This window comes from Actinomadura rubrobrunea NBRC 15275 (assembly GCF_001552235.1).
Lineage (GTDB): Bacteria > Actinomycetota > Actinomycetes > Streptosporangiales > Streptosporangiaceae > Spirillospora > Spirillospora viridilutea.
In genome coordinates, this window is sequence record NZ_BCQU01000001.1 from 57,672 (window position 1) to 113,982 (window position 56,311).

Below are 56,311 nucleotides of genomic sequence, written 5' to 3' on the forward strand. Positions count from 1 at the left end.
GCAGCGCGTCGGTCGTGCCGCGGTCGATCCACTGCAGGTCGTCGACGAGGCAGAGCACCGGCTGCTTCTCGGCCAGGTCGGCGAGGAGCGTCAGCAGGGCCAGGCCGGCGGCGAACCGGTCGGCGGGACCGCACTCGCGGGGGGTGCACACCCCGAGCACGGTGTGCAGGGTGTGGGCGTGGACGTCCGGCAGGGCGCCGATCCGCTCCTGCACCGGCCACAGCAGCTGGTGCAGCCCTGCGAACGGGATGTCCTTCTCCGCCTCGACGCCGGTCGCGCGCAGCACGAGCATGCCCGCGGCGTCCTCGGCGGCGCTCTCCGCGGCGCGCGCGGCGTGCTGCAGCAGCGTCGACTTGCCGATGCCCGCCTCGCCCCGCACGACCAGCACGCCGCTGCGGCCGTCGCGCGCGTCGGCGAGCAGCCGGTCGATCTCCGCCAGCTCCGCGTCCCGCCCGTACAACTCGTCCCCAAAGTTCCGTGGCCGACCCCAGAAACCCTACGGATTCGGGGCGCGACCGCCCGCTCCTAGGGTTCTTGGACGTCTGCCGACACCTATTTCATTCCTGGAGACCTTCGTGGACGTGTTGTTCGAGCCCGTGACCATCGGGAAGCTGGAGCTGCCCAACCGCCTGGTGATGGCGCCGATGACCCGCAGCCGCGCCACCGAGGACGGGCGGGTGGTCGAGTCGACCGCCGAGTACTACGCGCAGCGCGCCGAGGCCGGACTGATCATCAGTGAGGGCGTCCAGCCGTGCGTGCGGGGGCAGGGGTACGTGCGGACGCCCGGGCTGCACACGCCGGAGCAGACGGCCGCGTGGCGGGTGGTGACCGACGCGGTGCACGCCAAGGGCGGACGGATCTTCGCGCAGCTCATGCACAGCGGCCGCATCGGGCATCCGGTGCTGTACCCGGACGGCGGCCTGCCGGTGGCGCCGTCGCCGATCGCCTCGGGCGGGCAGCTGTACACGCCGGACGGCATGCTGGACCACCCGGTGCCGCGGGAGATGACGCGGGACGACATCGCCGAGGCGATCGAGGCGTTCGCCGCGGCGGCGCGCAACGCGGTCGAGGCCGGTTTCGACGGCATCGAGCTGCACGGTGCCAACGGGTACCTGATCCACCAGTTCCTGGCCGACGGCAGCAACCGCCGCACGGACGCCTACGGCGGTTCCATCGAGAACCGCATCCGCTTCGCCGTCGAGACCGTCGCGGCCGTCGTCGACGCCATCGGGCCGGAGCGGGTCGGGCTGCGCATCTCGCCGGGGAACCGCCACAACAACATGAGCGAGAGCGACACCGAGGACCTGTACGTCGCGCTGCTGCGGGCGCTCGTCCCCTACAACCCGGTGTACCTGCACATCATGGAGGCCGGAGACCGGAAGGTGACCGAGCGGCTGCGCGCGGAGTGGCCGGGCACGCTGATCCTGAACCCGCATCCCACGCCCGAGTCGTTCCCGGCGAAGCCCGAGTACGGCGCCGCGGCGCTGCGGGACGGGCTGGCGGACGCGGTCGCCTTCGGCGAGCTGTGGCTGGCCAACCCGGACCTGCCCGCCCGGATCAAGGCCGGCGGCCCTTACAACAAGGCGGACCAGGACACCTTCTACGGCGGTGACGACCGCGGGTACACCGACTACCCGACTCTCGAAGGCTGACCGGGCCGACGTCCGTGAACACGCGAGCGCTCCCGGCATCGCCGTGACGGTGCCGGGAGCGCTCGGCGTGGTGCAGCCGAGATGCCCCGTCATCGGCCCTCTCAGCTTGTGTTCGCCTCGGGGTTCAGCGGGCCCGAGGCCGTCTCAGGACCGCGTCGCCCGCGTCCCGCGGGTCCTGACACCCGACACCCCGGCGCCCGCGCCGGGGTCGGTGCTCGTGGTGCGTCCGCGCCGACCGCGCCATGGCACCGCCCTTGACGGGCGGGTGACGGGAGGAGGCGGCGGGACGCGGGGACGCGGCCGCCGGAATCAGTAGCCGGGGCGGACGGCGCCGCTGAAGTGGCGCTTGTAGTAGCCGTTCAGCTTGATCTTCTTGACCCGCTTGCCGGAGCCGGGCGCGTGGATCATGTAGCCGTGGCCCACGTAGATGCCCATGTGGCTCTTGCCTGAGTAGAAGAACAGCAGGTCTCCCTTGACGGCTCCCTTCCAGGAGACCTTGTGCTTGACCGCCCGGTAGATCTGCTGGGTGGTGCGCGGGAGCTTCACACCCGCGCCCTTGCGCCAGGCGCCGCCGGCCAGACCCGAGCAGTCCCAGTACTTGGGACCGGTGCCGCCGTAGCGGTACGGGTCGCCGATCTGCTTGTAGGCGTACTTGACGGCGGCGGCCGCGCGCTTGCGCTGCTTGGCCTTGCGGGCGCTGGAGATCTTCGCGCTCGTCAGGGCCGCCGTCTCGGGGGCGATCGTGATGGCCTGCGTGCCGTGCTGCTGCGTCGGCGTCCTCGGCTGGGCCTGCGCTTCAGGGGCGCGCACCGATCCGGCCGCGACGAGCGCGGCTCCCACCGCGGCGGTCGCGCTGAGCGCCACGCCGCCGGTGAGGGCGGTGCGGAGGCCGGCCTTGGACTCGTTGGTTCGGGGGGTATACAGAACTGCTCCTGACCTCGGTGGTGGCGCCTACCGGGGCAGCCCGCGCATGCGGCGTCGCCGCTGATGCGTCGTGGGATGCCGGGGCCCGGCCCGGTCGCGCCCTGGAGGGGCGCGGCGGCGGCCGTGAGGCCCGCACCGGCTCCGTGCGTCCCGTCCACACGGATTCGGCTCGACGGCGGTCTGCTCGGCGCCGGGCGGCCGGTGTCGACCGGCTCGCGTTCCCGGTACCTCCGGGACAGGGGGCGGCGCCCGCCGCGCGTCGTGAGTGTTCTGTTATCGGCGCGGCGCCGGTGCCGCGCGTTGGAACCGGCATGAAGGTAGCCACGGCTCGGGATATCCGGCAAATCTCGAGTCCTGTCCGGAAGGTTCGGCGCAGGTCCGATCGCAGTCGCGTGGAGCCGTTCTGCCTGCATGAATACGGCGCAGTATTAGCAAATTGTGATCTGAATCACAATTGATCCGGATAGGGAAATCTGCCTTCCGCGTCGGGCGTCTCGAGGGCGTCGCGTGCCGCCGTGGGGTGTCGTGCGGAGGTCCCCCTCGTCTGTCACGTAGCGTAGCGGGTGGGTGAGGTTCGATGGCGCGCTGCGGGCATCTCGTCCCAGCTCCGGGGTGATGCCATTCGCAATGCAATTTGCGTCCTTTACTCTGTGTGATGTCCGTGCGGCTTTGGCGACAGGCAATTGTCCACTCTGTGATAAACCCCACAATGGGACGCTGGAGTTGATCTTTGTGGGGCCGTGCGGCCGTACGGGAGGGCGTGCGAGGTCGTGTCGGGGCGTGCGTGGAGCGGTCCAGTCTGTCGCGCACGGTGACCGTGCGAACACGTTCGCGGCGCCCGCCGGGCGACGGGCGCCGCTTAATTCGCGCTATTCGTCGGTCATCTCGACGGTCGTCGGAGTCATTGGCGGACGCGTGCGATGACCTCTTCCGGCCAATCATGGTTGCGTTACCCGGAGCGTTATTCGGGTGCCATTCAGCTCCACGAGGCCGCCGACGAGTCGACGTACGGGGCGTTCGGCGGCAGCACCTGCTGCCCGGCCGCGTCCCGGCGCGCCGCCGCGTTCGCCTCCTGGCGGTCGCGCACGCACTTGGCGAGCGTGAACGTCGAGGTCGTGACGTAGAGCATGCCGAGCGCCAGGAACGCGCGGACCCACGCCGGCGCCGGCAGGTAGACGATCCCCAGCCCCACCGCGGTGATCGACACCGCGAACGAGATGATCGCCTGGACGAAGAATGCGGTCGTTCCCCTGATCTGCAGCCACGTGTTCATGGGACCCACTGTGGCGTCCGGCGGGGCGCCGCGCCTGAGTACGAATACGGAGGCGATCTACTCAAGTCGCGGACGCCGCCGCACGCGGCACTGATCCTCGCCCGCGATGAGCTCCGCGTCCTGACCGCGGACGACGCCCGTCCCGGCACGGCATGGGACGACCGGGTGCGGGCACTCATGACCGGGACGTAGCGGGCATGACCCGCGAAAGTTCGGGTACCGCGACCTGCACCCGACCCAGGGGACGCTCAGGGGATACGTGTGGAGGACATGCAGGCCAAGGCCGGGCGTCTCGACGCCGACGCGGCCGGACGGCCGGACAAAGCGGAAAGGTCCGGTCCGCAGAGCCTGCTGCGGACGCTCAAGCGCGCGGCCGCCGCGCTCCAGGAGGCGGACGTCGAGTTCGCCCTGGCGGGCGGGTTCGCCGCCTATGTGCACGGCGCCGCGGTCCCGACCCACGACGTCGACTTCGTCGTGCGGGAGCGCGACGTGGACACCGCCGCCGAGGCGCTGGTCAAGGCGGGCATGCGGCGCCGCGACAGCCCGGAGAACTGGCTGGTCAAGGTGTACGACGAGGACCGGCTCATCGACCTGATCTATCTTCCGTCCGGCCGTCCGGTGGACGACGCGCTGCTGGGCCGCGCCGAGGAGCGGACGCTGGCGGCGGTGCGCATGCCGGTGCTGCCCGCCACCGACCTGGTGGTCATGCGGCTGCTGGCGTTCTCCGGGACCTCCTGCGACTTCTCCGACTACCTGCACGTGTGCCGCGCCCTGCGCGAACAGGTGGACTGGCGGCGCGTGGCCGAAGAGACCGCCGAATCCCCGTACGCGTACGCGTTCCTGGTGCTGCTGTCCAGGCTCGGCGTGATCGAAGGGGAGTTCCGATGACCGACGTTCCCGGCTACCTGGCCGCGCACATCCAGGAACGGCTGGCCGCCGTGGCCCACGAGCTGGGCATCCGCGTGGACGTCCACGGCGACGTGGTGTACCTGCGCGGCGAGGTGGTCACCGAGGAGCGCCGCCGCGCCGTCGAGGACGCCGCCCGCGGCGCCGCCGAGGGGCACCGCATCCGCAACGAGGTGTCCGTGGTGTCGGCGCGTGAGCCGGAGGGGGAGGAGACGCTTTCATGATCCGTGTCGCCGCGGTGGGCGACCTGCACATGGGGCCGGAGGTCGCCGGAGCCTACCGCGGGCGGCTGTCGGGGTTGCCCGACCAGGCCGACGTGCTGCTGGTCGCCGGCGACCTGACCCGGCACGGCACCGTCGAGGAGGGGCGGGCCGCCGCGGACGAGCTGCGCGGCGCCGGGGTGCCGGTGATCGCCGTGCTGGGCAACCACGACTACCACTCCGACGCCGACCAGGAGATCGCCGCCGTGCTGCGGGACGCGGGAATCACCGTCCTGGAGGGCGAGGGCGCCGTCGTGGACTGCGGCGGGGTCCGGCTCGGCGTGGCGGGCGGCAAGGGCTTCGGCGGCGGCTTCCCCGGGCGCTGCGCCAGCGACTTCGGCGAGCCGGAGATGAAGGCGTTCGTCCGGCACGCCAAGGACGTCGCCGACCGGATCGGCACCGCCCTGCTCGACCTGGACTGCGACGTGCGGGTGGCGCTGACGCACTACTCGCCGTGCGAGGAGACCCTCGCCGGGGAGCCGCCGGAGATCTACCCGTTCCTCGGCAGCTACCTGCTGGCGGAGGCGATCGACTGCGCCGCCGTCGACCTGGCCGTGCACGGCCACGCGCACCTGGGGACGGAGAAGGGCGTCACGCCCGGCGGGGTGCGCGTCCGCAACGTGGCGCTCCCGGTCATTCAGCACGCCTACGCGGTGTACTGCCTGGACGGTGAGCGCGCCGAGGCCGGCTGCCCGTCGTCCGCCGAGCGCGTGACCGCGGGCTGATCGACCGCTCCCCGGGGCCGCGTCACCGTAAGGCGGGCCAACGTGCAGGTCGCGCGCGGGTAGGGCCGGAACTGTGCGGGTAGTGCGGTCATCGATGCCCCTCCCCGGTCGCCGCTCCGGCGCAACCCGGGCGTACGGTGCGCTATCAGGTGCGCGGGACGCGCGCCCGGCGGGACGGGCCGACCATGACCCGTCCCGTGACGCTTCGCTAACATCGGCCCGAACCAGATTCGGTCCCTGACGTAAGGTGCTGCTTATGGACCTGAACGGAGTTTCCGCAGTCGTCTCCGGCGGTGCGAGCGGCCTCGGCGCGGCCACCGCCCGGGAACTGGCCGCCAACGGGGTGAAGGTGGTCATCGCCGACCTCCAGGAGGACAAGGGCAAGCCGCTGGCCGAGGAGCTCGGCGCCATCTTCGTCAAGACCGACGTGACCGACGAGGCCCAGGTGCAGGCCGCGGTGCAGGCCGCCGTCGACAGCGGCGCTCCGCTGCGCGTCATCGTCAACAGCGCCGGGATCGGCTGGGCCGCCCGCACCGTGGCCCGCGACGGCAGCCCGCACGACCTGGGCGCCTTCGAGACCGTCATCCGGGTCAACCTGATCGGCACCTTCAACCTCATGCGCCTCGGCGCCGCCGCCATCGCCAAGACCGACCCGGTGGACGAGGACGGCCAGCGCGGCGTCGTCATCAACACCGCGTCCATCGCGGCGCTGGAGGGGCAGACCGGCCAGGTCGCCTACTCGGCGTCCAAGGGCGGCATCGTCGGCATGACCCTGCCCGCCGCCCGCGACCTGTCGGCGATCGGCGTGCGGGTCAACACGATCTGCCCCGGCATCATCGACACCCCGATCTACGGGACGGGCGAGGCCGCCGAGGCGTTCAAGGCCAAGCTGTACGCCCCGGTGCCCTTCCCCAAGCGGATGGGGCGGCCCGCCGAGTTCGCCCACCTCGTCAAGGCGCTGATCGAGAACGACTACATGAACGGCGAGGTCATCCGCTTCGACGGCGCCATCCGCTTCCAGCCGAAGTGAGGAACCCATGAGCCAGGCCGCATCCCCCGAAGGGGGACAGAATCCCGCGTCCCCCGACGACGTGCTGCTCACCGAGGAGGACGGCGCCGTCCTCACCATCACCATCAACCGCCCGAAGGCCAAGAACGCGATCAACGGCGCGGTCGCCCGGGGCATCGCCGCCGCGATCGAGGAGCTGGACTCGCGCAAGGACCTGTCGGTCGGCATCCTCACCGGCGCGGGCGGCACGTTCAGCGCCGGCATGGACCTCAAGGGCTTCCTCGCCGGCGACAACCCGATCGTGGAGGGCCGCGGGTTCGCCGGGATCGTGGAACGCCCGGCGGCCAAGCCGCTGATCGCCGCGATCGAGGGCTACGCGCTGGCCGGCGGCTGCGAGGTCGCCCTGGCCTGCGACATGATCGTGGCCTCCCGCGACGCCGTGTTCGGGCTGCCCGAGCCGTCGCGCGGGCTGGTGGCGGCGGGCGGCGGGCTGCTGCGGCTGCCGCGCCGCATCCCGTACCACATCGCCATGGAGATCGCGCTCACCGCCGACAAGTACCCCGCCGAGCGCATGGCCGAGCTGGGGTTCGTCAACCGGCTGGTCGAGCCCGGGCAGGCCCTGGCCGCCGCCAAGGAGCTGGCGCGCAAGGTCGCCGAGAACGCCCCGCTGGCGCTGGCCGCCACCAAGAAGATCATCGTCGAGTCGGCCGACTGGTCGCAGGAGGAGGCCTGGCGCAGGCAGGGCGAGATCGTCATGCCGGTCTTCGCCTCCAAGGACGCCCAGGAGGGCCCGGCCGCCTTCGCCGAGAAGCGCAAGCCGGTCTGGAAGGGCGAGTGACCCGGCTCCGATAGCCCTCGGGACGCAGCCCTCGGGACGCCCGGACGGCGCCGCGCCTCCGGGCGTCCCGCGCGTTTCCGCCGCGATCCTCGGTGAACGGTCAGCGCGCGTTCAGGTTGCCTTCAGCTTGGCTTGTCACCCTCTGCCATGATGGACGAGGGGGACGTGGCAGTGGCTGAGCGTACGCCGAACACCGCCGCGGGCGGCGGCCGGGCGCCCGAGGCGCGGCTGCTCGTGGTCGAGGACGAGCCGAACATCCTGGAGCTGCTGGCGGGCAGCCTCCGCTTCACCGGCTTCGAAGTGATCACCGCCACCAACGGCGCCGACGCCGTCCAGGCGGCCCAGCGGCACCGTCCCGACCTGATCGTGCTCGACGTGATGCTGCCGGACTTCGACGGGTTCGACGTCGTCCGGCGGCTGCGCTCGGGCGGCGCCCGCACCCCGGTGCTGTTCCTGACCGCGCGGGACGCCGTCCAGGACCGGATCAAGGGCCTGACCATCGGCGGCGACGACTACGTCACCAAGCCGTTCAGCCTGGAGGAGGTCATCGCGCGGATCCGCGCGGTGCTGCGCCGCGTCCGCGACGGCGTGCCGCAGCCGACGCCGCGCATGGTGTTCGCCGACATCGAGCTGGACGAGGACAGCCACGAGGTGTGGCGCGGCGGCAAGCCCGTCCAGCTGTCCCCGACCGAGTTCAAGCTGCTGCGCTACTTCATGGCGAACGCGGGCCGCGTGCTGTCGAAGGCCCAGATCCTCGACCACGTGTGGAACTACGACTTCCGCGGGGACGCGGGCATCGTCGAGTCCTACGTCTCGGCGTTGCGCCGCAAGGTCGACAACGTCGAACCGCGGCTCATCCACACCCTCCGCGGTGTGGGCTACGTCTTGCGCATGCCCCCCAACGCCGAGGGCTGATCGGCATGTCCGCCTCCGCCCCGCCGCCGGTCCCCCGCCGCACCCCGGCGGACGACCATGCCCGAAACGGCGACGACCCCGCGCCACAACCCGGCAGGCCGCAGCATGCCGACGGCTCGGCCGAGTCCAGCGGCGGTGGCTCGGCGGGTGAAGCACGTCCCTGCAAGGCGCCCAGAGCTGAGGCCGGTGGCCGGCAGCCGGGGGATACGTCGCGGCGTGGCGGCGAGGCGTCGGGCGGCAACGGGGCTGCGCCTGGCGAGTCCGTGGGATCGGGCGGCGTGGCGTCGGGTGCGTCCGCCGGCGAGGCTCGGCAGGGTGGGGGCGGGGCCACGCGGCCCGACGGAATCGCCCAGGTCGGAGGGGCCCTTCCCGGTGGCGCGGGGTATTACGAGCCCGTGCGGACGGCACCCGGCGGGTACGGCGAAGCGGGTCCGGGGTGGGCGGCGAGGCTCGGCGACCGGCTGCGCCGGCTGGCGGCGCGGACGTCGCTGCGCGTCAAGCTCGTCGCCGGGATGCTGGTGCTCGTCACCCTGGGGCTGACGGTGATGAGCGTCGCGTCGGTGTGGGTGCTGCGCGAATACCTGATCGGCCGGGCGGACGTGCAGCTGAACGCGGCGGTGGAGCAGGCGATCGGCCAGGTCGTCCCGCAGCTGCGGCGGCCCGCCGCCGACATCGGCATCCGGGTGCCCAGCGAGATGTACGCGCAGGTGCGCAGCGCCGACGGGGAGATCCTGGACGAGGAGACCGCGTTCGGCGAGCGCGGCACGCCCCGGCTTCCGGCGAACCTGGACGGTCGGATGAACAGGCCGTTCACCGTGCGGGGCTACGGCGGGTCGGGCGCGAGCTGGCGCGTGCTGGCCGAACCGCTGCCCGGCGGGTCGATCCTGGTCGTCGGGCTGAGCCAGGACGAGCTGGAACGCACCGTCGGACGGCTCATCGCCATCGACGCGACCATCGGCGTGCTGGTCGTGGGCGTGCTGACGGGCGTGGGCGTGTGGGTGGTGCGCGCCAGCATGCGGCCGCTCGCGGCGATCGAGCAGACGGCCGGGGCGATCGCCGCCGGAGACCTGTCGCGGCGGGTGGCCGACGCCGATCCGGGCACCGAGGTGGGACGGCTCGGCAGCGCGCTCAACACGATGCTCGCGCAGATCGAGGCGGCGTTCCGGGCGCGCGCGGAGTCCGAGGCGGCCGCGCGCAGGTCGGAGGAGCTGGCGCGGCGCTCGGAGGAGCGGATGCGGCGGTTCGTCGCCGACGCCGGCCACGAGCTGCGCACACCGCTGACGGCGATCCGCGGGTTCGCCGAGTTCTACCGGCAGGGGGCGGTCCGCTCGCCGGAGGAAGTGGACCGGTTGATCGGCCGCATCGAGGACACCGCGTCCCGCATGGGCCTGCTCGTGGAGGACCTGCTGCTGCTCGCACGGCTGGACCGGCAGCGTCCCCTCGAGCGCCGTCCCGTGGACCTGCTGGCCGTCGCCGCCGACTCCGTGCAGGAGACCCGGATGGTCGCCCCCGACCGCCAGATCGAGCTGTCGGTCAGCGGGGAGGTGGCGTTCCAGGTGAGCGGGGACGAGGCGCGACTGCGCCAGGTCCTCGGCAACCTGCTCACGAACGCCGTCACGCACACGCCGCCCGGAACGCCGGTGGAGGTGCGGCTGCGTCCCGGCGCGCTGCGCGGCGCCCCGGCGGCGGTGCTCGAGGTCGCGGACGAGGGACCCGGCCTCACCCGGGAGCAGGCCGAAAGGGTCTTCGAGCGCTTCTACCGGGTCGACCCGGCCCGAGGCACGCAGACGCGCAGCAACAGGCACGCCGGCACCGGCCTCGGCCTGGCGATCGTGGCGGCGCTGGTGGGCGCGCACGACGGGACGGTCGAGGTGGACTCCGAGCCGGGCCAGGGCGCGGTGTTCAGGGTGCTGCTCCCGCTCGCCCAGGATTAGCCGTTCCGCGCGGGCGCTGGGCGAAATTCAAGCGACTATTCAGGGTGCGTTCAGGTTCGTGGGATTTCATGGCGGCCACAGGGCGCCCTCCGGACGGCTGCGGCCGCTGACGGGGGTGTGCGCCCTGGCCAAACGCCGCCGTGACCGGGAATCACGCGCGCCCGCCCGCCCGCTCGGATTTCCGGTCACGGTCATTCTTAATTGGTCGCCATCGCGGGCCGAGAGGCGTTTTCAGGTGACTTTCAGGCAGGGGTCAGCGACATTCCAGGGCGGTGACGCATCCTCAATGACAAGTGGAGCGACAGGGGGGATGACATGAGCGCCGACCAGCCGAACCCCGCCCCGCACGGGGAGTGGGGACAGGGGCAGCCGACCCCGCAACCGCAGCCCGGTCCCGAGGCGACCGACCCGCGTGGGCAGACGAGCGCGCGGCAAGGCGCGCCGGCGGGACAGCGGCTCGGCCCGCAGGCCGGTGCACGGCCGCAGGACGGACCGCACCCGCAGTGGCAGGTGCCGCACTGGACCCCGCACGGGACGGCCATGCCCCCGGCGCCGCAGCCGGCGTCGGCGGCGGGCCGTGCCTGGTGGACGGCGCGTCGCCGGCTCGCGGCGCTCGCGGCGGCGGCCGCGCTGGCAGTGGGCGCGGGCGCCACCGGGGCGGTGACCGCGCTGGCGCTGTCCGGTGAGGACACGGTGTACGCCAGTCCCACCGCGGTGTCCGGGACGTCCACCGGAAGCGGGACGACGACCGCGCAGGTGGCCGCGGCCGTGCAGCCGAGCGTGGTGTCCATCCGGGCGCAGACGGACATGGGGCAGAGCACCGGAGGGTCCGGGGTCATCCTGCGTTCCGACGGTGTCATCCTCACCAACGCGCACGTCGTCGAGGACGCCGCCGCGCTGAGAGTGAAGTTCAGCGACGGCAGGACCGCCGCCGCCCGCGTGATGGGCGCCGACTCCGACCGCGACATCGCGCTGGTCAAGGCGGAGGGGGTGTCCGGGCTCAAGCCCGCGACGCTCGGCGACAGCGACGCGCTGGCCGTCGGGGACCCGGTGCTGGCCGTGGGCAGCCCGCTCGGCCTGGACGGTTCGGTGACGTCCGGGATCGTCAGCGCCCTCGGCCGCACGATCCAGGAGGACGACGCGCCGGACGGGCCGCAGGGCCTGCCGCCGTACCTGCGCCGCCAGCTGTCCCGGCAGCAGAGCACGGTCATCGAGAACGCGATCCAGACCGACGCGGCCATCAACCCCGGCAACTCGGGCGGCGCGCTGGTCAACGCGGCCGGGCAGGTGGTGGGCGTCAACACCGCGATCGCCACGTCCGGCGGCGGCTCCGGCAACATCGGCGTCGGATTCGCCATCCCGATCAACGACGCCAAGAAGATCGCCGACCGGATCCTGGCGAACGTCGGCGTGTGACCGCCGCGGCGGAGGTCGGCGGGTGCCGGACCGCCGCGCCGCCCCGGTGTCGTCTAGGGGGTTCGACCCGGGTGCGGTGCGGCATAGGGCAGCGGCCGCGTGTTCCGGGTGGGGGCTGGAATCACGCGGCCGCTGCGCCTGTCTCCGGGGCGGGGCGTCGTCGATCGGGCGCCGGGCCTGTGTGGGGCAGGGCGAAATTGAGACGACACGTCCTGGGACGAGTGGGGATAATCGGGCGCATGCCCGAGCAGATCCGCGTCCGCGGCTCGTTCTCCGTGCCGGAGACCGAGCTGAGCTGGCGCTTCTCCCGCGCCTCCGGGCCGGGCGGGCAGCATGTCAACACCAGTGCCACCGCCGTGGAGCTGTCGTTCGACGTGGCTGGGTCGCCGTCCATCCCCGAACCGCTGCGGCGGCGGGCGCTGGAGCGGCTGGCCGGGCGCCTCGTCCGCGGCGTGCTCACCATCCGCGCCGAGGAGCACCGGTCGCAGTGGCGCAACCGGGAGGCCGCCAAGACGCGCCTGGCCGCCATCCTCGCCGAGGCCACCGCGCCCCCGCCCAAGAAGCGCATCCCCAAGAAGGTGCCGCGCGCCATCAACGAGCGCCGTCTGGAGAACAAGCGCCGCCGTTCGCAGATCAAGCGGGAACGCTCGGCCCGCTGGTACTAGCCGCGGCCGACCCGGGAGGCGCGATGGAGATCGCGTCCTGCGGGCTCCTGCGGGACGTGACGCGGCGCCGGACGCAAGAGTGACGCGGGAGAGTTACGCGGGCGCGGAGCGGATGGCGCGCAGGGCCTCGCGGCGGGCCTCGCCGGACAACGTGTCGATGTACACCTCGCCCCGCAGGTGGCCGCATTCATGCTGCAGGCAGCGAGCGAAGTAGCCGGTGCCCTCCACGCGCACCGGCCTGCCCTTGACGTCGACGCCCTCCACCACGGCGTGGCTGAAGCGGGGAGTGTCGAACCGCAGGCCGGGGAGCGACAGACAGCCCTCGGACTCCACCAGCGTCTCGCCGTCGGCGACCACGAGCACCGGGTTGATCACGTGTCCGACGTGCCGGCGGTCGCGGTCGTCGAGGCAGTCGTAGACGAAGATCTGCTGGGCCACCCCGATCTGGTTGGCCGCCAGACCGGCGCCGTCCGCCTGGTACATCGTGGCGAACATGTCGTCGACGAGACGGCGCAGCGCGGCGTCGAACGTCCGGACCGGGTCGCACTCGGTCCGCAGCACCGGGTCGCCGAGCCGCCTGATCGGCCGGACGGTGCCCCGCCCGTCGCCTCCGCGGCCGCCGCGCCGCGCGTCAGGGATGTCCGCCGCCTTGCCCATGCGGCGATCCTACAAAGCGCGACGGCGCCCCGCCGAGCAGCGGAGCGCCGTTGCGACTGTGCGACGCGCCTGGTGCGGAGGCCGTGTTCCGGTGCGTCCCGGACCCTCTCGGCGGGGCGGATCAACCCTGGTCGAGCGGGCCCCGCCCTGTCTGCGGCGGCACCTGGCCCGGGCCGGGCGCGGGCGCGGGGCCGCCGGGCCGCGCGGCGGAGTCGTCCGCCCGGGTGGGGGAGTGCGGCGGCGGGGCGGCCTTGGCCTGCGGCGGCACCGGCGCGTCCACGACCGTGGGGTCGGGGTCGGTCTTCTTCAGCGGCGGCGCGGCGGGCGCTGGGGACGAAGGAGCCGACGGGGACGACGGGGCCGAAGCGGACGGCGCCGAGGACGGCGCCGACGACGGGGCCGGCGACGGGGCCGGCGACGGGGCCGGCGACGGGGCGGCGTGCTTGGCGGTGCCGGTGCTCGTGCCGCCGGCGGACGGCGCGGCGTGCTTGGGGGCGGGCTTGGCGGCGGGGGCCGACGCCGGGGCCTTGGCGGCGGGCGCCTTGGCCTGGGAGGACGCGGCGGCCGGGGCGGGCTGCTTGCGCTGCGGCGTGACCGGCTTGACCGCGTCGTCGACCATCTTCTCCAGCGGCCCGGCCTCGTTCTCGGCCGTCAGCAGGCGGTTGAGCGTCTCGCTGATCTCGGTGAGCCGCTGCAGCGCCTGGGTGTGGTTCTTGGTGAGCTGGTTGAGCCGCGCGGTGGCGCCCTCGTTGATCACGCTGGCGCGGCGTTCGGCGGCGGTCAGCGTCCGCTCGGCCTCCAGCCGGGCGCTGGTGACCGTCTGCTCGGCCTCGGACTTGGCGGCCGACAGGATGCTGTCGGCCTCCTTCTTGGCCGCCCCCAGGACCTGCTCGGCCTTCTCCTGCGCCTGGGTCACGTCGCGGTCGGCGCGGGCGCGGGCGTCGTCGATGATCCGCCGGGCCTCGTTCTCGGCGTCCTTGCGGATCTCGGCGCCCTTGGCCTCGGCCTGGGCGACCTTGTCCTTGGCCTCGTCCTCGGCCAGGTTGATGATCTGGCGGAGCCGGTCGGACAGGTCGTCGCCGGTGGGCTTGCGCGACTCGCGCAGCTCGGCCATCTCGCGCCGGGTGCGCTCGACGTCGTCCAGGGCGCGGGCCAGCCGCGCCTCCAGCTCCTGGATCTTCTGCTGGCTGCGCGCGATGTACTCGTCGACCTGGCGGCGGTTGTAGCCGCGCATGACGATCTCGAAGTTCTCCTCGCGGAGGAGGTTCGGCAGGATTTCCGCTTCGTTGCTCATGGTGCCTTGGGGGGTCGTCGCCGGGGTGTCACCCCGTCGGGTTCGGGGACTGCACGGGCTGCTTCGTCCTCACGCGTCGTGAGGGGCGGGGCGCGACGTCGCTATGGGTAGGGAACGTCAGGTTCGACTCTTGTCCGCTCCACCCCATTCGCGCAACCGAAACGCCTAGTCTCGCTGCGGTTTCTTGCCCCGCGCCGCATCGGCGCGCCGACGGCTTCCATGGAATTCTCCCGCTTTGTCCGAGGTGCCGCGTCACCGGTCCCGGGACGGGAGGGGCCTACCATCGGCGGCATGAGCGAGGCCAAGAGGTATGTCGGGACGTTGGGCGAGGACGCGCCGCGCATTCACCCGGAGGCGTGGGTGGCGCCCGGCGCGGTGGTCGTGGGCAAGGTGACGCTCGGGCGGCGGTCGAGCGTGTGGTACGGCTCGGTGCTGCGCGGCGACGACGAGGAGATCGTGGTCGGCGACGAGTGCAACATCCAGGACCTCAGCTGCCTGCACGCCGACCCCGGCATGCCGGCCGTGCTGGAGGACCGGGTCAGCCTCGGGCACAAGGCGATGGTGCACGGCGCCCACGTGGAGACCGGCTCCCTCATCGGCATCGGGGCGATCGTGCTGAACGGCGCCCGGATCGGCGCGGGCACCCTGGTCGCGGCCGGGGCGCTGGTCCCGCCGGGCAAGAAGATCCCGTCCGGGGTGCTGGTGGCGGGGGTGCCGGGCAAGGTCGTCCGGGAGCTCACGGACGACGACAGGCTCGTCCTGCAGTACACGCCCGACACGTACATGGAGAAGGCCCGCAGGCACAGCACCGCCACGTGGGAGTGAGCGGCCCTACTCCTTTTTCTCTGCGCTGCCCCTGTTTCCGCGCTGTCGGTCCCGCCGGGTTCGGTTTCGTACGCTGAGGCGGCTCTGGCCTGCCGTTTCGGTACTCGACGGCATTCGTCGGGCGGTGGCGGCGCCCCCATGCTGACTACGATGACGGCGTGGTGTGGGGACCGGGCTATGGCAGTGCTCCGCCGCCCAGCCCCCCGAGGGGGGACGATCCGTTCACGGCGGCCGAGCGCGACACGAGGGCGATGGTGGCCGCCGGGTGGTGGGCGTCGGCCCCTCCCCAGCAGCGTCAACACGCCCTCAGCTGTCGGGTGCTGGTCCTACCGGACGGCACCCGATGGCTGTTCGGGGCATGGGCGCGCTGGTACCGCCTGCACCCGTCGGACGGCCAGTGGTACCTGTGCCCCCCGCCGCGCACACCGCAGGTCCGCATGGCGGCGCGTCCCGCCCAGTACGCAGGCGTCGGGCCGATGCTTTCGCTGCCGCCCCACGTCATCCCGGCGGGGCCGGACTTCTCCTATGAGGCGCCTAAGGCGCAGCCGTTCATCCGGCGCTCCTTTCTGCCCGAACTGACGTCGCGGATGCGTTCGACGGTGGAGGCCGCCGCCGCGCTGCCCGTCGTCGAGTACCCGCACCAGTGGCGGCAGTTCACTCCGCAGACGCCGTCCACGGTCGCCGCCGCCTGGGGCGTGATGCTGTGGTGCGCGCCCGCGCCCGTGTTCGACGCGCGCATGGACGACAAGCTGCTCGACCTGTGGCGTCCTTACCGCGCCAAGCCGCTGCCGCAGGTGGACGGGCCGCGCTGGTTCACGCCCCCGCCGTTGGAGTCGCTGGCCGGGCTGTATGCGGAGCGGCTCCGGGCCAGCCGGGTGGACGCGGCCGTCGTCGTCCTGCGCACGATGTGGGCGGTGGCGAGCGCGCTGCGCGACGACCCGCGCTTCCAGGTCCGCGCCGACGCGCTGCTGGCGATCCTCGAGGCGACGCTCAGCAATCCCACCGTCGACTACGACGTGCTGCCGTACGGCGACCAGGCCCTCGTCCAGCAGTGGCTCACCCGCTGCCCCACGCATCTGGTGCCCGCGTTGCGCGACGAGAGCTCGCCGGGCGACAACTTCCGCCACGCCTTCTACAACCTGGCCGAGGTCGTGGCGCACCTTGTCGGGCAGCCCACCGACCCGGCCTACATCGAGCCGCGTCTGGTGGCCGCCGCGTTGCTGGCCGCGGATCTGAACGTCGTCCGCCGGGACGTGGCCGCGAACATCATCCCTTGGCTCGACCCGGAGATCCGGTACACGGTGCAGGCGGTGCTCGACCAGCAGGGCCATCCGCTGCGCCGCCTGTGGCCCCAGGACCTGCGCCTGCGCGAGCCGTTGCGTTCGGCGGCGTCCCAGGGGGACGACGCCGAAACCCTGCTGGCCGCGATGTACCAGCTGGATCTGGCGTGGTGCAGGCTGGCCGGAGGGATGCCCGCGCGTCCCCGCGGTTTCCCGGTGCCGAACGCGGTCATCGCCAGAATCATCGGACGGCATCGCGTGCGCGCGACGGCGGGGGCGCCCACGGCGGCGCCGTCGTCGTCCCCGGCGGAACCGTCGCATGACCCGTCCTTCAGTCCGCCGCCGTCCTTCGGCCCCATGACCCCCGCGAGTTCGCAGGCCCAACCGGGTCTTCCCCCGGGGGCGGGGTCAGAGCGTCTCACCGGGCCGAGTCGGCCCGACCGGCCGTTCGTGCAGCCGCCCGCCCATGCCGACCGGGGAGAACGGCGCGGCATCGACCAGATGCAGCCTGCCCCCAACATGGCCTATGCGCCTCCTGAGCCCCCGGCGTTGGCCGCGGGGGAGGAGGGAGACCGCGTCGACAACGCGATGCCGCCGTACACCGAGCTCGGGTTCCAGCGTCCCGGCATGCCCGGTCCCGCCGCTGGTCCCGCCCGTCCGCCTGGCCAGGGCGGTCCTTCAGGGGGCGCTGCGGGAGTCCACGACATGCCGGGCTACGGCGCCCCCGAGCAGTCGCCGGACAGGCCGTCCCAGGAACCGCAGCCTGCCTGGCCGCAGCAGTACGAGGCGGCTGAGGCCGGCCAGTCGCCTGGTGAGCCGCAGATGGGGAGTGCGGCTCCGCCCTACACGGCGCTTGGTTTTCAGCGTCCGGGGATGCCGGGTGCACCGTCTCCTGGTGCCGTCGGTCCGTCGCCTGGTGAGGCGGCGGCCCAGCCGCCCGCCCCTGAGGGGCCGCCCATGCAGGCCGAGCAGCCTGCGCCGCAGGGGCCGCCCCGTACGCGCATCCTCAGCGACGACGACCTTCAGGGCGAGGACGGCCGGCACCAGGAGCCGCCGCGGCCGTCCGGGGACGGAGACGGGGACTCCGTCGGCTCCGGGACGCGGATCATGTCCGAGACCATGGTCGGCAGCTTCGACTTCCTCGAGGACACGCCGTCGCCGGAGCGCCCCGTCCACGAGATCCCCCCGCCGCGCGTCTCGGAGGACCGGCGCGTCCTGGAGCGCTACGGCATCAGCTTCGTGTGCGGCACGCAGGACGCGGGCGAGCTGCTCGACGAGCTGCGCGCACAGGTCGAACAGCGGACCGGGAGGAAGGCCGCCGGGCCCGGCGACCTGGAGGCGGATGCCACCCGCGTGGACCATCCCGGCGGCGCCCCGGTGACACGTGTCGACCATCCGTCGTCGTACGAGGCGACACGCGTGGACGGGGGAGCGGCGTCCGGAGCCGGCATGCCGAACGTGCTGCTGGTCGGCAGCCCCCACACCGGTCAGCGGCGCCTGGCGCGGATGATCGCGCTCGCGCTCGCCGAGGCCGGGCTGGGCGACGGCGCCATCCGCGCCGTCGACGCCGAGGACGTCCGCGACGCGCCCGCCGAACGCACCGCGGACCTGCTGGTCCGGCCGGGCCCGACGATCCTGTTCGAGCGGCTGGACGCCGCGATCGAGGCGGCCCCCGACCCGGCGTCGGTGGTCGCCGCCGTGCGCCGCACCCGGCTGAGCCCGGCCGCGGGCGCGGCGCTGATCGCCACCTGCGACCCCCGCGCGTTCCGCCGCCTGCGCGAGGACCACCCCGCGCTGGTCGAGGTGTTCCGGGTGTTCCGCCTGCCCGACCTCACCGGGCTGGAGCGCCGCATGACGCTCCTGCACGTGCTGGCCGAGGAGCGGCGCGTCACGCTCGGGGCGTCCGCGCTGGAGGCGGCCCGCGAGGACCTCGAGCGGCTGCGCGGGCCCGGCGACCTGGTCAACGCCCGCCTGGTGGAGGCGTATCTCGACCAGGCGTGCCAGCGGCACCTGGAGCGGGCGGGCGGCGCGTCCCGGGACCGGCTGGTGCTCACCGCCGAGGACTTCGCGGGCGTCGCCGAGGACATCGAGCCCGCGCTGCGTCCGCCCGGCGACGTCGACGGCTACCTGCGGCGGCTCGACGCCCTGTACGGGCTGGACGGCGTCAAGGAGGCGGTGCGGGAGCTGCTGGAGGAGGCGGAGATCGCGGCCGAGCGGGCCCGGCACGGGGTGCGCGGCCGGGTCGACCACAACCTGATCTTCGTGGGGCCGCCCGGCAGCGGCAAGACGACCGTGGCCGGCCTGGTCGGCGGCATCTACGCGGCGCTGGGACTGCTGGACGCCGGGCACGTGGTGGCGTGCCGCCCGGTCCATCTGGCCGGACGGGACGCGGTCGACGCCGAGAACCGCGTGCAGGCCATGGTGGAGCAGGCCATGGGCGGCGTGCTGCTGATCCAGGAGGCCTACCGGCTGGACCGCGCCCCGGCCGTGGTGAACGAGCTGATGCGCTGCATGGCCGAGCGCCGCGACCGGTTCATGGTGATCTGCTCCAGCCCGGAGGCCGAGATGGAGGGCTTCCTGGCGGGCAACCCCGCGTTCCGCGAGCGGTTCGGCCGCGTCATCGAGTTCGAGGGCATGGACGACCGCGACCTGGTGCGGCTGTTCCAGGACTACGCCGAGCGGGACCTGTACGTCCTGGACGAGGAGCTGCGCGTCGAGCTGCTGGCGCGCTTCGAGCGGCTGCGCGAGGACCCGTCGTTCGCCTACGCCCGGACGGTGCGCGAGCTGTTCGAGCAGACGGTGGCCCGGCAGGCGGCGCGGCTGGCGGGCGTCGACGTCAACGCCGCGACCGTGGCCCGGCTCACCGTCCGGGACCTGCCCGAGACGCCGCTGCAGCGGATGATGGGGGACCTGCGCCCCGGCGGATGACCATGCCCCCGTCACCCGCCCGCATGTCCGGAAATGGGGCGGATTGGTGGGGAATGTTGCGCATCATCCCTGTGGTCCAGGGGAAGACCGGGCAAAGAGAGTGGCCCCGGAATGGCCCGCTTGGGTCATGTGCCGCCAGGGCTCGGACGCGTAGCCTCGACGGTGGGTGCGGGGAACGAACGGAGGTGGACGCGGTGCGCCAGCAAGATGTCGACCTGCGCGTCCACGACCGTGTCGCGCTGGACGAGATCGAGCTCTACGCCGAGATGCTCAGCGCGGTCGCGGCCGCCGAGCGGCCGCTGACGCTGGCGGAGATCGACGTGGTGCTCGGCCTCCGTCCCGACGAAAGCGGTCGTCGCGAGTTGACGCCACAGGACTAGGCAGGACCGGCCCGCACGGGGGCGGGCCACCGCAGACCGGAGATGCGCCGGGGCCGCGGGGCGGCCCCGGCGCATCCGTGTCCGGAGCGGGTGCCGCGAGCCGCGCCCCGTCGGCCTGGGGCCGCCATGGGTCGGGGCGGGGCCGCCCCGCGCTGAGGACGACATCGGACGATTCGCCGAAACCGGGGTGTAACCAATCTCACGCGGAGGCCGTGCTCCGGGCCGCCGCGCCCGCCCGTCCGCGGCCCCGGAACGATCCATCCGCCCAGTTGGGGGCCCTCTGGCGGGGGTGTGCACCTCTTGATCTCGGGCATCTTCCAGGTGAGAGGATGGGGACCGGCAGGCGAAGGGGGGGCGAGGTTCTTTTTACCGCTGGTTGCCCCTACGATCCTCAGCGGACCGTTCCGGCACTTCAGGAGTACGACGTGCGCTTGCGTCTCACGCCGCGTGAGGACAGCTTCTACGACATGTTCGCCGATTCGGCGAACAACCTGGTCACAGGTGCCAGGCTGCTCGTGGAGCTCATCAGCGACGGCGCCGATCGGGAAGGCATCGCGGAGAAGCTCCGCGCCTGCGAGCACGCGGGCGACGAGTCCACCCACGCGATCATGCGTCGGCTGAACGAAACGTTCATCACGCCGTTCGACCGCGAGGACATCTACCGCCTGGCCTCCACCATCGACGACGTCATGGACGCCATGGAGGAGGCGGCCGACCTCGTCGTCCTCTACAAGATCGAAGAGTTCCCCAAGGGCATCGTGCACATGGTGGAGGTCTTGGAGCGGGCCGCCGAGCTGACCGCCGAGGCCATGCCGCGGCTGCGCTCGATGAAGGAGCTCAACGAGTACTGGATCGAGATCAACCGGCTGGAGAACCAGGGCGACCAGGTCTACCGCAAGCTGTTGGCCACCCTGTTCGGCGGCGATTACGACGCGCTGACCGTGATGAAGCTCAAGGAGGTCATCGACCGGCTGGAAGAGGCCGCCGACGCCTTCGAGCACGTGGCCAACACCGTCGAGACGATCGCGGTCAAGGAATCATGAGCGCGGTCGGCAATCCGGAGGCGGCGCTCGCCGCCAAGGAGGCCGAACCGGGCTCTGAGCCTTCGCTGGCGGAGCAGGTGCGCCGGGGGCCGCACCGGTTCTGGCTGCTGCTGCCGGTCGGGGTCGTCGCGGTCATGCTGGCCGGGGCGCTCGGCCTGCGCCAGGACGCCCAGACGGCGGTGCTGATGCTGGTCGTGGCCGTGGCGCTGATCTTCGACTACACCAACGGCTTCCACGACGCGGCCAACGCCATCGCCACGTCGGTGTCGACGCGGGCGCTGACGCCGCGGGCGGCGCTGCTGATGGCGGCCGTCATGAACATGGTGGGCGCGTTGCTGGGCGTGGAGGTCGCCAAGACCGTCAGCGAGGTGATCACCCCGCCGAGCGGGCTGCACGGCCTGACCGTGGTGGCCGCCGGGGTGCTCGGCGCGATCACCTGGAACCTGATCACCTGGTACTTCGGGCTGCCGTCGTCGTCCTCGCACGCCCTGATCGGCGGCGTGGTGGGCGCCGGGCTGGCCTCGGCCTCGTCGGTGAACTGGAGCAGCGTCGTCGACAAGGTCGCCGTCCCGATGGTGGTGTCGCCCGTCGTCGGGTTCTGCCTGGCGTACCTGGTGATGGTGGCGATCCTGTGGATCTTCCGGCGGGCGCACCCCAGCCGGGTGGGGCGCCGCTTCCGCGTCGCCCAGTCGCTGTCGGCGGCGTCGATGGCGCTCGGGCACGGTCTGCAGGACGCCCAGAAGACCATGGGGATCATCGTGCTGGCGCTGGTCACCACCGGCCACTCCACCGGCGACACGGTGCCGCTGTGGGTGATCGTGTCGTGCGCGGGCGCGCTGTCGCTGGGCACCTACGCGGGCGGGTGGCGGATCATGCGGACGCTGGGCCGCCGGGTGATCGAGCTGGACCCGCCCAAGGGCTTCGCCGCCGAGGCGACGGCGTCGATGATCCTCTACGCCACCGCCTACGTCTGGCACGCTCCAATCTCCACCACCCACACGATCACCTCGTCGATCATGGGGGCGGGCGCCACCAAGCGGCTGTCGGCGGTCCGCTGGGGCGTGGCGGGCAACATCGTCACCGCCTGGGTCCTCACCATGCCGATGGCCGCGGCCGTGGCCGCCGTCGTCTACTGGATCGTCCACTTCTTCGGCGCCTGATCCCGGGCGCCCCTCGGCCTTCCGTCACCGCCGCGCCGGACTCATCGGTGCGTCCGAGCGCGCCGCGGCGGGACGGCGCGGGGCCGGCTTGCGGGCGGGGCCGCTTCGAGCACGCGGGGCAGCGTGCCGGAGCGGCCCCGCCCGATGCGTCTCACTGGCCGGAGATGCGGTCCAGCGCAGGCGGGGAGATGGGGGAGTTGGCCTCGAGGTAGGCCTGGAAGGCGTCCAGGTCGACGGGGCCGAGCACGAGGTCCTGGCCCTCGGTGAACACGGTGAACCCGTCACCGCCGCCGAGCAGGAAGTTGTTGGCCGCCACCCGGTAGGTCGCCTCCGGGTCCACCGGCCGCCCGTCCACCGTGATGTCCGAGACCCGGTCGCCGATCGGCTTGGAGCGGTCGATGGTGAACCGCAGCGTGGCCGACGGCTGGAGGATCTTCTCGCCCGCCGACGTCCACTGCTGTTCGAGCAGCCGGTCGAGCTGGGCGCCGGTCAGCGTCACCACGCCCATGACGTTGCTGAACGGCTGCACGGCGAACGCCTCGCCGTAGGTCACCACGCCGTCGCCCTCGGAGCCGGACGCGGCGTAGGTGAGGTCGGCGCGCACGCCGCCCGGGTTCATCAGCGCGATCTGGGCGCCCTGGTCCTTCATCGCCGCCAGCTGCGCGTCGGCGATCACGTCGCCGAGGGCGGTCTCCCCGGCCGGGGACGGGGTGCGGGTGAGGTCCGCGGTGATCCGCCCGATCGGCTTGTTGGCGACCTCCGACACCCGCTCCTTCCAGGTCTGGACGAACTTCTCGATCGCCGGGTCGGGCGGCACGTCCCGGGTGACGACGTGGTTGTCGCCCCTCAGCGACGAGCGGACCACGTCGCCGGTGCGGCGGTCCACGCGGAAGTCGACCTGGGTCACCACGCGGCCGAACGACGACCCGGACGAGTACAGCCGGGGCCGCCCGGCGGGGTCCTTCACCGAGCACACGTACTGCTGGTGGGTGTGCCCGGCCAGCACCACGTCGATCTCCGGGTCGGCGTCGCGGGCGATGCGGGTGCCCGCGCCGGGGGTCACGCCGCACGCGTCGGGCCGCTGCCCGGACGGCGTCTGGTCGCCCTCGTGGACGAGCAGCACCATGGCGCGCACCCCGCGCCGCTTGAGCTCGCGCGCGGCCCGGTCGGCGGCGGCGACCTCGTCGTCGAACCGCAGCCCCTGGACGCCGGACGGGGTGACGATCGACGGGGTGGTCTTGGTGACCACGCCGATGAACCCGACCCGCACGCCGTTGATCCGGCGGATCGTCCACGGCCGGATGGCCGGCTTGCCGGTCTTCTCCTTCAGCACGTTGGCGCCGAGGTAGTCGAACCGGGCGCCCTTCCACCGCCCCGCGGGCGAGCAGCCGTCCTCGGGGTGGCAGCCGCCGTTCTGGATGCGCAGCAGTTCCTTGTAGCCCTCGTCGAACTCGTGGTTGCCGACGGCGGAGGCGGTCACGCCGACCTTGCCGAGGAACTCCACCGAGGGCTCGTCGTGGTAGGCGGCCGAGATCAGCGGGGACGCGCCGATCAGGTCGCCTTGGGCGACGGTGAGGGTGTTGCGGTCGGCCAGGCGCTTGAGGTGCGCGGCGATGTAGGCGGCGCCGCCGGCGGGGACGGACGCGCCGCTCTCGTCCACGGCCGTTCCCGAGCTTCCGGAGGGGGGTTCGAGGTTGCCGTGGAAGTCGTTGAGCGCGAGCAGCCGCACAGGGGCGGAGGGCCCGGGGCGGGCGGCGGCAGGCTGCGCCGCCACGCCCACCGCCAGGCCCGCCAGCGCGCAGGCCAGGGTGATACGTCGTCGGATCATGCCGGGCACGGTAAGCCAGCGGGACGTCCAGGTACAGGCTGCTGAGTGACGTTTCCATGACGGTTTCGCAGGCGGTCCCCTCCGGCCGGGCGGGACGGACGAACCGCCCACCGCGCCGCATACCCTGTGATCATGAGCGGTGTGACGGTGCGCCCGACGCTGGCGGAAAGGGAGATCGCCGAGGTCGCGGCGCTGGTCGCGGCGGCCGAGGAGCACGACGGCGTGGGGCCGCTGTCGGAGCACGCGCGGCTGTGGCTGCGCCGCGCCGACCGCGCGGCGGGCGGACCCGCCGACCCCCGCGCCCTGACGATCGCCGCGGACGGCGCCGTCGTGGCGTACGCGCACCTGGACCCGGCGACCGGCGACGAGGGAGCCTCCGCCGAGCTGGTCGTCCACTCCGACCACCGGCGGCGCGGCCACGGCCGGGCGCTGCTGCGGGCGCTGCGCGAGGAGGCCGGCGGCTCCCTGCGCGTATGGGCGCACGGCGACCTGCCCGCCGCCGCGCGCCTGGCCGCGTCCGAGGGGATGGCGCGCGTGCGCGCGCTGCTCCAGATGCGCCGTCCGGCCGCCGACCCGCTGCCCGAGCCGCGCCTGGCGGACGGCGTGCGGCTGCGCGTCTTCCGGGTCGGCCAGGATGAGGACGCGTGGCTGCGGGTGAACGCCCGCGCCTTCGCCGACCACCCGGAGCAGGGCGCCTGGACCCGGGACGATGTGCTGGAGCGCGAGCGTGAGCCGTGGTTCGACCCGGACGGCTTCTTCCTCGCCGAACGCGACGGCGCGCTGCTCGGCTTCCACTGGACGAAGATCCACCCGGACGGGGTCGGCGAGGTGTACGTCGTCGGCGTGGACCCCGCCGCGCAGGGCCTCGGCCTCGGCCGGGCCCTCACCGTGGCGGGCCTGCGCCACCTGCGCGACCGCGGCGTCCCCGAGTTCATGCTGTACGTCGACGAGTCGAACACCGCGGCCGTGCGCCTGTACGAATCGCTGGGTTTCGCTCGGTATGCCGTGGACGTGATGTACGGCGCGTAGCAGTCCTCGCCGGACGCCCGGCGGCCGTTCCGCATGGCGAATCCATCGCCGCGGCCTGCGGCGTTTACCCGCCGTCCATGCCCAGTCGAGGCAGTCTTTTTGACTTCGCCTGACCCGGTTCACCTGTCGTTCACCTTCTCCAGGGTGACTGGACACCTCCTCTGCCTAACTTCTCCCGCGACGGTGACCCCATGGGCCCGGACGATCCGCCGGCGCGCCGGCGGACGCGACGGGGCGGGTGGTCGGGTGAGACCAGAACGGGGGGCGCCGCCCGACGACTAAGAGGAGATTCGACCGGTGAAACACGGTTCTCGGTTGGCCGCCCTGGGCGGCGTGGTGGTCGCCGGGGCTCTCGCCCTGAGCGCGTGCGGCAGCGACGACAACACGACCGCCACCGCGAGCAACGCACCCACCGGCGACATCGACTGCGCCACCGGCACGATCAACGCGGCCGGGTCCAGCGCGCAGAAGAACGCCATGGAGGAGTGGGTCAAGCAGTACACGGCCGAGTGCTCCGGCACCCAGCTGAACTACAACCCCAGCGGGTCGGGCGCGGGCATCAAGGCGTTCACCGACGGCCAGGTCGCCTTCGCGGGATCCGACTCGGCGCTCAAGCCCGAGGAGGCCGCCGCCGCCAAGCGGCGCTGCCAGGGCGGCAACGCCGTCAACCTGCCGATGGTGGTCGGCCCGATCGCCGTGATCTACAACCTCGACGGCGTGGACGGTCTGCAGCTGTCCCCGCAGACCGTCGCCGGCATCTTCACCGGGAAGATCAAGAACTGGAACGACCCGGCGATCGCCGAGGAGAACCCCGGCGCCTCGCTGCCGAACACGCCGATCAAGCCGGTGTACCGGTCCGACGAGTCCGGCACCACGGAGAACTTCACCAAGTACCTCAAGGCGACCGCGCCCGACGTGTGGACCGCCGAGCCCGCCAAGAAGTGGCCGTCCATCGGGGCCGGGCAGGGCGCCGCCAAGTCCGACGGCGTCAGCAGCCAGGTGAAGAGCACCGCCGGCGCCATCTCCTACGTGGAGATGTCGTACGCGGAGAACCTGAAGCTGCAGACCGTCAAGATCAAGAACGGTGCCGGCGAGTACGTCGAGCTGTCGGCCGACAGCGCCTCCAAGGCCCTGGCGGGCGCCAAGCAGGTCGGCACCGGCAACGACGTCGCCCTCGAGCTCGACTACGCCACCACGACGCCCGGCGCGTACCCGATCGTCCTGGTGACCTACGAGATCGCGTGCGAGAGGGGACTGCCCGCCGAGCAGGCGAAGTTCGTCAAGTCCTTCCTCACCTACACCTCCAGCGCCGACGGCCAGAAGGTGCTGACCAGCGTGGGCTACGCGCCCGTCCCGCAGGAGGTGCTGAGCAAGGTGCAGGCGTCCGTCAAGGCCCTCTCCTGAGCCCCGAATCCAGCGACCGCAGCCCCGCCGCCGGCGACCTCGGCGGCGGGGCACGCCTGGGTTGCGCCGATGGGGTGCGCCGAAGTCCAGTGAAGGAGGAGTCCCCGTGACCACCGACACGGGCGTCAGCACGACCGCCGCGGCGGCCGGCGGCCGCGTCCGCGACGCGGCGATCGGCACCGGACGCGCCGGCGACAAGATCTTCGCCTCGGCCGCGCGGGGCTCGGGGATCCTCGTGCTGGCCCTCATGGCGGCCATCGCGGTCTTTTTGATCTGGAAGGCGATCCCCGCGCTGCAGAAGAACGAGGCCGCCTTCCTCACCAGCGAGGAGTGGAATCCCAACGCTCAGCCGCCGCGGTTCGGCATCGCCCAGCTCGCGTTCGGCACCGTGGTCTCGTCGCTGCTGGCGCTCGCCATGGCGACGCCGGTGGCGATCGGCATCGCGCTGTTCATCTCCTACTACGCGCCGCGGTCGGTGGCCGGGCCCCTCGGCTACCTGGTCGACCTGCTGGCGGCGGTGCCCAGCATCGTGTACGGGCTGTGGGGCCTGCTCGTGCTGGCGCCGCGCATGGAGGGCGTGAGCGGCTTCCTCAACTCCGCGCTCGGCTGGATCCCGCTGTTCGGCGGCGACAGCCCCGGCAAGAACTCGATCTTCACCGCGTCCGTGGTGCTGGCGATCATGATCCTGCCGATCATCTCGTCCATCTCCCGCGAGGTGTTCCTCCAGGTGCCGCGGGCGCACGTGGAGGCGGCGCTGGCGCTCGGCGCCACCCGCTGGGAGATGATCAAGCTGGCGGTGCTGCCGTACGGCCGGTCCGGCATGATCGGCGCCGCCATGCTGGGCCTCGGCCGGGCCATGGGCGAGACGATCGCCGTGGCCATGGTGCTGACGTTCGTGCCCGGCATCAACTGGCACATCCTCGAGGACGGCGGCACCACCTTCGCCGCCAACATCGCCAACAGCTTCGCCGAGGCCACCGAGACCGGCCGCGGCGCGCTCATCGCCTCCGGGCTGGTGCTGTTCGTCATCACCCTGATCGTCAACATGGCGGCGCGGGCCGTCGTCGCCCGCCGCAAGGAGGACGCGTGAGCACCCTGACGACCCCCTCCGGCGACCGGCCCGCGCTCGGCGGCTCGATCGGCGCGGTCTCCGCCGGACGCAAGATCAAGGACCGGATCGTCCAGGCGCTGGTGTACCTGGCGTTCGCGCTGGCCGTCGTGCCGCTGCTGTCGGTGCTGTGGACCGTGCTCTCCAACGGACTGGAGCGGCTGGACGGCACGTTCTTCTACTACTCCATGAACGGCGTCGGCGGACGCGACGAGGGCGGCGGCGCCTACCACGCCATCGTCGGCACCCTCGAGCAGGTCGCCCTCACCAGCGCGATCGCCGTGCCGATCGCCGTGCTGACCGCCGTCTACCTGGTGGAGTACGGGGGCGGCGGCCGGCTCGCGCGGGCGGTCGGATTCTTCGTCGACGTGATGACCGGCATCCCGTCCATCGTCGCCGGGCTGTTCGTGCTGGCGCTGTGGCTGCTCACCCTCGGGTTCGGCTTCTCCGGGTTCGCCGGGTCGCTGGCGCTGACCATCCTCATGATCCCCACGGTGGTGCGGGCCACCGAGGAGATGCTCAAGCTGGTGCCGAACGACCTGCGGGAGGCCTCCTACGCCCTGGGCGTGCCGCGCTGGCGCACGGTGTGCTTCGTCGTGCTGCCCACCGCGCTGCCCGGCATCGTCACCGGCGTCATGCTGGCCGTCGCCCGGGTCATGGGGGAGACCGCCCCGCTGCTGCTGACGATCTTCTTCACCAAGGCGATCAACACCAACCCGTTCGAGGGGCCCCAGGCCGCGCTGCCCACCTTCATCTGGGAGCAGGCCGGCGACCCCAACCAGGCGTCCATCGACCGGGCGTGGACCGGCGCGCTGGTGCTCATCCTGCTGATCATGCTGTTCAACCTGGGCGCGCGGCTGCTCGCGCGGATGTTCCGGACGGTGAGCCGCTGACCGTCCCGCCGGGCGGCGCCCCGACCGCGACCCCGCCGCGCGCCCCGACCGCGGCACGAGACCCGATAGGAGCGAATCCCCCATGGCCAAGCGGATCGAAGTGTCCGGACTGCACGCCTACTACGGCGGCGTCCACGCCATCGAGGACATCTCGATGACCATCGAGCCGCGCTCGGTGACCGCCTTCATCGGGCCTTCGGGCTGCGGCAAGTCCACGTTCCTGCGCACCCTCAACCGGATGCACGAGGTGATCCCCGGCGCCCGCGTCGAGGGCAAGGTGCTGCTGGACGACGAGGACCTCTACGGCCCGGACGTCGACCCGGTGGCGGTGCGGCGGGTGGTCGGCATGGTCTTCCAGCGGCCCAACCCGTTCCCCACCATGTCGATCTACGACAACGTGGCCGCCGGGCTGAAGCTGAACGGGGTGCGCCGCAAGAGCCGGCTGGACGACATCGTCGAGGAGTCGCTCAAGGGCGCCAACCTGTGGAACGAGGTCAAGGACCGGCTGAACAAGCCCGGCGCGGGACTGTCCGGCGGTCAGCAGCAGCGGCTGTGCATCGCCCGCGCGATCGCCGTGCAGCCGCAGGTGCTGCTGATGGACGAGCCGTGCTCGGCGCTGGACCCGATCTCCACGCTGGCGATCGAGGACCTGATCGCCGAGCTGAAGAGCCGGTACACGATCGTCATCGTCACGCACAACATGCAGCAGGCCGCCCGGGTCAGCGACCGCACCGCGTTCTTCAACATCGCCGGCGTCGGCAAGCCCGGCCGGCTCATCGAGATCGGCGAGACCAGCAAGATCTTCACCAAGCCCGAGCAGAAGGCCACCGAGGAGTACATCACCGGCCGCTTCGGCTGACCGGCGGGGCGCCCGGCCTGCGGGGCCGCCGGCCCGGGAGCGGTCGGCGCGCTCCTCGAGGGGCGCGCCGTGCCGCGAGGTCAGGACGAGGTCGCGACGGGGTCAGGAGCGGACGGGGGCGGGTTCTTCGGACTCCCCCGGGCGGTGGTCCGGAACGAAGCGGTAGCCGACGTTTCGGACCGTTCCGATCAGCGACTCGTGCTCGGCGCCGAGCTTGGCGCGCAGCCGCCGGACGTGCACGTCCACCGTGCGCGTGCCGCCGAAGTAGTCGTATCCCCACACCTCCTGGAGGAGCTGCGCGCGTGTGAAGACCCGCCCCGGATGCTGGGCGAGGTACTTCAGCAGCTCGAACTCCTTGAAGGTCAGGTCGAGCACCCGGCCGCGCAGCCGCGCGGTGTAGGTGGCCTCGTCGATGGTCAGATCGCCGCTGCGGATCTCCCCCGGCACGTCGTCGGCCTCGGCCGCGGCCGCCGCGCGGCCCACCGCCAGCCGCAGCCGCGCCTCCACCTCGGCGGGGCCCGCAGTCTGCAGCAGAACGTCGTCCAGCCCCCACTCGGGGCTCAGCGCGGCCAGGCCGCCCTCGGTGACGACCGCGAGCAGGGGGCAGTCCAGCCCGGTCGTCCGCAGCAGCCGGCACAGGCTCTTGGCCTGCACGAGGTCGCGGCGGGCGTCGACGATCACCACGTCGGCGGGCGGAGCGTCGATCAGCGCGGACGCCTCCGCCGGGGCGACGCGCACCGAGTGCAGCAGCAGCCCCAGCGCGGGCAGGACTTCATCGGAGGGTTCCAACGCGTTGGTCAGCAAGAGCAGGTTGCTCAAGTGCCGCCTCCTCGCCCATAAAAACGACAAGGATCCAGGCTCGCGACCCTCCGCCCCGGCCCTGCCGCCGGACTGGAGGCGGGTGGCCAAGGCGTTCGTACGAACTCCACGGCCCCATCGCCCGGATCCCTAACCACTCAAGAATATCCGAGGGGGCCTCGGCGGCAACGGCGAACCGATGCCCGCCCGGCCGGCGACGGCCGCGGGATGGAATCATCGGTGCCGGGAACGCATGTCCTCGCGGAACTCGACGGCTGGTGACCATGGCCAAGGGAACGATCAGGTACTGGGCGGCGGCGAAGGCGGCGGCCGGGGTGGAGCAGGAGCCCTACGAGGCCGCGACCCTGGCCGAGGCGCTCGCCGCGGCGGCCGGGCGGGACGGCCGCGGCGCCGACTTCCGGCGGGTGCTCGCCCGCAGCTCGTACCTCATCGACGGCGACCCGGTCGGCGCCCGGCCCCACGAGACGGTGACGCTGCCCGAAGGCGGCGTCGTCGAGGTCCTCCCGCCGTTCGCGGGCGGCTGACCCGCGGCGTCCCGCCGGGGGCGTACGCGGGCGCTCCGCGAAGTCATTCCGCAGAGCGACGGGACGCACCACGGACAAACGGCATTATCGTGGGGCGACCGTACCGCCTGCCCCCGCGCGGGGACCCGAGGAGAGGCATGCGCAAGCTACTGGTTGTATTGCTCTTCCTGGCCGTGGTCGTGGGCGTGCTCGGCGCCATCGCCGATCCCATCGCCCGCAACCGCGCCGAGGACGAGATCGGCCGGCGGGTGGCGGCGCAGTACGACCTGTCCACGCCCCCCGAGGTCACCTTCCACGGCTTTTCCTTCCTGCTGCAGGCCCTCACCGGCGAGTACAAGGGCATCGACGTCGACCTCGGCCGCTGGACCGAGCGCGGCGTCACCGTGCACGACGTGAAGATCGAGATGCGCGGGGTGGAGGCGCCGCTGTCCGAGCTCGCCAAGGGGTCCGCGGCCGACGTCACCGCGCGGACGGCGACGGCCTCGGCGGTGGTGCCCTACGACGTGATCAGGAAGCGGGCGCCGCGGGAGGTGCGGCGCATCGCCCCGCACGGCGACGACCTCGAAGTCGAGCTGGCCGGGTCGATCGCGGGCTTCCCGGTGTCCGGCAGCGCCGTCCTGCGGGTCAAGCCGACCTCCCGCGGCATCGCGATCTCGCCGGTGTCGGTCGGGGCCGGCGGCGGCCTGCAGGTGCCGCTCGGCGTGCTGCGGCAGCAGCTCACCTGGACCGTGCCGGTCACCGAGCTGCCCGTCGGCTCCCGGATCAGTGAGATCGAACCGACGGCGAGCGGTCTGCGCGTGGCCGCGACCGCCGAGAACGTCCGGCTCAACGACCTGCGCAACAGCTGAACGCCGCCCGCCGCCGGTCCGGATGAACCGATGAGGGACCCGGGACGTGAAGGTGGTGTGGGTCCCACGGCGGATGAGGGGTTGCTGCGCGCCCTCTACAGAGAGCACGGTGGTCCCCTCCTCGGCTACGTCCTGAGGCTGACCGGCGGGGACCGCACACAGGCGGAGGACGTCGTCCAGGAGACGCTGCTGCGCGCATGGCGGCACCCGGAGGCGCTGGTGGGGCGCCCCGTGCGGCCGTGGCTGTTCACGGTGGCGCGTAACCTGGTCGTGGACGCCCACCGCGCCCGCCGCGCCCGTCCGCCCGTGACCGACATCGACGAGCAGGCCGCCGCCACCGCCGGGTCGGACGACATCGACCGGGCGCTGGAGTCGTGGACGGTGGCCGAGGCGCTGGCCGACCTCAGCCCGCAGCACCGGGCCGTGCTGGTGGAGACCTACTACCGGGGCCGGTCGGTCGCCGAGGCGGCCGAGGCGCTCGGCATCCCGCCCGGCACCGTGAAGTCCCGGACCTACTACGCGTTGCGGGCGCTCAAACTCGCATTGGAGGAGCGGGGGTTGGCGCCATGAACGAGTGCGCGCAGGCGCGGGCGGCGCTCGGCGTGTACGTCGTCGGCGCGATCGACGCCGCCGAGCGCGGCCGGCTGGAGGCGCATCTGGAGACCTGCCCGGCCTGCCGGGACGAGCTGGCCGGGCTGGCCGGGCTGCCCGCGCTGCTCGGCCGGGTCGACGAGACGCAGATCACGCAGGCCGCGGGCCCGCCGCCGGAGCTGCTCGACTCGCTGCTGGCGCGCGCCGCCGAACAACGGAAGGGACCGCTCCGCCGCCTCGCGGGCGGGACGGGGCGCCTGCGGTGGGCGCCGCTGGCGGCGGCCGCGTGCCTGATGTTCCTGGCGGGCATGCTGTTCGGCGGCCTGGTCAGACCGTTCGGCGACGGACGCCCCGCGGCCGAGCGGACGGTCACCGCCGTGCCCCGGCCGACGGACGCGACCCCGCCCGCCGTGCGGCTGGCCGCCTCCGACCCGCGCTCGAAGATCGACGCGTACGTGATGCTCTACGACAAGAAGTGGGGCACCAAGGTGGAGCTGTACCTGGCCGGGGCGCCGCGCGGGGCGCGCTGCAAGTGGTACGCGGTGGCCAGGGACGGCCGACGCGACCCGCTCGGGAGCTGGTACGTCGCCTACGGCAAGGGATACGGCCGGTACGACGCCTCCACGATGTTCCGGCGCGAGCAGATCTTCTCGTTCGAGATCGTCACGGTGCAGGGGAGGCCGATCCTGACCGTCCGGGCGTGACCGCCCGCCCGCGGGGTCCGGGTGCGGCGGAAGAACCGGGGCCGTGCGACGGTTGTGTCGTGACGATGTCCGTCGAGGGAGCCGTGGCCGCGGCGGCGGTGCTGGCGGCCGCCGCCGTGATCGGGCTGGTCCGGCGGCGGCGCGACGGCGTGTTGCGCGCGAGGAAGGGGGCCGGGCGGGTGGACGAGCGTCTCGGGGCCGCCGATCTCGGGGCGGAGCTCGGCGAACGCGCCACGCTGGTGCAGTTCTCGTCGGCGTTCTGCGCCCCCTGCCGCGCCACCCGCCGGATCCTGGGCGAGGTGGCCGCCATGGTCGACGGCGTCGCGCACATCGAGATCGACGCCGAGAGCAACCTCGACCTGGTGCGCCGCCTGGGCGTGGTGCGCACCCCCACGGTGTTCGTGCTGGACGCGTCCGGTCGCGTCGTGCGCACCGCCACCGGGCAGCCCCGCAAGGCCGACGTGATCGCCGCTCTGGGCGAGGCCATCCCGTGACCGCGGCCCCGACTGTGTACTGAAGGTCACGTTCCCTGTTGTTTTCGTGAGCGACACGGCGCTGACCTGCGTCAAAAGAGATGTCACTGTCTCGACAGCCGAGACAGATGTGACAGGGCGCCGATCGGCGGCTTACCATCGCTTCGTGCGTTACCGGACAGAGCAGCTGCTCACGAAGCGTCGCGCGGTCGACTTCTGCCGCGTGGCCACCGCGCTCTGTCGTCTGGCCTGAGGCATCCAAGCCCACATCCGCCCCCGAGCGCTCCACTGGATCTCGTTCGACTCGTCGTACGCACGCCTCCTCTTCCGCCGGGAGCACCCCGATGCAGGTTGACCCGCGTGGGCAGCGTTGGGCCGCAGCCGTCACCACGGTGGTGCTGGTCGCGGTGTTGGTGACCGCGAACGTGTGGTTGCTCGCCTTCCAGGCCGCGGTGTTCGCCATCGCGACGCTGTTCGGAGTGCGACGGAGCCCGTATGCGCTGCTCTTCCGGCTGCTGGTGCGTCCCCGGCTGGGCCCGCCACGGGAACTGGAGCCCGCCGGTCCGCCTAGATTCGCTCAGGGCGTAGGCCTGGCCTTCGCCCTGGTCGGAACGGCCGGGTACGCCACGGGGATCGGATGGCTCGGCATGGGCGCGACCGCCTGCGCGCTGGCCGCGGCGTTCCTGAACGCGGCGTTCGGGTTCTGCCTCGGCTGCGAGATGTACCTGCTGGTCCACCGTTTCATTTCGAAGATCCGCTCCGACAGGGAGGTTCCCGCATGAGCCGTTCCGACGTCCTGGTGGACGCCGACTGGGTGGAGGCCCACCTCGACGACCCCGGCCTGGTCCTGGTCGAAGTCGACGAGGACGTGTCCGCCTACGACAAGGGCCACATCCGCGGCGCCGTCAAGATCGACTGGAAGACCGAGCTGCAGGACCCGGTCCGCCGCGACTTCGTGGACAAGACCGGCTTCGAGCAGCTGCTGTCGGACAAGGGCATCGCCAACGACGACCTGGTGATCCTCTACGGCGGCAACAACAACTGGTTCGCCGCCTACGCGTACTGGTACTTCAAGCTGTACGGCCACGAGAAGGTCCGCCTGCTCGACGGCGGCCGCAAGAAGTGGGAGCTGGACTCCCGCGAGCTGGTGACCGACGTGCCGCAGCGCCCGAAGACCGAGTACAAGGCCAAGGAGCAGAACCTGGCCATCCGCGCGTTCCGCGACGAGGTCGTCGACGCGATCGGCACGAAGAACCTCATCGACGTGCGCTCGCCCGACGAGTTCACCGGCAAGCTGCTGGCCCCCGCGCACCTGCCGCAGGAGCAGGCGCAGCGGCCCGGCCACGTGCCGACCGCGCGCAACATCCCGTGGTCGAAGGCGGCCAACGACGACGGCACCTTCAAGTCCGACGAGGAGCTGCGCAAGCTCTACACCGAGGCCGGCGTGGACCTGTCCAAGCCGGTCATCGCCTACTGCCGCATCGGTGAGCGCTCGTCGCACACCTGGTTCGCCCTGCACGAGCTGCTGGGCCTTCCCGACGTGAAGAACTACGACGGCTCCTGGACCGAGTACGGCTCGCTGGTCGGCGTGCCGATCGAGCTCGGCGAGGCCAAGTAACACCCCCGGCCGAGACCGACTCGGCCGCGACCAGACCGCCCGAGCCGCGCGGCGGCCGTGCCCGCCGTGTCCCGGAGATGTGGAGGAACCCATGACCACCCAGGGCTGCGCAGCGCCCGCGCAGACGGCGCATCTGCCCGCCACCGTCGACCTTTCCAACGAGGCCGTCATCCAGGGCAAGGTGGTGACCCGTGACGGCGCCCCCGTGAGCAGCGCCTACGCCCGCCTGCTGGATTCGACGGGCGAATTCACCGCCGAGGTCGTCACCGGCGACGAGGGCGTGTTCCGGTTCTTCGCCGCCGACGGCGACTGGACCATCCGCGTGCTCGCCGCGGGCGGCGTGAGCGTCGACACCACCGTGACCGCCAAGACCGGCCAGGTGGCCGCGGTCGAAGTCGCCATCTGAGTCCGGCCGGGTCGCAAGCGATCTCCAGGACCCCGACGTCAGCCCAGGCGGGACGTCGGGGTCCTCGGCTTTTCAGGCGCCGGACCCCGGGGCGCCCGGCTGGGCGGGCGGACCGCCCGGCTGCTGCGGCGAGGGGAAGGGCTGCGGCGCCGCGCCCGGCTGGGGCTGCTGCGGCAAGGCGGGACCCCCGGGCCCCTTGCCCTGTGCGGCACGAGCGAAGTCCTTCCAGGACGGGCCCCGGTTGGTCGCGTAGGCGACGGCGCACCCGGCCAGCGCGACCGCCGCGAATCCGAACGCCATGACGAACGACATGGCGATCCTCGTGCCGGCCTCGTTCCGGGCGATACCCGATTCCCGGATGGCCTGCTCGCGGTAGTAGCACCCCAGGTCGGTGTCCCGGCCCGTTCCGCAGTTCGGATCGTCGCCTTCCCACTCAGCCGTGGCGGCCACCAATGTGATGAACGCGAAGACCCCGCAAAGGATCACGGAGATGATTGACAATGCGGCGCAAACGCCGGCCCCATGGCTTTTCGGCGGAACGTTCATGCCAGGGCAGATTACCGACGGTCTGATTTTGGGTCATCCCGCGTTTCGGTAGCATCCACGGGATGCCCGAACTGTCCGCGCGTTCCCCCATTCTCCTGCCGTGGGCGACGCTCAAGCTCGCGGCGCGGTTCGCCCTGCCGCTCGCGCTGTGGTTCACCGTCGGCGAGTTCCTGCGGTACGGGGTGATGTACGGCGGCTACCGCCTCGGGCACCTCAAGGGCGCCGCGGCCTCGATCGCCCCGCTGATGACGGTCAGCCTGCTGGTGATGATCTCCCTGACGGTCGCGGTGGCGATGGTGCACTGCGTCCGGGAAGGGCTGGACGTCGTGTACGCCCGGCGGCCGAGCGGCGACCTCACGCCGTGGGCGGTGGGCAACCAGGAGTCGATGGTCGAGGCCCTCAGCCGGGCCATCCTGCCGTTCATGGTGTTCTACACGGCGTGGGGCCTGCACAGCGAGGACGCCCGGGAGTTCGTCAACATGGCGCAGAGCCGGGGGTTCGCCGAGGGCGGGCTCGACGGCCAGCTCGAGGGCCTGGGCATGCTCATCACCCTCGAACGGCACGTGCCCCTGGCCATCGGCCTGACCGGGGGGTTCTTCGTCCTCAAGGTGGCGTTCGAATGGCTCGTGCAGCGGCGGCTGACGGGCTCCACCGCCGTCCTGCTCGCCTTCCTGGAGATCAATTTCGCCCTGTTCGGCATCTTCACCATCGACCACCTGCGCAACGAGGCGGGCGACTGGATCGCCGACCGGCGCGCCTGGAGCTGGGTCGAGCAGGTCATCGGCGACGGCCTGGAGCTGTGGGATCCGTTCAAGCACGCCGTGCTCGGCTCGCTGATCTGGCTGGTGATCGCCGGCGTGGTGCTGGGCCTGGACGCCCGGGACGAGCAGGTCGTGCTCGGCCGCGGCCGCACGGCCCGGCGGATCGCCCGCGCGGGCGGCGTCGGCCGGACCGGCAGCCCCCGGGAGATCGCCACCCGCGGCATCCGGGAGCTGTGGCTGCCCGCCTGGTACGGGCTGCGGCTGGTGCGCCGGTCCGGCGTGGTGCCGTTCGGGGTGTTCTGCGTGCTGTTCACGGGGCTGGACGTCGCCGAGCGGCTGGCGCGGCGGCAGGTCTACGAGCTGGTCGGCGCGCATCCGGCGGTCTGGTGGGTGCCGCGCCTCACGCTCATCGGCTTCGGCACCGCCCTGGTCTTCCAGATCCTGCGGATCTGCCTGCTGGCGGCCGCGTTCAACCTCGTGCTGGCCAGGGTCACGATGCGAACCGCAGCGAAGGCAGCGGTCCCTTCGGGTGGGACGCCGCCGACGGCAGAACTTCCAGCGTCACCGTCTCGGCCTTGACCCGGGGCACCACGCCCCGCACGACGATCATCGCGGTGGCGCCGGCGCGGGGCGGGGACGACGGCAGCGCCGTCGCGCTCCAGATCCGCCCCTCGGCGTCGCGCAGCCGGTAGGTCATCCCGCTCGAGCCGACGGCCTTGGCGCCGGCGGGCGTCAGCGGCCTGATCGCCACCACCATCCGCACCTCGGCCGCGTCCGGCTGCGGGTTGAGCGGCGCCGGGCCGACCGTCCGCCGGACGAACAGCCACCGGGTCTCGGCGAGCGTGCCGACCTTGCCCTTGGCCACCACGGTCGGCTTCTCCGGACGCTCCAGCCGCTCCTGGATGTTGCGGGTGTCGTCCAGCCAGCGCACCCCGATCAGCGCGGGCAGCAGCGCCGCCAGCGCCATCGCCTCGAGGAACCGCCGATCACCGGGCCGCGGCCGTCGCCGCGACCGCCCCGCCCGCTCGTCCGACGCGTCGTCCGCCCGGTCGGCGGACGCCCCGTCCGACCGCCCGGGCTGCGGCTCGGTGCGTTGGTCGCCGGACTGCCGGGGCGGCTCGCCGGCGCCGATCGTCGCCTGGTCGGACGGCCGTCCCGCCCCGGCCGCGCCGCCGGCGTCCTCGCCTGGCCGCCCGGCCCTGCGGAGCGATGCCGCGTTCCTGCTGTACCGTCCCATCACGGGCCCGGTCGGAGGGTCCGGACGGGTCTGTTCGAGCGGGTTCGGCTCGTGCGGCCCGTGCGCGGGCGGGGGCGAAGACCACGGTGCCGTCATCGTGCCGCCGCCCGCAGGTCGTAGCCGTCGACGGCGCGGCGGACGAGCTCGTCGGCGCGCGCCCGGGTCAGTCCGAGGTCGATCTCGGCGGCGGCCGACAGCTGCGGCAGCAGCCCGCCCTCCCCGAGGACCAGCCGCGCCCCCGCCAGGCGGCGCGGCGGAAGCTCGAAGACGTACACGACCGTGTCCCAGATCATCGGCTGGAAGGTCGGAGGGAAGTCCTGCGCGGCCGTCCGCCTCGGGCCGTCCCGGTAGACGTAGCCGCCGGGCGTCTCCAGGCGCACCCACCGCAGCGCGAGCGGCTCGCGCACGCTCGTCCCGCGGACGCGGACCACCAGGTAGACGCCGTCGGTGCGCACCGGCGCCGCGGTCGGCGCCACGGACGAGGCCCGCAGCGAGCGCGCGGCCTCCACCCGATGGACCTGGACGCGGAACCGCGGAGTGGCCACGACCTGGCCGATCCGGCCCGTGCTGCGGATCGGGTCCAGCAGCGTCTCCTCCACCTTCGGCTTCCGGTCGTACAGCCACATCGCGGCGGCCAGCAGCGCCGTGCCGACGACCGCGGCGCCCCCCTTGACGAGCAGCCTGCCCGCGTTCATGAGCGCGCCACCCGCAGGGTGAGCCGTCCGGCCAGGGCGTCGCCCTTCTCCGCCTGCAGCCGCCAGCGGAACGAGGTGTCGGTGAAGCCCCTGTCGAACTTCCACTTGCGCAGGCCCACGGTGAAGGTGGCGGGGGAGTCCTGCGGTCCGAGCCGCCACTGCGCGGCCGCCTCCACGGGCAGGCCGGGCTGCACCACGTCGGTCGGCGCACCGGCCGCGGTGCCCTCCACCTCGTCCGGCCGCAGCCACGTGCCCTTCGCGGTGCGGGCCGCCACGCCGTCGGCGAACCCGCCGCGGCCCAGCGTGGCCGTCTCCTTCCCCTTGTTCACCACGCGCAGGCGCACCACGATGCGCCGCTGCGGCGTCTTGTCGAACACTCCTTGCACGGTGGCGATCCGGGCGTCGCGCACGGTCACGTCGAACCAGCCCAGGTCGATCGGCTTGCCCGGCGCCTTGCCCGGCTCCTGGGGTGTCTCCTTGAGCCCGCCCGTCGCCCACAGCACCGACGCCAGCACCGCGACCGCGCCGACGGCGGACGCGGGCAGGAGCCGGCGGCGCCGCGCCGGTTCCGGAGACGTCCGCGGCGGTGGCGGCGACATGGGGGGTTCCACCCGCCCGATGCTAATCCCGGGCCCCGACATGGGAGGCGACGGTCCGAGCGCCGGTCAGCGGAAACGGCGTCCCGCGCCGTCGCCGTCCCCCGGAGTGGTGACGGCGCGTCCGGGACGCCAGCGCCGACGGCGGCCGAGCGGGATCAGCATGCCCCCGGCCACCACGATCCCCGACAGCGCCAGGGCGCCGCCGGCGATGCTCAGCGCCAGGTTGCGCGTGAGGGGGTCGGGCTTCTCCGGCATGACGATCTTGACGGGGGCGACCGCGCCCGCGGCGGGCCCGGTGCCGCCGGACGGGGCGCCGCCGGAGATCACGGCGGTCACCGCCTCGTACGGGTTGACCATGCCGGCGCCGCTGCCCGGGCCCTTGCTGCCCTCGGCGGTCTGCTCGATCCGCTGCTTGATCTGCGCGGGCGTGAGGTCGGGATGGGCCTCCTTGATCAGCGCGGCGACCCCCGCGACGATCGGGGTGGCGAAGCTCGTGCCGTCCTTGACGGCATAGGTGCCGTCCGGCGCGGTGGTGACGATGTCCTTGCCCGGCGCGATCACCGACACCGGGGTGTTGGGGTTGGAGAATTGGGTGATCTGGCCGCTCTGGTCGACGGCGCCCACCGAGATCACGCCCGGGTAGCCGCCGGGGTACATCGGCTCGGGCGTGCCGCCGTTCTTGGGGTCCACGTTGCCGGCCGCGGCCACGACGACGATGCCCGCGGCCAGGGCGCGCTGCACGGCCGCGCGCAGGCGCGGATCGTCGGAGATCGACTGCGTGGAGACGTTGATGACGTCGGCCTTCAGCTTGATCGCGGCCTCGATGCCCTTCGCGGCCAGACCGCTGTCGATGTTGGCCGCCTGGTTGGCGAACTTGATCGGAATGATCTGGGCGTCCGGAGCGACCCCGTAGAACGGGCTGACCCCGCGCTTGGCGGCGATGATCCCGGCGACCCAGGTGCCGTGGCCGACGCAGTCGCGCGGGGTCGTCTTGGTGAGGTCGACGCCGGGCAGCACGCGCCCGGCCAGCTGCGGGTTCTCCGCGGTGACGCCGCTGTCGATCACGGCGACCCGCACCCCGCGCCCGGTCGCCTTCTCGTGCGCCGCCCTGATGTTGAGGATCTGCTGGGCCCACGGCTCCTGGACGATCTGCTGGCGGGTCAGCGAACCGCGCTCGGGCCGGCACTGCGGCGCGGACGCGGCCGGCGCCGCGTGGGCCGCCGTGGTGGGCAGCATGGTCGCGAGCCAACCGGCCAGCACGGTGACCGCCGTCCATCTCATGGCCACGCCTCCAGCGCGTCGTCCTGTCGTTCCCGGCCGACTTCTCAGACTCGTGAGGTCGCCGTGTCGTTCCCGGCAGATTCTCAGACTCTAGAGGACGACTCCGGGTGTCAATTTGCGTGATTCACCATGTGGTGTGTTCTCGGAAACGGACATGGCCTACGCTGTGTGACAGCCCGGTGGGTTCCCGTTGCGGCGGGACCCGTCGACGCGGCCGCGGGCGGCACGCTCGTCCGGTCTTCCCCTCGCTACCGGCGTGCGAAGGACTGATGCAGTTGACCCTCGACATCAACCCGCAACGCATCGCGCAACACGGCAAGGAACTGCGGAGCGACATCATTCCCGCCCTCGAGAAGGTCACCGAGACGCTGAACGCCGACGGCGTCTACAACCTCGAAGGCGGATCGTTCAGCATCACCATGACCATGGCGGCCATGGCTTACCCGGGCGCCCTGCAGTTCGCCTTCGAGGACCTGCGCACGCATCGGGAGATGCTCGACCGGTTCGCCTCGGGCATCGAGACGACCGCCAAGAACTACCAGGCGGCCGAAGAGAACAGCACCGTCAAGAAGGCATGACGGCCCGCCGACACGGCACGGCCTGAGGGCAGCCCACCGACCCACGGAAGGGGTGAGGCATGAGCACGCTCGCGCTGTCCGACAGCATGATGAACATCGCCACCACCGAGGCGACCGCGGCGTCCGTCCTGCTGCCGCCGGCCATGATGATCAGCTTCGAGTTCAAGTTGTCCACCGGCAAGGCGGTCGAACTCGACAAGGCCGGACAGGAGTGGCGCAAGGCCGCCGACCAGATCGAGCAGCTGTGCAACGACCTGCGCAAGAGCGTGTCGGCCATCCCTCAGCAGGACTGGTCGGCTGAAGACCGTCCCCGGTACGAGGCCAAGGTGCAGGAGTTCTGCGCCCAGCTTGCCGTGCTGCAGACGCTGTGCATGGCCATCGGCATCACCCTGACCGTCCTCGCCTACGCGCTGATGGCGTACGCGGTGTTCGCCGTCGCCATGGGCACGTTCCTGGCCGCGCTCGCCGCCGCCGCGGCCATCGCGATCGCCACGGTCGTCGGGTCCGGTGCGTACGCCGGCATGCTCACCACCGCCGGCACCTGCCTGACGATCACACATGTGGCCACCGCGATCCTGGCCGCCGCCGGGCAGATGGGCGCCGCGGTGTTCGCCGGCGGCAGCGCGCTGTCCGCCGTCGTCGAGGCCGGCCGCGGCAACAAGCAGGCGCTCGCCGACTTCATGCAGGCGCAGGCCACCGGCGCGGGCGCGGCGCTGGCCAACCTCGGACAGAACGCCGCCAACGCGGGCCTGGCCTGGCTCAACCGCAACCCGAAGGTCAACAGGCCGCTGCAGGAGATCGACCTGGACGCCGACCGCAACTACGACCGCACCTGGAACATCGGCGGCGGCGCCAAGATCCAGACCACCGGCGGCAGCGAGCACGAGTTCGGCGTCCACACCAAGTACGGCGACCGCGGCTGGCAGGGCGTCGACGGCGAGTACAAGTACACCAGCCCCACCGGCGTGAACGTCGGCGGCAAGGCCGGCTGGGAAGAGGACAAGGACGGCAACAACATCTTCTCCGGCGGCATCAACGGCGGATACGAGAACGAGGCCACCGGCATCGGCGGCTCCGGCGGCGTCGAGGGCAGCTACAACACCGGCACCGGCGGCTGGACCGGCAAGGGCGAGGTCAGCGGCCAGTGGCAGGGCGGCGACGTCTACAAGCAGCAGCACGAGTACACCAACGACGGCCAGGGCAAGGGCGAATGGAAGCACAAGACCGAAACGGCCGTCGGTGACAGCGAGCTGCCGCCGTGGGACCTGGTATGAGCCTGTACGACAACGCGGCCCTCGCGTACCGGGAAGCCGGAGAGCAGCGGCACTTCCACATCCTGCGCCCTGACGACGGCGCGCTGCTCGCCAACGTGACGCAGGTCGTCGGACCGGAGCCCAAACGCGGGCTGAAGCGCTTCTTCTCGGCGTCCCCGGACCGCTCCCGCGCCGTGGTGCGCGCGGACGCCCCCGACGGCACGCAGCTGTTCTTCGTCGACCGCGCCGAAGGGCAGGAGATGTCGGCTCTCGAGCCGCCCTGCGCCGTCGTGGCGCCCGACGGACGGCTGATCGGGCGCGTCGTGCACAACGCGGCGGCGTTCGCGCAGAGCTTCCTCGAAGGCATGCGCGCCGTGCCGGGCGGGCGCAGCACCGTGCAGCAGGCGCACCGGCTGCTCGACGCCCAGGACCGGCCGTTGTGCGACGTCACCTGGGAGCCCATCCAAAGCGGCGGCCACCTGGAGAGCTTCATCGGCGGCAAGAACTGCGTCTACACCGACGCCAACGGCACGCAGCTCGCCCGGTTCGAAGGCGGCGTGCTGCGCCTGTCCTTCCAGTTCCCGGAGCCGCTGCGCACCCTTCTCATCGCGTCGCCGCTGGCCTTCGCCCTGATGACCGACCTCTGAAGGGACGAACGGACCGCCCGCGGGTCGTCCCCGCGTTCGCGCATGCCGCAGCGCGCGCCGCGATCTCCTCCCGGGACCAGGGCATCAGCCCACCCTCTTCGCCGCGTCCGGCGCGGCCGCCGAAGACTTCGGCACCGTCAAGAAGGTCTGATTCTGGGGAGGGCGGAGCCGTGACCGCGTATAACTCGTACAACACCCTGATGGGAGTGGCGCAGCTGGAGACCGACGCCGCCCAGTTCGCGCTGCCGCCCGCCGTGGTGATCGGCTTCAGTTCCGGTCGGCCAAGGGCACCCCGCTCCCCCGGAGACGGCCGGTCAGAAGTGGGACAGTGACGCATGTTCAATGAGCCGGTGGTGCATGTCGAGCAGACCTCGGTGCACCTGAACTTCCAGCTCAGAAACGCTCAAGGCGCCGTGCTCGCCACCGCTGTGCAGACGGTGGGGCAGAAGAAGAGCGGCTTCGCGCGGTGGCTCGGAGCCGCTCCGTCGACGACCAGCGGCCGGGCCGCCCTCGTGGTGAGTCGCCCGGACGGCGCGCCGCTGTGCTTCATCGACCGGCCCGACCACCAGCCCCCGCCGGGAATGGGCGGGCGGCACCTTCCGCCCGTCTTCGTGGTGGCCCCCAACGGTGCGTTGTTCGGGCAGCTCACCGACTCCAAAGAAGGGTTCCAGGGACGCATCGGCCTCGGAGCGCTGCAACTCCTCGACCCGAACAATCAGCTGCTCTGCACTCTGGCCGTCACCAGATCCGACCAGCGGGGTTTCACGCCGGTGGAGGGATCGTCCGGCGGAGTCGCGAGCGACGGAAAACGCGAATGGTCCGTCAACGACCCCGCCGGAAGGACGATGGCGACCCTCGCCTGGAACGGCCGTTTCCGCGGCGGCGGCACCTACACCCTGCGATTGCACTGCCAACTCCCGGAGCCGCTCGCCACACTTCTAGAGATGACCCCTGTCGCCATCACTCTCAGGCAGTCCGGCTGAACGGCCCCCTCGTGCCGATCTGACCTGCTCATCCGCACTCGGAGCCGCGCCGGGACGCCGAGGAGCAGACGGCCTGACGGCCAACAACTCGACAGCGCGCATACGGAAAGACCCCCGGGACCTCTTGGTCTCGGGGGTCTTTCTCTGCTGGGCGCGTTCAGCGGGGGCCGCCGGGACGGCCGGGGCCGCGGTACTGCTCCATGGCCTCCTTGGCGCGCTGCTGCTGGACCCCCAGTTCGCGGGCCAGTTCGCGCATCTGCCCCGCGAAACCATTGGCGATCTTGTCGAGGGAGGCGAGGGCGGCCGACGGGTCGATCGCCTGCTTGGGGTCGTCGGACATCTTGAACATGGAGGAGCTGGCCTCCTGCACCTGCTTCTGCAGGTCCTGGGAGGCCGCGTTGACCGCCTTGCGGATCTCCTCCGCCAGCTCCACGGCGGGCAGCCGCAGGGCGCGCGGGTCCAGGTTGAGGGCGGTCAGCCCGCCCTCCATGCGGTACTCGGCGGTGATCCGGCCCTCGGCCGCCTCCCCCTTCCCGACGGCTTCGTTGATGCGCTCCCGCATCTTGGTGAAGTCGCCCATGGTCTTTTCCATATCGCGCTGGAAGCGCTCGAAGCCTTCACCGAGGCTGAATTCCGCCATTTGTTCGTTCGCCTTTCCTGCGGGTCACGGAGGTCGGGGACGGGACCGCCGGGCGCGGGGCCCCGTCCCGGGAGCCGTGTCGCGGCGCCGCCGACGCCGCGACACGGCCGCTCGGTCACTCCTGGTGGGCGGTCTGGATCAGGCGCGTGCCGGTGCGGCGGTCGATGAAGTGGCCGCGGCCGACCGGCAGCGGCTGCCCCTTGATGTTGCCGAGCAGCACGCCCTCGTCCTTGTTGCCGGACATGATCAGGGCGGGCGACCCCATCTCCTTGATCCGCTGCAGCACCGGGTCGTACATCGCGCGTCCGGCGCCGCCGAACGCCCGCGCCACGATCAGGTGCAGCCCGATGTCGCGGGCCTGCGGCAGCAGCTCCACCAGCTGGGCCAGCGGGTTGCTGGACGTGGCGACCAGGTCGTAGTCGTCCACGATCAGGTACAGGTCCGCGCCCGTCCACCAGGACCGGTCGCGCAGCTGGTCGGGGGTGAGGTCGGCGGGAGGAAGCCGCTGCTGCAGCGCCCCGACGACGTCCTTGATCAGGCTCCCGGCGGCCGCCGAGGACGCCGCGTACCCGATGCGGTGCTCGGTGTTGGCCGCGTCCAGCAGCGACCGGCTGTAGTCGATGAAGATCATCCGGGCCTTGTCCGGCCCGTACCGGTCGATGATCCCCTTGGTGATCAGCCGGAGCAGGTTGGACTTGCCGCACTCGGTGTCGCCGATCACCAGGAAGTGCGACTCCGCCGAGAAGTCCAGGTAGACCGGCGACAGGGAGTCCTCGTCGATGCCGATCGGGATGCGGCTGCCCGTCTCGTTCGGCGACGGCAGCTCGGACGCCGGCAGGAGCGACGGCAGCATCCGCACCTTGGGCGCCCCCGGGTGGTGCCAGTTCGTCGCGATCGCGTCGACCAGCTTCTTGACGCCGTCGGCGAGGCTGTCGGCGTCGGACTGGCCGTCCAGGCGCGGCAGCGCGGTCAGGAAGTGGTGGCCCTCGCGGGTCAGGCCGCGGCCGGGACGCCCCTCGGGCACGTTCGCCGCCAGCTTGCGGTCGATCTCCGAGTCGTAGGGGTCGCCGAGCCGCAGCTCCAGCTTGGTGCCGAACAGGTCCCGGATGTTCATCCGGAACTCCGACCACTTGTTGACCGTGGCGATCACGTGGATGCCGTAGCCCAGGCCGCGCGCGGTCAGGTCCGTGATGACCGGCTCGAGGTTCTCGTAGTCCTGGCGCAGCGTCATCCAGCCGTCCACGACCAGGAACACGTCGCCGTACCCGTCGCCGCTGATCTCACCGGAGGCGCGCATCCGCCGGTACGTGGCCATCGAGTCGATGCCTCGCTCGGCGAACTCGCGCTCGCGCCGCTCCAGCAGCGAGGTGACCTCGGCGACGGTGCGGCGCACCCGGTCGGCGTCCAACCGGTTGGCGATGCCGCCGACGTGCGGCAGCCCCTCGAACGCGCTCAGCGTGCCGCCGCCGAAGTCCAGGCAGTAGAACTGCACCTGCTGCGGCGTGTGCAGCAGCGCCAAGGAGGCGATCAGCGTGCGCAGCATGGTGGACTTGCCGGTCTGCGGGGCGCCGCCGATGCCGACGTTGCCGGCCGCGCCGGACAGGTCCACGTACATCGGGTCGCGGCGCTGCTCGAACGGCTTGTCGATGATGCCGATGACGGCGTGCAGCCGGTTGCGCCACGCCTCGTGCTGGGCGGTCAGCCCCAGCTCGGGGAACACCGCCAGCGTCGGCAGCAGCTCGTCCAGCGTCGGCGGCTCGTCCAGCGGCGGCAGCCAGATCTGGTGCGCGGGCGGGCCGTGCCCCTCCAGCTGCTTGACCACGACGTCGAACAGCGTCGCCTGCGTGTCGGCCTGCGGGTGCTGCGGCTGCTGCTCTTCGGGCGGCTCCTCGATGATCTGCGGACGGATGTAGTCGGGGATGTACGGCACGACCTGCCGCACCACCCGGGTCTTGCCCTTCGACTGCTTGGGCTGCAGGTCCTCGGTGGCGGGCCCGGACACGTACGCGGCGCGGAACCGGGTCATCGACTCGGTGCCGAACTTCAGGTAGCCGTGGCCGGGCGCGGACGGCAGCTCGTAGGCGTCCGGCACGCCGAGCACGACCCGCGACTCCTGCGCCGAGAACGTCCGCAGACCGATGCGGTACGACAGGTGCGTGTCCAGGCCGCGCAGCTTGCCCTCCTCCAGCCGCTGCGAGGCCAGCAGGATGTGCACGCCGAGCGACCGGCCCAGACGTCCGATCATCACGAACAGCTCGGCGAACTCCGGCTTGGCCGACAGCAGCTCGGAGAACTCGTCCAGCACCAGGAACAGCGTCGGCAGCGGCTTGAGGTCGGCGCCCTGCTCGCGCGCCTTCTCGTAGTCGCGCAGCGACGCGAAGTTGCCCGCGGCCCGCAGCAGCTCCTGACGGCGGACCATCTCGCCGTGCAGGGCGTCGTACATGCGGTCGACCAGGGGCAGCTCTTCCTCGAGGTTGGTGATGACCGCGGAGACGTGGTTGAGGTTCTCCATCCCGAGGAACGTCGCGCCGCCCTTGAAGTCGACGAGCACGAAGTTCAGGATCTCGGACGAGTGCGTCAGCGCCAGGCCCAGCACCAGGGTGCGCAGCGTCTCGGACTTACCGGAACCGGTGGCGCCGATGAGCAGCCCGTGCGGGCCCATGCCGCCCTGCGCCGACTCCTTGATGTCCAGGTGGACGGGACGGCCCTCGGGGTCGACGCCGATCGGCACGCGCAGCCGGTTGCGCGGCGCGCGCGGCCGCCACGTCTCGGCCGGGTTCACCCGGAACGGGTCCTCGATGCCCAGCAGGGACGTCACGGTGGTGGACGCCGACAGCGCGTCCTCGGTCTCCGGCCCCGCGGCGGCGCTGGTGCGCAGCGGCGCCAGCTGCCGCGCCAGCGCCTCGGCCTGCTGCAGGGTGAAGTTGTCCGGCTTGCCGATCGAGGTGCCGACGTCCTTGCCGGTGCGGTCCTTGGTGAGCCGCTGGATGCGGTCCTTGGTGACGTGCAGCCGCAGCATCGTCGACTCGTGCGTGGGCGCCGTCGACTGGGTGAGGTCGATGATGATGACGCCCTCGATGCCGTCGGCGGCGAGCTGCGAGTCGTAGGACGCCTGCCCGCCGTCCATGATGATGACGTGGTACGGCAGGTCGTCGTGCGACAGACCGGGCTGGAAGCGCGGCCGGTCCTTGACCTCCGGCCCGAACATCGCCTCCAGCGTGGTCATGCTCTCGCTCATCAGCCGGACCTGCCCCGCCGCGTCGTACTCGGTCGGGTGCAGGTTGTGCGGCAGCCACTTGATCCACTGCCACCACGGCATGCGGTCCCGGGAGGCGCACACCGCGATCCGGACGTCGTCGGGGCTGTGGAACGCCGCCAGCTGCGCGATCATCGCGCGGACCAGCCCGTACACCGCCTCGGGGTCGCCGGTGGGGACGATGCGGGCGAACGACCGCATCGACACGGCGACCGGCAGGGCGGGGACGTTGGCGTGCGTCCGCATGAACCGGCGCAGCGCGCCGGCGCTCATCGGCTCCAGGTCCTCGACGGGCTTGGTCTCGGGGGCGATCAGCTGGACGGCGAGCTTCTGCGCGCCGGTGCCGACCCGGATCTGCCCGAAGTCCTCGTCGGTCGGGCGGCGCTCCCACAGCCGGGCGCTCATCACCAGGGACCACAGCGAGGCCGGGTCGGGGTTGTTCCACTCCATGGCCTCGCGCTGCTGCTGCGCGGCGCGGCGGACCTTGCGCCGCACCTGGCCGAGGTAACGCAGGTAGTCGCGCCGTTCGTTGTTCAGCTTGATCTTGCGTTCACCGCTGCTGCGGCCGACCTGGCCGAGCATCATGCCGAACATCGAGACCGCGAACATGCCGCCGGCCACGTACTGCAGCGTCCCGCCGCCCCGGCCCACCATCATGAAGACCATGGCGCCCGCGCCGGCCAACATGGGAAGGTAGGTCATCACCGCCTGGAAGCCCTGCGGGATCAGCTCCGGCAGTTCCGGCGGAGACTCCAGCAGAATCTCCCCGCGCGGCATCGGCGGGGGCTTGCGTCTCTCCCCACGCCGCACCAACACCGTGCTCACGGTCGTTTCCTCCCACTGCGGCCATGTTCCGCCGATACGCCGTCAGGCGTTCGCATGCGGTCGCTTTACCAAGCCCTGCCAAATGGTAGGGCGCTGCCTGCTTGTCGTGACAAGTGCGAACGCGCATGGTTACGCCGAGTCACGCCGGCTCATGCGGCCTGACGGCCCCCCATGAGACGTTCCGACTCGCGTCCCGGCCCCATCGATGTGATGTGATCGCGGTCACCCGGGGTTCGTCCGAGGGTAAAGCCCGACCCGCGTGCCGTCGAACCGGAAACGGCATCCGTGCGTCCAATCGGCTGGACGCCCGACATGTCCCTGCTTTGCCGACGAGTGCGTGCCAAGACCGGGAGGTGCCGGTTTACGTGGTTATCATCCACTTTGTCTCGTCATGATCACGGGGAGGACCACGGTGACCCGCCCGCCAGGCGGCCGGCGCCGCGGCCCGGTCCGTGCTCGTCCGCAGTTCGAGCTCGTCTCGTAGGGAAGTTGGTGTTGATCGGTCATGGGGTTGCAGCTTCCGGGTGAGTTGATCGGTCTGCTCGGGATGTTGGGGTTCACGTGGCCGGAGGCGGACGAGTCGAAGTTGTTCGAGTTGGGGTCGACGTGGATGGGGTTCGCCGGGACGGTGCAGGCGGTGGCGTCGGAGGCGGGTGCGGCGGCGGAGCGGGTGTGGTCGTCGGGCAATGCGGGTGAGGACATCGAGGCGTTCCAGCAGGCGTGGGGTGAGGAGGACGCGCCTGCGGCGATCCTGCGTGATGCGGGGTTGGGCGCGATGGCGGTGGGCGCCTGTTTTTTCTTGTGCGCGGGCATCGTGTTGGCGTTGAAGATCAATGTGATCGTTCAGTTGATCATGTTGGCGGTGCAGATCGCGCAGGCGGTGGCGGCGGCCGCGGCGACGTTCGGGGCGTCGTTGGCCTGGATTCCGATCGCGAAGGAGATCGCTCGGATGATCATCGAAATGCTCATCGACCAGGCCATCGGAGCCCTCCTTGGGTAAGCCGAACAAGGGCGGAGGAACCACCAAGGCGGCCGGGAAGGCGGCTTCGGGCATCTTCGCCAAGTGCGCGGACAAGCTCTTCCGGGTCCCCGGGACGAAGCGCGACGTCTATCGGCTGGACCCGAAGAAAATCGACTCGAAGACGCGCGACGAATGGCGCAAGAAGCGTCCGTCCAACAAGCCCGGCCCCAATGACAAGGTCACGTCCCGCAAGGTCGATCCGTACGACAAGAACCTGGATCCGAAAGACCGTGAGCTGATCGACGCGGTCAAGGAGGCGAGACGGCAGGCCAACGCGGACGGCGGCGACAACTTTGCCGCCATCCGCTTCGTCGACAAGGACGGTCAGGAACGCATCCTGGTCGCCTCCAGCGACGGCGTGCACTCCGAACGCATGGGCGCCAATCTCCTGCTCGACAACGGCATCGACGTCAAGGACATCAAGCAGATCTACACGGAACGATCGCCGTGCGACATCAACCCGTCGTACTGCGACCAGTGGATCAAACGGCATTTGCCGGGCGTCGATGTGTTGCACAGCTTCGACTATGGTATCAATGGGACGAGCAGGTCCCAGGCGAACAGCGAGCACCGGAAATGGGTGCGGAGCATATTCACCTAAAGGAGAGCCGTGGTTCCGGAACTGACGTTCGCTGAGCTGGCGGCCGTGTTCGGGGAACAGGGCGTCTGGCGCGCCGACCCGGCGACGCTGCCGGACGGGCTGCGCCATGACGGAACCCGCGGCTTCCTGACCGACGTCGGGCTGCCCCGGACGCTGCGCGACGGATTCATCGACCTGGACGAAAGCGTGCTCGACGGCCGCTTCCCGACGCTGCCCGAGGTGTACCGGGAGCTCGGGCCGGTCCGGGAATGGTCCTGGCAGCAGCCGGACGGGGCGGATCATTGGTACGTCATCGCCCACTTCGTCGGCGGCGACGTCGCCGTGGACGGCGACAGCGGACGCGTGTGGTTCCTGCCGGAGTGGGACGCCCCGCCGGAGCCGCTGAACAGCGGCGTGGACGCGTTCGCGTATTTCATGTACGCGTTCGAGCGGGACCGCGAGCTGTACAGCGCCGAACGGGCGGACCGGATCGAGGACGACCCGGACGACCCGCGGGACGGCATCGCGGTGTTCGAGGAGGCGGCCCGGGCGCTGGCCCGTGAGCTGCACGCGGCGGATCCCACGCCGTTCACGACCGACGACTTCCAGGGGGAACCCTTCCCCGACGGTTTCGCGGGCCCGTGGACGCAGGCGTTCGAGGACATCGCCGGAGGCATGTGGGGCTGACCGAGCGCCGCCGCGCCAGCGCTCCGCGCGTCCAACGCCGGCGTCGTCACCGCTCGTGGCCGCCGCTGGCGGCCGCCAGTCTGCGCACGTAGCGGCGGCGAGCGACGTCACGCCCTGCCCAGAGTGTGATGACAGATTGCCGGGCGCTGATGAGTGTGCAGGCCCATGCGGCTGCGGCGAACGGGTCGACCACCCGGGCTAGGACGATCAAGCCGACGGCTCCCGACCTGTGCCGCGTGCTTCCCCGGGTATCGGTCGAGCGCCGCCGCCACCCTGAGCAGGCACTCATGAGAGTGGTGGCCGCCTCCAGTCGACGCGGCAGGTGGCCACATCGGTCGAGCGGCCGGGCATCAAAGGGGTCTCCCGCAGCCAGGACGGCCGGATGAGGAAAGCCCTGGAACGAGCAGGTGGCCGCGTTCGACAACCGCCCGTGGCAGACCGCCGCATGCGTGCGGCCGGACGCTCTGACCCAGCAGGTGCGTAAGAGCAGCCGCGCCGGCCTCCGCGTACGACGTGGCGTCGGGTCCTGAGCGTCCGCCGGACACTGCGCCGGCCGCCGTCAGCGGCGCGGAGGTGCTGCGGCGTTGCGATGTGGCTCGGCTCGGCCGGGCGCACGCAGCTCAACCGGCTGATCGCGTTGTCGGGCGCCTCGTCGGCGCTGTGCCTGTCCCGGCGGTCAGCGCCTGCGTCCGCGGGACGGCTCGTCCGGGCTCGCACCGCCCGCGAGCTCCTGCGCCGGGCGGGAAGGCGTCGGTGCTGCGGCACGCCCCGTCGCCTCCGGGCCGCACCGTGTGGCGCTGCTGGCGGGCGGCAGCGGGGCCCGGTGAACCATACGCCGACGCACTGCTGCGGTTCGCGCACGCCGCGGCCCGCTCCGGCGGCCGCGTCAGGCGCTCACTTTGATCGCACCGAGCTTGAGGCGTCGGCAGGTGATCGTGATGCCGGCGGGCGCCGCGTGTGACCACCTGGCTGCGGTGAACGTGTGGCCCCGCATGAGAAGTACGGGGTTCGTCGCGAATGATCGATGGCGTGATCCTGTCATGCTGCATCTGTGCAGGTGAAAGCTCGGTCTGCGCGCACCTGAACCCCTGACGATGTCTCTGCGTCCATATGGCAGGACGTCCGTCGCGTCCTTGCTTCGCCGGCGAGCGCTGCGAAGGCTGGAGATGTCAGTCTGCGGGGTTCTCATCCATTTCGGCGTGATCGGTAGAGAGGTCGAGTTGGCTGACCTTCCAGGACGTGGTTCTGACCTGCGGGAGGGGAGGGGGACGTCATTCCCGAGTTGACGTACGACCAGCTCGCGGGCGTGTTCGGGGAGGACGGCGTCTGGCGCCAGGCGGAAGCGGAACTTCCCGACGGACTCAGCCATGAGGAGACGCGGCGGTTTCTCGCCGAGGTGGGTCTGCCGAAAAGTCTGAAGAGGGGTTACCTCAGTCTCGATGAATCGGCCCTGACGGGCGAGTTCGAGACTCTTTCCGAGCTCTATGAGAGCGTCGGCGAGGAGGAGGGATGGACGTGGGAGCGTCCGCCGAACGCCGACCGCTGGTATGTGCTCGGCGGATTCTTCGGCGGTGAAGTCGCCGTCGACGGAGAGACCGGCAAGGTGTGGTTCGTCCCGGACTGGGACGAGGCGCCCACACCGCTGCACAGCGGAGTGGACGCCCTGGCCTACTACATGTACGTCCTCGAAAGGGGCAAGAATCGCTACAGCTTCGAACGCGCGTCGTCGATCGCCGATGATCCTGCGGATCCGCGGGACAGGTCCGATGTGTACCGGGAAGTGGCCAGAGAGTTGGTCGCCGAGCTGCGCGAGGCCGACCCCACTCCCTTTGTCGACGACGCGTCCGAACCCTGGAGCAACGATTTCGCGGGGCCCTGGAGCACCGCCTTCTTCGACATCGCCGAGGGCACCTGGTCGGCCTGACCCGACGAGTACCTGATGGCTGAGGAGTTGCGTGATCCCGGAGTTGACGTTCGCCGAGCTGGCGGCCGTGTTCGGTGAACAGGGCGTTCTGAGAACCGATCCGGCGCTCCTGCCGGAAGGATTGCGCCACGACGAGACGCGCGGGTTTTTGAGTGCGGTGGGTTTTCCGTCCTCGGACGTTCAGGGGCTCGTCGTCGTGGACGAGCAATTTCCGCGCGCCGTCCGCGGCATGCGGGAGGCCTCCCACTTCACCGAGTACGGATGGGAGCTGCCGGCGGAGGCGGCGGACCTGTTCCTCCTGGGGGAGTTCCAAGGGGCCGCGATGGGCGTGATCGGGATCGACGGCGCCTCCGGGGCCGTGCGCATGGTGTCCGAGCTGGACATGTCGCGTGCCGTGCTGCTCAACTCCGACATCTCGCGGCTGACCTATTTCCTCTATGTGCTGCGGCGTGACGAGCACCTCTACAGCTGGGAGCACTACGACGAGCACGAGCAGCCCGATCCGGAGTCGCCCGAGCCCGACACGATGGGGCAGGCGGCCGAGCGCATCCGGCAGGAGTTCCAGCGCGCCGATCCGGCGGCCTTGGAGGAGGGGGAGAATGTCTGGGACGCCGTTCTGGAGGACATCGCCCGCGGCGAATGGACGTGAGCGGACGCCGCGAACGGACGATCTCTGACGGCGTTCGACGCGCGCTGAGGCCGACGGACGGCCCGCGCACCGGCATGGGGAGGACAGCAGCGTGACGAGTGCGGTCGAGACGAGGACGCCGGAGGCGGGGCGGGGGCCCGCCGCGGCGGCGGTGCGGACGTGGCTCGGCGACGTCCTCCGGCCGCGGCTGTGCGTGATCACCGGTGCGCCCGCCGCCGGCAAGAGCCGGCTCGCCGCGTGGATCGCCGCCGAGGACCTGCGCACCGACCGGGCCGTGCACGGCATGTTCAGCGCGCGGGGCATGGACCTGCACGCGGCCACCTGGGCTCTGGCAGAGCAGCTGTCGATGCCGGGCGCGGATCCCGAGACGCTCACGGCCTTCGTCTCCCTGGACCGGCGTCCCGCCACGGTCGTCATCGGCGAACTGGACGAGTCCGGGGTGCGGTGCGACGGCGCCGCCGCCCACGACATCATCACCAGGCTTCTCAACCCGCTGCTGCAGCTGCAGCATGTCCGGCTGCTCGTCGAAGGCAGGCCCGAGGTCGTCAACGCGTTCGACGCGCCCGCCGAGGTCGTCCACCTCGACGACCCGGCGCGCACCGACCGGGCGGCGTTCACCGCGTGGGTGCACCAGACGGCCGCGAGCAGGGGCGTCACCGATCCCGCCGTCATCGCGGCCGCCGACGCGCTGTACCCGAACGCCGGACTGGCCGAGCTCGCCCTGGTCGGCGGCGGCCCGGACCCGGTGGCCGGCTGGTTCCGGCGCGTCCCGCAGGAGGCGTGGCCCGCGCTGCAGGCGCTGGCCTCCGCCTACTCCCCCCTCGACCACCCCACATGGCGGAGGTGGACGACCGCGCTCGTGGGCGACCCCGGGCGGGCGGACCAGTCCCTGGCCGCGGCGGCGCCCCTGGTGACACGCATCGTCGACCGCTACACCCTGCACTGCCGCCCGCTCCGTGACGCGGTCCTGAAGTCGCGCACACCGGAACTCGACGCCCAGGTCGACAACGCCATCGGCTACACGCTCTACGACTCGCTGCCGAAAACACCCGGCGGCGCACCGGACTGGGCGAACACGCCGCCCTACGCCGAGCGGCACATCCTCCGGCACGCCGCCGCGTCGGGCGTCGCGGAGCGGATGCTGGCCGACGTCGGATGCGCGGTCCACGCCGACCCCGTCTCCGTGACCATCGCCGTGAACAGCGCCGCCGACAAGGCCCCCGACGGCCTCGTGCGGGCCTGGCGCACGGCGGGCCGCGCGCTGATCGCCTCCGAGGACGCCGTCGAACGCGCCGCGATCCTGCGGGCGGGCGCGCTGCACGTCGACGACGCCGAACTCGCCCGCCGGCTGGAGGCGTGGAGCGCGGCGGCGCCGTGGCAGGTGCAGTGGTGCGGGACGCGTCCGGCCGCCCCGGACGGGGATCCCTGGCCCGGGCCCGTCACCGCGCTGACGGTCGGCGCCGGCGAGCACGCGGGCGCGCTGGTCGCGGCGTCCGTCGACGGCACCCTGCGGCTGCTGTCGCCCGCCGACGGCGCGCCGGTCGGACGCATCGCCTGCCGGACGTCCGAGCCGCGCGGCCTCGTGGCCCTGAGCGACGGCACCGTCGTCCACGTCGACCAGCACGGGGCGATCGGCCGGACCAAAGCGGCCCGCGCGCAGAGCCGGGCCGACGCGATCGTGTCGCTGCTCAACGCCGAGCCCGGCGGGAACACCGGCCCCGACTTCGACGCCCTGGTCGCGGCGTTGGCGTCGCAGGCTTCGTCCCCGCCCACGGCGCTGGGCGCGGACCACGGCGTCCACGTCGTGGCGGCCGGCGACCGTTCCGGAGGCCTGCGGTGCTGGACGCTGGACGCGACGCCCCTCCACGCGGAGCAGACCAAGCCGCATGACGGCCCGGTGACGGCGGTGGCCTGCCTGCGCGGCGACAACGGCGCGGTGCTCGTCGTCAGCGGCGGCGCGGACGGCACCGTCCGGCTGTGGAACCCGGCGGACGACGCCCTCGACGAACCCGCCGCGCGACGCGACGTCCCCGTCAACGCCGTCGCCGCCGCCATGCTGCCGTCCGGGCCCGCGGTGGCCATCGGCTGGGCCGACGGCGACATCTGGTTCTGGGACCTGGTGAGCGGACGCGAACTGACCCTGCGTCTCGGGTTCCCCGCCAACGCCCTCGCCATGGACGACCGCGGCGTCCTGTTCGTCGGCAGCGGGCACGGCGTCACCGCCGTGCGCGTCGACGTCGACCGTCTTCCGCCGCCGCCGGACCAGCCGACCGACGAGGAGTCGGCGCCGCCCGGCCTGGCACGGTAGACATGAGCGGACAACGACGAGGCTGAGGAACCGGACGGATGACGACTGACATAGGCGGACGGCTGGTCGCGCACTTCGGACAGCGGGGACTGCGGCGGTTCCAGCAGGGGGAGCTGGACGGCCTGGCGCTCCCGGCCGACGCCGCGCGGCACCTGCAGGAGTTCGGCGTCCCCGTCCAGGTGGGACCGTACTTCCTGGCCGGCTCGGGCGAACCCGTGGGCCTCGGCGAATACGCGGCGACCACCGGAGCCCCGGACGCGCCGACGTACGCCGCGCAGTGGTGCCGCGTCGGCACGGACCACGGCGCCGAGATCTGCGTCACCCCCGCCGGCGCGGTCCAGGCGGTGTTCGTCGTGGCCGACGAGGAGCCCATGCGGGTCAACAGCAGCCTGACCGCGTTCGCGGCGTCCCTGCTGGCGCTCGACCAGTACCTGCCCCTGCTGGCCGCCCCCGGCGACCGCTCCCCGGCCCAGGTCTTCCGCGACCTGCGGGCGCGGCTGCTCGAGGTGGACGCCCCCGCCTTGGACGACGACGAGGCGTGGTGGCCGCGCGTGCTGGAGCAGATTCGGCACGCGATGAGCTTCCCCTTCTCCGCCGCCTTCGAGGTCCAGGACGACCGGGGCGTCAAGCGCATCGAGACCGAGCAGGCCAGG

General features: G+C 72.1%; 56 protein-coding genes (2 of these 56 only partly in view). 42 read left to right on the forward strand and 14 right to left on the reverse strand.

Going from position 1 to position 56,311, the window contains the following annotated elements; genetic code table 11:
- Positions 1-460: the 5' portion of a helix-turn-helix transcriptional regulator gene (locus AR3_RS00215; RefSeq protein WP_067906667.1), read on the reverse strand. 2,219 nt of this gene lie to the left of the window's left edge; 460 of the gene's 2,679 nt are visible here — the first part of the coding sequence; the start codon lies at positions 458-460; its stop codon lies off the left edge, out of view.
- 115 nt (positions 461-575) lie between these two features.
- On the opposite strand from AR3_RS00215, the gene AR3_RS00220 reads away from it, so the two are divergent.
- A complete protein-coding gene (locus AR3_RS00220) occupies positions 576-1,652 on the forward strand; it encodes an alkene reductase (RefSeq protein ID WP_217998406.1) in 1,077 nt (358 codons plus the stop codon).
- A gap of 309 nt (positions 1,653-1,961) precedes the next feature.
- Here the strand turns inward: AR3_RS00220 and AR3_RS00225 are convergent, their stop codons facing one another.
- Together AR3_RS00225 and AR3_RS00230 are read right to left on the reverse strand one after the other, a co-directional pair.
- Positions 1,962-2,516: a C40 family peptidase gene (locus AR3_RS00225; RefSeq protein ID WP_227023189.1), complete on the reverse strand. Its 555-nt coding sequence runs from the start codon at positions 2,514-2,516 to the stop codon at positions 1,962-1,964.
- A 1,036-nt stretch (positions 2,517-3,552) separates the two neighbouring features.
- Complete coding sequence (locus AR3_RS00230; RefSeq protein WP_067906669.1) at positions 3,553-3,849, reverse strand: YiaA/YiaB family inner membrane protein; 297 nt, start codon at positions 3,847-3,849, stop codon at positions 3,553-3,555.
- 270 nt (positions 3,850-4,119) lie between these two features.
- On the opposite strand from AR3_RS00230, the gene AR3_RS00235 reads away from it, so the two are divergent.
- The 9 genes from AR3_RS00235 (at position 4,120) to arfB (ending at position 12,517) form a co-directional block, all read left to right on the forward strand.
- Positions 4,120-4,737: a nucleotidyltransferase gene (locus AR3_RS00235; protein ID WP_067906872.1), complete on the forward strand. Its 618-nt coding sequence runs from the start codon at positions 4,120-4,122 to the stop codon at positions 4,735-4,737.
- The gene (locus tag AR3_RS00240; RefSeq protein WP_067906671.1) at positions 4,734-4,979 is read left to right on the forward strand and encodes a BON domain-containing protein; all 246 of its coding nucleotides are present in this window, start codon (positions 4,734-4,736) and stop codon (positions 4,977-4,979) included. The genes AR3_RS00235 and AR3_RS00240 overlap by 4 nt, the downstream gene beginning before the upstream one ends.
- Positions 4,976-5,740, forward strand: coding sequence for a metallophosphoesterase family protein (locus AR3_RS00245; protein WP_067906674.1), 765 nt, complete (start codon positions 4,976-4,978; stop codon positions 5,738-5,740). Before AR3_RS00240 ends, AR3_RS00245 begins: the two co-directional genes overlap by 4 nt.
- Positions 5,741-5,996: 256 nt before the next feature.
- Complete coding sequence (locus AR3_RS00250; protein ID WP_067906676.1) at positions 5,997-6,770, forward strand: SDR family NAD(P)-dependent oxidoreductase; 774 nt, start codon at positions 5,997-5,999, stop codon at positions 6,768-6,770.
- 7 nt (positions 6,771-6,777) lie between these two features.
- Positions 6,778-7,587 carry a crotonase/enoyl-CoA hydratase family protein gene (locus AR3_RS00255; protein ID WP_067906678.1) on the forward strand — a complete coding sequence of 270 codons (810 nt, stop codon included), beginning with the start codon at positions 6,778-6,780 and terminating at the stop codon, positions 7,585-7,587.
- 171 nt (positions 7,588-7,758) lie between these two features.
- Positions 7,759-8,502: a response regulator transcription factor gene (locus tag AR3_RS00260; RefSeq protein ID WP_067906680.1), complete on the forward strand. Its 744-nt coding sequence runs from the start codon at positions 7,759-7,761 to the stop codon at positions 8,500-8,502.
- Positions 8,503-8,897: 395 nt separating this feature from the next.
- On the forward strand, positions 8,898-10,436 hold the full coding sequence (locus AR3_RS00265; RefSeq protein WP_281179218.1) for a sensor histidine kinase: 1,539 nt from the start codon (positions 8,898-8,900) through the stop codon (positions 10,434-10,436).
- A gap of 315 nt (positions 10,437-10,751) precedes the next feature.
- Positions 10,752-11,852, forward strand: a complete 1,101-nt coding sequence (locus AR3_RS32510) for a S1C family serine protease (RefSeq protein ID WP_169803767.1) — start codon at positions 10,752-10,754, stop codon at positions 11,850-11,852.
- Between the two features lie 239 nt (positions 11,853-12,091).
- The gene (arfB, locus tag AR3_RS00275) at positions 12,092-12,517 is read left to right on the forward strand and encodes an alternative ribosome rescue aminoacyl-tRNA hydrolase ArfB (RefSeq protein WP_067906684.1); all 426 of its coding nucleotides are present in this window, start codon (positions 12,092-12,094) and stop codon (positions 12,515-12,517) included.
- A 93-nt stretch (positions 12,518-12,610) separates the two neighbouring features.
- On the opposite strand, the gene def is transcribed toward arfB, so the two are convergent.
- Both def and AR3_RS00285 read right to left on the reverse strand, forming a co-directional pair.
- A complete protein-coding gene (gene def / locus AR3_RS00280) occupies positions 12,611-13,174 on the reverse strand; it encodes a peptide deformylase (protein ID WP_067906686.1) in 564 nt (187 codons plus the stop codon).
- A gap of 121 nt (positions 13,175-13,295) precedes the next feature.
- On the reverse strand, positions 13,296-14,468 hold the full coding sequence (locus tag AR3_RS00285) for a DivIVA domain-containing protein (protein ID WP_083950775.1): 1,173 nt from the start codon (positions 14,466-14,468) through the stop codon (positions 13,296-13,298).
- A gap of 291 nt (positions 14,469-14,759) precedes the next feature.
- Between AR3_RS00285 and AR3_RS00290 the strand changes: the two genes are divergently transcribed.
- The 5 genes from AR3_RS00290 (at position 14,760) to AR3_RS00310 (ending at position 22,084) form a co-directional block, all read left to right on the forward strand.
- On the forward strand, positions 14,760-15,293 hold the full coding sequence (locus tag AR3_RS00290) for a gamma carbonic anhydrase family protein (RefSeq protein ID WP_067906688.1): 534 nt from the start codon (positions 14,760-14,762) through the stop codon (positions 15,291-15,293).
- Between the two features lie 317 nt (positions 15,294-15,610).
- Positions 15,611-19,501, forward strand: coding sequence for an AAA family ATPase (locus AR3_RS00295; protein ID WP_067906690.1), 3,891 nt, complete (start codon positions 15,611-15,613; stop codon positions 19,499-19,501).
- 194 nt (positions 19,502-19,695) lie between these two features.
- The gene (locus AR3_RS00300) at positions 19,696-19,881 is read left to right on the forward strand and encodes a hypothetical protein (RefSeq protein WP_067906876.1); all 186 of its coding nucleotides are present in this window, start codon (positions 19,696-19,698) and stop codon (positions 19,879-19,881) included.
- Positions 19,882-20,306: 425 nt separating this feature from the next.
- Positions 20,307-20,924: a DUF47 domain-containing protein gene (locus tag AR3_RS00305; protein ID WP_067906692.1), complete on the forward strand. Its 618-nt coding sequence runs from the start codon at positions 20,307-20,309 to the stop codon at positions 20,922-20,924.
- A complete protein-coding gene (locus AR3_RS00310) occupies positions 20,921-22,084 on the forward strand; it encodes an inorganic phosphate transporter (RefSeq protein WP_432705404.1) in 1,164 nt (387 codons plus the stop codon). The genes AR3_RS00305 and AR3_RS00310 overlap by 4 nt, the downstream gene beginning before the upstream one ends.
- Before the next feature lie 151 nt (positions 22,085-22,235).
- On the opposite strand, the gene AR3_RS00315 is transcribed toward AR3_RS00310, so the two are convergent.
- Positions 22,236-23,912, reverse strand: coding sequence for a bifunctional metallophosphatase/5'-nucleotidase (locus tag AR3_RS00315; RefSeq protein ID WP_067906881.1), 1,677 nt, complete (start codon positions 23,910-23,912; stop codon positions 22,236-22,238).
- 132 nt (positions 23,913-24,044) lie between these two features.
- Here AR3_RS00315 and mshD point away from each other — a divergent pair, with 132 nt between their 5' ends.
- The 5 genes from mshD to pstB all read left to right on the forward strand — a co-directional run bounded on the left by mshD (position 24,045) and on the right by pstB (position 29,205).
- Positions 24,045-24,941: a mycothiol synthase gene (mshD, locus tag AR3_RS00320; protein ID WP_067906883.1), complete on the forward strand. Its 897-nt coding sequence runs from the start codon at positions 24,045-24,047 to the stop codon at positions 24,939-24,941.
- 297 nt (positions 24,942-25,238) lie between these two features.
- Entirely contained in the window at positions 25,239-26,345 is a 1,107-nt protein-coding gene (pstS, locus tag AR3_RS00325; RefSeq protein WP_067906694.1) for a phosphate ABC transporter substrate-binding protein PstS, read from the forward strand.
- 106 nt (positions 26,346-26,451) lie between these two features.
- Positions 26,452-27,435, forward strand: coding sequence for a phosphate ABC transporter permease subunit PstC (gene pstC, locus AR3_RS00330; RefSeq protein WP_067906696.1), 984 nt, complete (start codon positions 26,452-26,454; stop codon positions 27,433-27,435).
- A complete protein-coding gene (pstA, locus tag AR3_RS00335; protein WP_083950777.1) occupies positions 27,432-28,346 on the forward strand; it encodes a phosphate ABC transporter permease PstA in 915 nt (304 codons plus the stop codon). The genes pstC and pstA overlap by 4 nt, the downstream gene beginning before the upstream one ends.
- 82 nt (positions 28,347-28,428) lie before the next feature.
- Positions 28,429-29,205, forward strand: a complete 777-nt coding sequence (gene pstB, locus AR3_RS00340; protein ID WP_067906698.1) for a phosphate ABC transporter ATP-binding protein PstB — start codon at positions 28,429-28,431, stop codon at positions 29,203-29,205.
- A gap of 102 nt (positions 29,206-29,307) precedes the next feature.
- Here pstB and AR3_RS00345 read toward each other — a convergent pair whose 3' ends face one another.
- On the reverse strand, positions 29,308-30,024 hold the full coding sequence (locus AR3_RS00345) for a winged helix-turn-helix transcriptional regulator (protein ID WP_067906700.1): 717 nt from the start codon (positions 30,022-30,024) through the stop codon (positions 29,308-29,310).
- Positions 30,025-30,287: 263 nt separating this feature from the next.
- Here AR3_RS00345 and AR3_RS00350 point away from each other — a divergent pair, with 263 nt between their 5' ends.
- From AR3_RS00350 to AR3_RS00385, 9 genes are all read left to right on the forward strand, one after another.
- The gene (locus AR3_RS00350; RefSeq protein ID WP_067906887.1) at positions 30,288-30,548 is read left to right on the forward strand and encodes a MoaD/ThiS family protein; all 261 of its coding nucleotides are present in this window, start codon (positions 30,288-30,290) and stop codon (positions 30,546-30,548) included.
- Between the two features lie 137 nt (positions 30,549-30,685).
- Entirely contained in the window at positions 30,686-31,396 is a 711-nt protein-coding gene (locus AR3_RS00355) for an LmeA family phospholipid-binding protein (RefSeq protein ID WP_067906702.1), read from the forward strand.
- A 30-nt stretch (positions 31,397-31,426) separates the two neighbouring features.
- Entirely contained in the window at positions 31,427-31,966 is a 540-nt protein-coding gene (locus AR3_RS00360; protein ID WP_067906704.1) for a sigma-70 family RNA polymerase sigma factor, read from the forward strand.
- Positions 31,963-32,691, forward strand: a complete 729-nt coding sequence (locus tag AR3_RS00365) for an anti-sigma factor family protein (protein ID WP_067906707.1) — start codon at positions 31,963-31,965, stop codon at positions 32,689-32,691. The genes AR3_RS00360 and AR3_RS00365 overlap by 4 nt, the downstream gene beginning before the upstream one ends.
- A gap of 179 nt (positions 32,692-32,870) precedes the next feature.
- Complete coding sequence (locus AR3_RS00370; protein ID WP_227023201.1) at positions 32,871-33,185, forward strand: TlpA family protein disulfide reductase; 315 nt, start codon at positions 32,871-32,873, stop codon at positions 33,183-33,185.
- Positions 33,186-33,330: 145 nt separating this feature from the next.
- A complete protein-coding gene (locus tag AR3_RS32840) occupies positions 33,331-33,417 on the forward strand; it encodes an Ms5788A family Cys-rich leader peptide (protein WP_390097622.1) in 87 nt (28 codons plus the stop codon).
- A gap of 91 nt (positions 33,418-33,508) precedes the next feature.
- Positions 33,509-33,946 carry a DUF4395 domain-containing protein gene (locus AR3_RS00375; protein ID WP_067906710.1) on the forward strand — a complete coding sequence of 146 codons (438 nt, stop codon included), beginning with the start codon at positions 33,509-33,511 and terminating at the stop codon, positions 33,944-33,946.
- A complete protein-coding gene (locus tag AR3_RS00380) occupies positions 33,943-34,782 on the forward strand; it encodes a sulfurtransferase (protein ID WP_067906712.1) in 840 nt (279 codons plus the stop codon). Before AR3_RS00375 ends, AR3_RS00380 begins: the two co-directional genes overlap by 4 nt.
- Positions 34,783-34,873: 91 nt before the next feature.
- On the forward strand, positions 34,874-35,188 hold the full coding sequence (locus AR3_RS00385; protein ID WP_067906715.1) for a DUF1416 domain-containing protein: 315 nt from the start codon (positions 34,874-34,876) through the stop codon (positions 35,186-35,188).
- A 72-nt stretch (positions 35,189-35,260) separates the two neighbouring features.
- Here the strand turns inward: AR3_RS00385 and AR3_RS00390 are convergent, their stop codons facing one another.
- Entirely contained in the window at positions 35,261-35,734 is a 474-nt protein-coding gene (locus AR3_RS00390) for a hypothetical protein (protein WP_146150276.1), read from the reverse strand.
- A 62-nt stretch (positions 35,735-35,796) separates the two neighbouring features.
- On the opposite strand from AR3_RS00390, the gene AR3_RS00395 reads away from it, so the two are divergent.
- Positions 35,797-37,074, forward strand: coding sequence for a hypothetical protein (locus tag AR3_RS00395; protein ID WP_067906718.1), 1,278 nt, complete (start codon positions 35,797-35,799; stop codon positions 37,072-37,074).
- Here AR3_RS00395 and AR3_RS00400 read toward each other — a convergent pair.
- The 4 genes from AR3_RS00400 to AR3_RS00415 all read right to left on the reverse strand — a co-directional run bounded on the left by AR3_RS00400 (position 36,986) and on the right by AR3_RS00415 (position 40,307).
- Positions 36,986-37,732, reverse strand: a complete 747-nt coding sequence (locus AR3_RS00400; protein WP_067906720.1) for a hypothetical protein — start codon at positions 37,730-37,732, stop codon at positions 36,986-36,988. The two genes, AR3_RS00395 and AR3_RS00400, sit on opposite strands and share 89 nt — an antisense overlap.
- Positions 37,733-37,824: 92 nt before the next feature.
- Positions 37,825-38,427: a hypothetical protein gene (locus tag AR3_RS00405; protein WP_067906722.1), complete on the reverse strand. Its 603-nt coding sequence runs from the start codon at positions 38,425-38,427 to the stop codon at positions 37,825-37,827.
- Positions 38,424-39,038: a hypothetical protein gene (locus AR3_RS00410; protein ID WP_146150277.1), complete on the reverse strand. Its 615-nt coding sequence runs from the start codon at positions 39,036-39,038 to the stop codon at positions 38,424-38,426. The genes AR3_RS00405 and AR3_RS00410 overlap by 4 nt, the downstream gene beginning before the upstream one ends.
- A 54-nt stretch (positions 39,039-39,092) precedes the next feature.
- Entirely contained in the window at positions 39,093-40,307 is a 1,215-nt protein-coding gene (locus AR3_RS00415; protein WP_067906726.1) for a S8 family serine peptidase, read from the reverse strand.
- Between the two features lie 275 nt (positions 40,308-40,582).
- On the opposite strand from AR3_RS00415, the gene AR3_RS00420 reads away from it, so the two are divergent.
- From AR3_RS00420 to AR3_RS00435, 5 genes are all read left to right on the forward strand, one after another.
- Positions 40,583-40,885 (forward strand): hypothetical protein, encoded by a 303-nt coding sequence (locus AR3_RS00420; protein ID WP_390097592.1) that lies wholly within the window; start codon positions 40,583-40,585, stop codon positions 40,883-40,885.
- Between the two features lie 59 nt (positions 40,886-40,944).
- A complete protein-coding gene (locus tag AR3_RS00425) occupies positions 40,945-42,159 on the forward strand; it encodes a hypothetical protein (protein WP_067906729.1) in 1,215 nt (404 codons plus the stop codon).
- The gene (locus tag AR3_RS00430) at positions 42,156-42,785 is read left to right on the forward strand and encodes a hypothetical protein (protein ID WP_067906731.1); all 630 of its coding nucleotides are present in this window, start codon (positions 42,156-42,158) and stop codon (positions 42,783-42,785) included. The genes AR3_RS00425 and AR3_RS00430 overlap by 4 nt, the downstream gene beginning before the upstream one ends.
- A 170-nt stretch (positions 42,786-42,955) precedes the next feature.
- Positions 42,956-43,117, forward strand: a complete 162-nt coding sequence (locus AR3_RS30115) for a hypothetical protein (protein ID WP_157406588.1) — start codon at positions 42,956-42,958, stop codon at positions 43,115-43,117.
- Positions 43,118-43,120: 3 nt separating this feature from the next.
- A complete protein-coding gene (locus AR3_RS00435; protein WP_067906732.1) occupies positions 43,121-43,768 on the forward strand; it encodes a hypothetical protein in 648 nt (215 codons plus the stop codon).
- A gap of 157 nt (positions 43,769-43,925) precedes the next feature.
- Here AR3_RS00435 and AR3_RS00440 read toward each other — a convergent pair whose 3' ends face one another.
- Positions 43,926-44,408, reverse strand: coding sequence for a YbaB/EbfC family nucleoid-associated protein (locus AR3_RS00440; protein ID WP_067906734.1), 483 nt, complete (start codon positions 44,406-44,408; stop codon positions 43,926-43,928).
- Between the two features lie 115 nt (positions 44,409-44,523).
- Entirely contained in the window at positions 44,524-48,489 is a 3,966-nt protein-coding gene (gene eccCa / locus AR3_RS00445; RefSeq protein WP_067906736.1) for a type VII secretion protein EccCa, read from the reverse strand.
- Between the two features lie 505 nt (positions 48,490-48,994).
- Here eccCa and AR3_RS00450 point away from each other — a divergent pair.
- The 7 genes from AR3_RS00450 to AR3_RS00480 all read left to right on the forward strand — a co-directional run.
- The gene (locus tag AR3_RS00450) at positions 48,995-49,489 is read left to right on the forward strand and encodes a WXG100-like domain-containing protein (RefSeq protein WP_067906738.1); all 495 of its coding nucleotides are present in this window, start codon (positions 48,995-48,997) and stop codon (positions 49,487-49,489) included.
- Positions 49,482-50,111 carry a nucleic acid/nucleotide deaminase domain-containing protein gene (locus AR3_RS00455; protein ID WP_067906740.1) on the forward strand — a complete coding sequence of 210 codons (630 nt, stop codon included), beginning with the start codon at positions 49,482-49,484 and terminating at the stop codon, positions 50,109-50,111. Before AR3_RS00450 ends, AR3_RS00455 begins: the two co-directional genes overlap by 8 nt.
- Positions 50,112-50,120: 9 nt before the next feature.
- Positions 50,121-50,777 carry an SUKH-4 family immunity protein gene (locus tag AR3_RS00460; protein ID WP_067906742.1) on the forward strand — a complete coding sequence of 219 codons (657 nt, stop codon included), beginning with the start codon at positions 50,121-50,123 and terminating at the stop codon, positions 50,775-50,777.
- A 1,282-nt stretch (positions 50,778-52,059) separates the two neighbouring features.
- Positions 52,060-52,701 (forward strand): SUKH-4 family immunity protein, encoded by a 642-nt coding sequence (locus AR3_RS00465; protein ID WP_067906744.1) that lies wholly within the window; start codon positions 52,060-52,062, stop codon positions 52,699-52,701.
- A 43-nt stretch (positions 52,702-52,744) separates the two neighbouring features.
- Entirely contained in the window at positions 52,745-53,350 is a 606-nt protein-coding gene (locus tag AR3_RS00470) for an SUKH-4 family immunity protein (protein ID WP_169803768.1), read from the forward strand.
- A 91-nt stretch (positions 53,351-53,441) separates the two neighbouring features.
- The gene (locus AR3_RS00475; RefSeq protein ID WP_106258766.1) at positions 53,442-55,658 is read left to right on the forward strand and encodes a WD40 repeat domain-containing protein; all 2,217 of its coding nucleotides are present in this window, start codon (positions 53,442-53,444) and stop codon (positions 55,656-55,658) included.
- Positions 55,659-55,696: 38 nt separating this feature from the next.
- Positions 55,697-56,311, forward strand: partial view of an SUKH-4 family immunity protein gene (locus AR3_RS00480; RefSeq protein WP_067906750.1) — the 5' portion only. It continues 246 nt past the right edge of the window; the window shows 615 of its 861 coding nt (coding positions 1-615); its start codon is at positions 55,697-55,699; its stop codon lies beyond the right edge, outside the window.

Excerpts from the sequence above, each read along its gene's own strand:
- AR3_RS00380 (WP_067906712.1), top strand. The coding sequence starts at position 33,943 with ATGAGCCGTTCCGACGTCCTGGTGGACGCCGACTGGGTGGAGGCCCAC.
- AR3_RS00350 (WP_067906887.1), top strand. The coding sequence starts at position 30,288 with ATGGCCAAGGGAACGATCAGGTACTGGGCGGCGGCGAAGGCGGCGGCC.
- AR3_RS00315 (WP_067906881.1), bottom strand. The coding sequence starts at position 23,912 with ATGATCCGACGACGTATCACCCTGGCCTGCGCGCTGGCGGGCCTGGCG.
- AR3_RS00400 (WP_067906720.1), bottom strand. The coding sequence starts at position 37,732 with ATGGGACGGTACAGCAGGAACGCGGCATCGCTCCGCAGGGCCGGGCGG.
- AR3_RS00250 (WP_067906676.1), top strand. The coding sequence starts at position 5,997 with ATGGACCTGAACGGAGTTTCCGCAGTCGTCTCCGGCGGTGCGAGCGGC.
- AR3_RS00245 (WP_067906674.1), top strand. The coding sequence starts at position 4,976 with ATGATCCGTGTCGCCGCGGTGGGCGACCTGCACATGGGGCCGGAGGTC.
- AR3_RS00240 (WP_067906671.1), top strand. The coding sequence starts at position 4,734 with ATGACCGACGTTCCCGGCTACCTGGCCGCGCACATCCAGGAACGGCTG.
- AR3_RS00435 (WP_067906732.1), top strand. The coding sequence starts at position 43,121 with ATGTTCAATGAGCCGGTGGTGCATGTCGAGCAGACCTCGGTGCACCTG.
- AR3_RS00375 (WP_067906710.1), top strand. The coding sequence starts at position 33,509 with ATGCAGGTTGACCCGCGTGGGCAGCGTTGGGCCGCAGCCGTCACCACG.
- AR3_RS00440 (WP_067906734.1), bottom strand. The coding sequence starts at position 44,408 with ATGGCGGAATTCAGCCTCGGTGAAGGCTTCGAGCGCTTCCAGCGCGAT.
- AR3_RS00430 (WP_067906731.1), top strand. The coding sequence starts at position 42,156 with ATGAGCCTGTACGACAACGCGGCCCTCGCGTACCGGGAAGCCGGAGAG.
- AR3_RS00390 (WP_146150276.1), bottom strand. The coding sequence starts at position 35,734 with ATGAACGTTCCGCCGAAAAGCCATGGGGCCGGCGTTTGCGCCGCATTG.
- arfB (WP_067906684.1), top strand. The coding sequence starts at position 12,092 with ATGCCCGAGCAGATCCGCGTCCGCGGCTCGTTCTCCGTGCCGGAGACC.
- AR3_RS00230 (WP_067906669.1), bottom strand. The coding sequence starts at position 3,849 with ATGAACACGTGGCTGCAGATCAGGGGAACGACCGCATTCTTCGTCCAG.
- AR3_RS00385 (WP_067906715.1), top strand. The coding sequence starts at position 34,874 with ATGACCACCCAGGGCTGCGCAGCGCCCGCGCAGACGGCGCATCTGCCC.
- def (WP_067906686.1), bottom strand. The coding sequence starts at position 13,174 with ATGGGCAAGGCGGCGGACATCCCTGACGCGCGGCGCGGCGGCCGCGGA.
- AR3_RS00450 (WP_067906738.1), top strand. The coding sequence starts at position 48,995 with ATGGGGTTGCAGCTTCCGGGTGAGTTGATCGGTCTGCTCGGGATGTTG.
- AR3_RS00365 (WP_067906707.1), top strand. The coding sequence starts at position 31,963 with ATGAACGAGTGCGCGCAGGCGCGGGCGGCGCTCGGCGTGTACGTCGTC.
- AR3_RS00255 (WP_067906678.1), top strand. The coding sequence starts at position 6,778 with ATGAGCCAGGCCGCATCCCCCGAAGGGGGACAGAATCCCGCGTCCCCC.
- AR3_RS00395 (WP_067906718.1), top strand. The coding sequence starts at position 35,797 with ATGCCCGAACTGTCCGCGCGTTCCCCCATTCTCCTGCCGTGGGCGACG.
- AR3_RS00355 (WP_067906702.1), top strand. The coding sequence starts at position 30,686 with ATGCGCAAGCTACTGGTTGTATTGCTCTTCCTGGCCGTGGTCGTGGGC.
- AR3_RS00285 (WP_083950775.1), bottom strand. The coding sequence starts at position 14,468 with ATGAGCAACGAAGCGGAAATCCTGCCGAACCTCCTCCGCGAGGAGAAC.
- AR3_RS00290 (WP_067906688.1), top strand. The coding sequence starts at position 14,760 with ATGAGCGAGGCCAAGAGGTATGTCGGGACGTTGGGCGAGGACGCGCCG.
- AR3_RS00425 (WP_067906729.1), top strand. The coding sequence starts at position 40,945 with ATGAGCACGCTCGCGCTGTCCGACAGCATGATGAACATCGCCACCACC.
- AR3_RS00360 (WP_067906704.1), top strand. The coding sequence starts at position 31,427 with ATGAGGGACCCGGGACGTGAAGGTGGTGTGGGTCCCACGGCGGATGAG.
- AR3_RS00310 (WP_432705404.1), top strand. The coding sequence starts at position 20,921 with ATGAGCGCGGTCGGCAATCCGGAGGCGGCGCTCGCCGCCAAGGAGGCC.
- mshD (WP_067906883.1), top strand. The coding sequence starts at position 24,045 with ATGAGCGGTGTGACGGTGCGCCCGACGCTGGCGGAAAGGGAGATCGCC.
- AR3_RS00415 (WP_067906726.1), bottom strand. The coding sequence starts at position 40,307 with ATGAGATGGACGGCGGTCACCGTGCTGGCCGGTTGGCTCGCGACCATG.
- AR3_RS00235 (WP_067906872.1), top strand. The coding sequence starts at position 4,120 with ATGCAGGCCAAGGCCGGGCGTCTCGACGCCGACGCGGCCGGACGGCCG.
- AR3_RS00405 (WP_067906722.1), bottom strand. The coding sequence starts at position 38,427 with ATGAACGCGGGCAGGCTGCTCGTCAAGGGGGGCGCCGCGGTCGTCGGC.
- AR3_RS32510 (WP_169803767.1), top strand. The coding sequence starts at position 10,752 with ATGAGCGCCGACCAGCCGAACCCCGCCCCGCACGGGGAGTGGGGACAG.
- pstB (WP_067906698.1), top strand. The coding sequence starts at position 28,429 with ATGGCCAAGCGGATCGAAGTGTCCGGACTGCACGCCTACTACGGCGGC.